We start from the raw sequence: 43,725 nt of genomic DNA on the forward strand, positions 1-43,725 counted from the left end.
TGTATTAGGCACGCCGCCAGCGTTCGTCCTGAGCCAGGATCAAACTCTCCAAAGAATTTGATATAGCTCTTTAAAAAATGACGAAGCTTGCGCTTCATTCAAAAATGGTAAAACTTTTTTGCCTCATCGTTCAGTTTTCAAAGTTCGTCTGTCGCTCATTGGCGACTCTTAAAATAATACAAGTCATCGACACAGTTGTCAACCACTTTTTTTATTCTTTTCCGCTGCCATCAGCGGCAACGTTTATTACTTTACCGCATCCCTAAATAGAACGCAAGACTTTTTACAAAAGTTTTTCTAAAAAAGTTTTTGGCATCTTTAAACCGGCAACACTCTCCATAGAAAAACCTCTCGCCCGTAAGAGCGAGAGGTTAAAACGATTCTTTATTGTTGGTGTCTCATCGTCGGGAATAAGAGGACATCGCGAATCGATGGTGCATTCGTCAACAACATGACAAGGCGGTCGATTCCGATTCCAAGACCGCCTGTTGGCGGCATTCCGTATTCGAGTGCCTCAAGGAAATCGTTGTCCAATTCGTGGGCTTCGTCATTCCCAGCTTCTTTCTCAAGAAGTTGAGCTTCGAAACGCTCACGCTGATCAATCGGATCATTCAATTCCGTGAAGGCGTTAGCATGTTCACGACGAACGATGAACAATTCAAATCGATCCGTGAAGCGTGGATCTGTATCGTTCTTTTTCGCCAATGGCGATACTTCGACAGGGTGACCTGTGACAAACGTCGGTTGTAACAATGTTTCTTCGACTTTCTGCTCAAAGAATTCATTGACGATGTGACCGAACGTCATGTGGTCCTGAATCTCGACACCGTGCTCTTTTGCAAGCGCACGTGCATCTTCATCAGACATCTGTTGCCAGAAATCGACGCCTGTTTCTTCTTTAACCAAGTCGACCATGTGCGCACGTTTCCAACCAACAGCCAAATGAATCGTATCTTCTCCATATTGAACGTCCGTCGTTCCAAGGACTTCTTGGGCTACGTGAGCTACGAGTTCTTCTGTCAAATCCATGATGTCATTATAGTCCGCATACGCTTCATACAATTCAATCATCGTGAACTCTGGGTTATGACGTGTTGAAATCCCCTCATTACGGAAGACACGGCCAATCTCATACACGCGCTCGAGACCACCGACAATCAAGCGCTTCAAATGAAGCTCGATGGCGATTCGCATATATAATTCCATATCGAGCGCATTATGGTGCGTCAAGAACGGACGGGCCGCCGCTCCACCTGCGATTGTATGCAACATCGGCGTTTCGACTTCCAAGTAACCGCGATGGTTCAAGAAATTCCGAATTTCCGAGATGATCCGGCTACGCAGAATAAACGTTTGACGTGAATCGTTATTCGTAATTAAATCCAAATAACGTTGGCGATAGCGTTGCTCGACATCTTTTAAGCCGTGATATTTATCCGGAAGCGGACGAAGTGCTTTTGTTAAGAGTTCGAACTCTTCAACATGAATCGACAATTCGCCGACGTTCGTCTTGAACAGCTTCCCTTTCACTCCAACGATGTCACCAAGGTCAGATGATTTGAATAAATCGAACGGTTCGTCACCTACGTCATTTTTACGCACATAGATTTGGATTTGTCCTGTGACGTCTTGGATGTGGGCAAAGAAAACTTTCCCTTTTCCACGTTTCGTCATAATCCGTCCGGCAAGCGTCACTTCGACGTCTTGTTCGGCCAAGGCTTCTTTTTCAATCGCCTCATATTGTTCATGTAGTTCACCGGCATGGGCAGAACGTTCGAACCGATGTCCGAACGGGTCAAGCCCTTGATCACGCATCTCGGTCATTTTTTCAAACCGAACCTGCATTTGGTCATTCATTTCCAACTCGTGACTCACTACTCCATTCACTCCTCTATACGTATTGGGGATGTTCCTAATAAAAAACTGTCAGCCTCACGGCCAACAGCACAGCCTAAACCGTTTGCTTGTGTGGTTCACTTTTTCGCCAAACAAGCTTACCACAAATCAATTTTTTTCACTAGTTCACACTTCTTGCATTTGTCGCTCGAGCTGTTCCACAAAATGATACAACACGACGCCAAAAGCATCTCGTGATTCCGTTTCGTTGATTTGCTTCCGAACCGGGCCGCTGCCTTTCAACCCTTTCAAGTACCATGCCGCATGTTGACGCATCTCGCGAACGGCGGTCACTTCTCCTTTGATGGCAATCAAGCGATCGAGATGCAACATACAGATGTCGATCTTTTCACGCGCCGCTGGTTCTGGCGGAAGTTCACCCGTCTCCAAATACTGCACCGTTTGATACAGCATCCATGGGTTACCGAGCGCTGCCCGCCCGATCATGACAGCATCGACACCATAGTGATCAATCGCATGTTTCGCTTCTTGTGGTGTCGAGATATCGCCGTTACCGATAATCGGAACCGTCGCAATTTTCTTGGCTTCGCCAATCCAATCCCAGTTTGCGGTTCCTTCATATTGTTGAGACCGCGTACGACCATGAATCGCAATCGCCGCCGCTCCGCCAGATTGAGCCGCCCGAACATTATCGAGAATATAAATATGGTCTTCGTCCCAACCGAGACGCATTTTGACCGTGACCGGCTTATCGACCGCATTCGAGACGGCGTTCACCATCTCGTAAACTTTGTCCGGGTCGAGCAACCATTTGGCGCCCGCCTCACACTTCGTGACTTTCGGGACCGGGCAACCCATATTGATATCGATGATGTCTGCATTCGTGTTTTGATCCACGTACTGGGCCGCTCTGACGAGTGTGTCTTTCGAACCTCCGAAAATCTGAAGGCTGAGCGGCTTTTCCCGTTCATCGACGTACAGCATCCGGAGCGTTCTTGCATTCTCCAATAAAATCCCTTTATCGCTGACCATTTCCGCACAGACGAGTCCCGCGCCGAATTCTTTCGCGATCAAACGAAACGCAGGGTTTGTCACTCCGGCCATCGGGGCAAGGACGGCGCGGTTCTTTATATCGATGTTACCAATTTTGAACCCTGACACTTCTCCACTTCCTTTGCTAACGTTAAACCGAGCTGACCAATGATTGTAACGGTCCGAGACGGACGACGTCTTGTCGTTCCGACGCAGGAAGGGCTTCTAGCCATGCCCGCACCGTCATTCCCTTTACCTCGACCGCCGGAGCAATCTCCGCGAACGGGGCAAGGACAAAAGCGCGTTCATGCATCCGTGGATGCGGAACAGTTAACTGCTTCGATTGTATATCTTCGCTGTTATAGACCAAGATGTCAAGGTCGATTGTACGCGGTCCATTCTTGAATAGTCGTTCTCTCCCTAGGTCCCGTTCAATCTGTTGGAGTTGAAGCAAGGCCGCTTCCGCAGAAAGGGACGGCTCGACTTCGACGACCATATTATAGAAGGATGGCTGATCTGTGTATCCGACCGGTGCCGTCTCATATACGGATGACTCTTTCGTTACCTGAAGACCGTTTACCGCCATCGCTTGAATCGCTTCTGCTAGATAGTTGGCACGCTCCCCAATGTTCGATCCCAACGCTACGTACATCATACGTTCCGTCTCCGTGTCATCTCGATCGCGACCGAGTCATAATGACCCGGGATGGGCGGGTCCGGCTTGATGACTTTGACGGTAACGCTTTGAATCTTGTCACTGTGGGCCAAGACAGCCGTCGTGATGCGTTCGCCCAGCGCCTCAAGCAGATTGACCGGCTCCCCGGTGACGATGTCTTCCGTCAATTGATAGAGACCGGCATAGCTGACCCCGTCTGATAAATCATCCGATTGACCGGCCGGTGCCAAATCCAATTCACACATCAAGTCGATGTTGAACCGTTGACCGAGTCGATTCTCTTCTTCAAACACACCGTGATAGCCATAGAAACGCATCCCATTCACAAACATCTTATCCAATTCGTCCGCCTCCCAGCATCGCGTCCATCATGAGTGACGCTCGTTTATTCTCTCGTACGTCATGAACTCGTATCCACGCACAGCCTTTCATGATGCCTAGGCACGTCGTTGCCAATGTCCCTTCCAGTCGTTCTTCGGTCGGTAAATCAAGCGCTTGCCCGATAAACGACTTCCGCGACGTTCCGAGTAACACCGGATAACCGAGGTTCGTGATCACGTCGAGTCGATTCATCAACTCCATGTTTTGCGCATAGTCTTTCGCAAAGCCGATCCCCGGGTCTAACCAAATCATCTCATCCGGCACACCTGCCGCGTGGGCGATTTCAATCGATTCATATAAGTCACCGACGACCTCCTCGATGAAATGGCCATAATTGCGGTTGTCACGATTGTGCATCAAGATGATGGGAACGTTAAACGCCTGGGCCACTTGTACCATCGACTGATCGCCCCACTTCGAGCCCCAGACGTCATTGATGATGTCGGCCCCGGCTTCTAATGCCGCCTTTGCCACCACTGGTTTGTACGTATCGATCGAGATGAGCACGTCGAGCTCTTGTTTCAGTTGACGAATGACCGGAACGACTCGCTCGATCTCTTCTTCCGCCGAGACGAACCGGGCTCCCGGCCGTGTCGATTCCCCGCCGATATCAATTGCGTCCGCTCCGTCTTGAACGAGTTGCTTGGCGTGAGCGACCGCCTGTTCAAGCGCCGTGTACCGTCCTCCGTCCGAAAACGAGTCCGGTGTCACATTTAAAATGCCCATGATTTTTGTCATCGCGTTTCTTCCCTTTCAATCGCATGTAACAAGACAGACCAACATGCTTTAAATTTTGCCCCGTCTTTGCCTGGATAGCTGTTCCCGGCATAGTCTGTGACCGGGGCAATCTGTTGAACCGAATTCGTCAACCAAATCTCGTCTGCCCGAGCAAGTTCCGCAAACGTCACATCACGTTCCTTCACCTCAAACGTATCCATCACCCAACGTCGCGTGACCCCAGCCAAAGGTCCCGTCGCAAGCGGCGTCGTCCAAAGTTGGTCAGCTTCGACCCAGAAGATATTCGAAACGAGCCCTTCCACCACATGTCCTTCGTCATCGGCGAACAGTCCTTCCGCCTCCCGATCAACGAGCATGCGCTTCCCTAAAATATTGTTCATATAATGATGGGATTTTAAGCGGAATGCCGCTTCGGGCCGACTTCTTGGAAACGGAATGGCTTCCAACCGTTTTTCGACGGGTTGAAACGAATCCGGCAGCGGTTTGACGAGTAGCGTCACGTTCGGACGAGTGTAGCGTCCGTCATAGAGTCCAAGTGGCGCCACCCCCGCGGACACGTTCAAGCGCACATACAGGTTCGGAGTCCCGTTTTGACGAACGACGTCTTGAATCGCCTGCTCTATCTCTTGTTTCGTATACGGTAAATCAATCCATAGTTCCGCTAAGCTCTTCTCGAGACGTTCCCAGTGAAGATCAAACAAGAACGGGATGCCATTGAACGTTCGAAACGTCTCGAATAGGCCCATCCCATATAAAAATCCGTGATCTTCCACCGGAATCGTTACTTCAGAGCTGCCCCTTAGTTCCCCGTTATGCCAAAGCCACACGACGATACACCTCGACGAAATTACGAATCATGTCTTTGCCGTGTTCTGTCAAAATCGCTTCCGGATGAAACTGCACCCCTTCAATCGGTAACGTTTCATGCCGGAGTGCCATAATCTCTCCTAGGCTCGTCTCGGCCGTGACTTGCAAGCACGACGGTAACGCATCTCGTTCGACCGCGAGCGAATGGTAGCGTGTCACAATCGTCTGTTGCGGGATACCGTTAAACAGCGTGTTGCCGTCATGTTGAATCGCTGACGTCTTGCCGTGCATGAGCCGCTCGGCATGGACGACTTTTCCACCGAACGCTTGAGCAATCGCTTGATGTCCGAGACAGACGCCAAGAATCGGGATGCGACCGGCAAACGCCTGAATCGCATCGATGCTGATACCCGCCTCACTCGGTGTGCACGGACCAGGCGAAATGACGAGATAACTTGGGGCGAGAGCTTCAATTTCCTCGATCGTGATGTCATCGTTACGACGGACGACGAGCTGTTCCCCGAGCTCCCCAAAGTATTGCACTAAATTGTATGTGAACGAGTCATAGTTATCGATGAGTAAAATCATACCGTCGCCTCCGTCATTTCTTTCGCCGCCCATAGCGCTTTCGCCTTGGAAAGTGATTCGGCGTACTCCGCTTCCGGATCCGAATCAATCACAATCCCGGCACCAGCCTGGACATGGGCGATTCCGTCCTTGACGACCATCGTCCGAATCGTGATATTGAACACGAGGTCATCATCCCAACTGAGCCAGCCGTATGAGCCGGTATAAATCCCGCGCCGGACCGGCTCGAGTTCCTCGATGATTTCCATCGTCCGGATTTTTGGTGCTCCGGTGATGGTGCCCCCCGGGAACATCGCGCCAAGTGCCTCGGCGCCCGATACACCGTCCCGCATCAAACCGCGCACGTTCGAAACGATATGTTGGACGTGCGAGTATTTCTCGATGACCATCAATTCATCGACATGCACCGTCCCGTAAGCCGCGACTTTGCCCAAGTCGTTTCGTTCAAGGTCGACGAGCATGACATGTTCGGCCCGCTCTTTCTCATTGTCGAGCAGCGTCCGAGCCAGTTCCAGATCCTCTGCCTCGTCCCGGCCTCGCGGTCTCGTTCCGGCGATCGGACGTGTCGAGATGGCGGCGCCATGTTTCTCGAGCAACAGTTCCGGTGAAGCCGACACCATCGTGAGCGAGTCGTCAGCGAAATAACCCATATACGGTGACGGGTTCACTTTCCGGAGCGTGTCGTAGATGTGACGTGGATGCGCGAGCAACGGTTCCGATTGCCGCACGCTCAAGTTCACCTGAAACACATCACCCTCGACGATATAGTCTTGAATCTTTTGCACCGCCGTCACGAACTTCTCTTGTGACAGCGAGCGTGAACGTTCGAGCGTCCCGCTTGCGACCGGCGGGAACGCATAGTGCGTCTCCGTCCGCCAAAGGGCGGCAAAGCGATCGAGTTTCACCTCTACCTGGTCGTCCGCCGTGACGAGCATATATAAGAGCGATTCTTCTTCATCGAAGACCGCCACTTCATCAAACAGTAAGAAGGAGACGTCCGGTGTCGCCAAGTCGTCTGCTGCCTGCCGTGGTAACCGTTCGAGCGTTCGGGCCACGTCATAGCTCACATAACCAATCATCCCGCCAAAAAACGGTGGAGCGCCAGCCGGCCGCTCGGTAGCGTACCGGGTCCGGATTGTTTCGACGATGTCGAGCGGCTCACCGTACAGTGTTTCCGTCGTATCTGCTGTCACGAACGTTCCGACCCCATCTTTCACGTGAAGCGTAGCGAACGGTTCAATCCCGGCCATCGTATAGCGGCCGACGCGTCCACTCTCTAACCACGCGTAGTGCTTCTCCCCTTCAGTCAATGTCATATACGTGTCGTACATCTTCTCTTTTGTCATGCGCATGGTTTTGAACGCTGTTTGTCTCACGCCACATTCCCCCGTTCCACTGATTCATGCCTTTAATTGTACACAAGAAAAGGCAGTTACCGAAAGAAGTTGTCTCCCGGTAACTGCCGTTTGTTTACGAGCGTACGCTATCTGATTCTTCATCGAATTGATAGAGCGGTGTGCTGAGGTAGCGTTCTCCGTTTGACGGGATAATCGCCAGCACGTTTTTCCCTTTGCCGAGACGTTTGGCCGTATCGACAGCGGCAGCGATCGCCGCCCCAGACGAGATGCCTCCGAGCACGCCGTTCGTCTTGGCCGCAAGACGTGCGTATTCGAACGCTTGATCAGTCGTGATTTGAAGGACACCTTCATAAATCTCCGTATCGAGAATCGACGGGATGAAGCCTGCCCCGATGCCTTGGATTTTATGCGGGCCTGGTTTACCACCCGACAAGACCGGTGAATCGACCGGTTCGACCGCTAGGATTTGAACGTTCGGATAGTGGGCTTTCAACACTTTACCCGCTCCCGTGATTGTTCCGCCTGTCCCGACGCCGGCGATGAACGCATCGACTTGAAGGCCTGACGCATCGAATGCGTCGACGATTTCAGGTCCCGTCGTCATCTCGTGCACGTTCGGGTTGGCTTCATTGTTAAATTGCTGCGGGAGGAAATAACCGTTTTGTTCAGCCTCTTCCGTCGCACGACGAATCGCTCCGCCCATTCCTTCAGGACCCGGCGTCAAAATGAGTTCGGCACCGTAGCCACGAAGCAGATTGCGACGTTCCATGCTCATCGTTTCCGGCATGACCAAAATCGCTTTATAGCCTTTGGCCGCACTGACCATGGCGAGACCGATTCCTGTGTTCCCACTGGTCGGTTCGATAATCGTATCTCCTGGCTTCAAGACCCCTTCTCGTTCCGCCGCTTCAATCATCGCGAGCGCAATCCGATCTTTTACGCTAGAGCCCGGGTTCATATACTCCAATTTCAAATAAACCGTGGCATCTTCGGCGCCAGTCAATCCATTTAACTTCACAATCGGTGTCTTTCCAATTAAGTCTGTTACTGAATCTACGATACGCATTTCATTTCCTCCTCCATAATTCCGACTATTCCGATATTGTAATCATACCCTATCAGATTCAAAATATGCAATTTGGAGCAAAGCGGTCAGCGTGCTTGTTGTTTCATCGTTTCTAACTGTTCTGCCGAGAAGTGGTATTTCTCGCCGCAGAAGTGACAAACCGCCTCAGCGCCGCCATCTTCTTCGATCATTTGGCTAATTTCGTCAGCGCCGAGTCCGATGATGGCACTTTCCATGCGGTCGCGACCACATGTGCAATTGAATTGGACCGGTTTTTGATCCAACACTTCAAGGCTGTCACCAAGGAGCATATGGAGCATCTCTTCGGGTGTCTTCTCTTCCCCGATGAGTACCGATACCGGCGGGAATGTCTTGAGCGCCTGCTCAAGCGCTTGAATCGTCTCTTCTGACGCATCCGGCATCAATTGAACGATAATCCCACCGGCCGCAAGAATCGATTCATCTTCCGGAAGGACGAGCACACCCGCACCGACGACTGACGGCACTTGTTCTGACGTCGCAAAATAGTACGTGAAGTCTTCGCTAATCTCACCCGTTTGAATCTCAGACGAGCCGCCGACAAAGTCTTTCAAACCGAGGTCTTTGATGACCGAGATCGTGCCGCGACCGACGACTTCGCCGACTTTCAACTTCGTCAACCCGTGATCATTCACGAACGTCCCGCCTTCGACGCGAGGATGTGACACGTAACCGCGCACGTCTCCCGCCGTATCGGCATCGACGATGATTTTCCCGATCGGTCCATCGCCTTCGACTTTGAGCGTCACACGAGCGGCGCCTTTTTGCATCGCACCAATCATCGTCCCGATTGTCATCGTGCGTCCGAGCGCTGCTGAAGCGACCGGTGTCGTCTGATGACGAAGTTGCGTTTCAAAGATTGTTTTTGTCGTCCGGACGGCAAACGCGCGGACTTCCCCGTTGAACCCAAGGGCACGGACAAGGTAATCGGCTTTCATTTGGTCAAGTAATGCTTGTTGTTCTGGTTGAATCATATCGAGTAACTCCTTTAAATTTATTTCTGGTTGCGCTCATAGATGAGACGAAGCCCATCGAGCGTCAAAAATGAATCGACGACGTCAATCGTTTCCGCATGCTCGCTAATCAAACGCGCGAGACCGCCCGTGGCGATCACGGTCGCTTCTCCGACTTCCCGCTTCATACGACCGACAATTCCATCGACTTGTGCGACATAGCCGTAATACGTTCCGGACTGCATCGCTTGAATTGTATTTTTCCCAACGACCGTAGGCGGTGTCGCGAGCTCGATGCGCGGCAATTTGGCCGCCCGTTGATAAAGCGCCTCGACCGAAATCATGATCCCCGGTGAAATGATGCCTCCGTGATAACGGCGGTTCTCATCAATATAGCAGTACGTCGTCGCTGTTCCGAAATCAACGATGATGAGCGGTCCATCATATTTGGCAATTCCAGCGACCGCGTTGACGATGCGGTCCGCACCGACTTCGCGCGGATTATCGACATGAATGTCGAGGCCGGTTTTCACACCGGGACCGACGACAATCGGCCGGACATTGAAGTAACGTTGCGACATCTGTTCGAGCGGAAAGATGACCGGTGGAACGACCGAAGACAGAATCACGCCGTCAATCTGATCGAACGAGACGTTCGAATGATCGAACAGCGATTTCACGAGCATGCCGTATTCATCGGTCGTTTTCGTCCGGTCTGTCGAGATGCGCCAATGATGGACGAGCGTCTCACCGTCATACATCCCAAGGACAATATTTGTATTCCCAACATCAATCACTAAAATCATGATAGCGTTCCTCACTTTGTTGTCAATTACAGTTCGCTCGAATTATAACACGAAAAAAGACGAATGCCTTGTTTAGGGCATTCGTCCTGATTTTGTTACCGCAAATCGTTGTTCGGGCGTTCCGTCGGCGTCGCTTCCGGCTTATCGCCTTCTGGGACCACGTCCGGCTTCGCTTCTTGAACGACTCCAGGCTGATCGATGACTTGTCCGTGCTTGACGGCCGCCTCATCTTTCTTCGCTTCGTCGCTTGCATCATCGTTCGATGGTTCAGACGGCTCTTCCGGTTCATGTGGAAGATATTCGCGCGTCTTAATCAAGTGACGAATCTGTTTCGAATCGAGCGTCTCGACTTCGAGCAACGTCTTCGCGACGAGTTCGAGATCGTCTTTACGATCCGTCAAGATTTGTTTCGCTTTTGCGTAACAACGGTTGATGATATCCCGGATCTCGAGGTCGATATCTTGTGCAATCGCATCCGAGTAGTTTTGTTCCGTTTGGAAGTCACGGCCGAGGAAGACTTGTCCACCATGGTTCGACCCAAGTTGGAGTGGTCCGAGCTTGTCGCTCATCCCGTAATCCATGACCATCTTCCGGGCGATACCAGTCGCACGTTGGAAGTCATTGCTTGCTCCTGTTGACACTTCACCGAAGATGACGTCTTCCGCCACGCGGCCCCCGAGGAGACCGACGATTTTATCTTCAAGCTCAGGTTTTGTCATAAAGTAGCGATCTTCTTTTGGAAGCATGACGACATAGCCACCCGCGTTGCCACGAGGAACGATCGTCACTTTATGCACTTCATCTGCATTCTCGAGTTCAATCCCGATAATCGTATGACCCGCCTCATGATAGGCGACGATTTGTCGTTCTTTCTCCGAGATGACACGGCTCTTCTTCGAAGGACCGGCGATGACGCGGTCAATCGCTTCCTCGACATCCACGACCGAGACCGCCGAGCGATCAGACCGGGCTGCGACGAGCGCTGCTTCGTTCAATAAGTTTTCAAGGTCTGCCCCTGAGAACCCAGGCGTACGCTGCGCAATCGACTTCAAGTCGACTGTTGAATCGAGCGGTTTGTTGCGCGCATGAACTTTAAGGACTTCTTCCCGACCTTTGACGTCTGGACGATCAACCGTGATTTGACGGTCGAAACGGCCTGGACGAAGCAAGGCTGGGTCAAGGATGTCCGGACGGTTTGTCGCAGCAATCATGATGATGCCTTCGTTGTCACTGAATCCATCCATCTCAACAAGCAATTGGTTAAGCGTTTGCTCACGTTCGTCATGGCCACCACCAAGACCGGCACCACGCTGGCGTCCGACCGCATCGATTTCATCGATGAAGATGATACACGGTGCGTTCTTTTTCGCATTCTCGAACAAGTCACGAACACGTGACGCCCCGACACCGACGAACATTTCGACGAAATCAGAACCTGAGATTGAGAAGAACGGTACACCGGCTTCTCCTGCAGCTGCACGAGCGAGCAATGTTTTACCAGTTCCCGGAGGACCGACGAGCAAGACACCTTTCGGAATCCGTGCCCCGAGTTTCGAGAACTTACGTGGGTCTTTCAAGAATTCAACGACTTCGATGAGCTCTTGTTTCTCTTCGTCTGCTCCGGCGACGTCTTTAAACGTCACACGGCGCTTCTCTTGGTCGTATAGTTTGGCCTTCGATTTCCCGAAGTTCATCACACGACCGCCACCGCCGCCACCTTGGGCTTGGTTAAGCAAGAAGAAGAATAAGATGAAGATGATGATGAACGGTAAGATCGCAAACACGATGCTGAACCAGTTCCCACTCGACTCCGCCTCTTCGATTTGGATGTCGGTATCCGCACGAAGTGACGAGAGCACTTCGGCGTATTCGGCCTCGTTGGCCGGGATGTTCGTTTCAAAACGCTGATCTTCGTCTCCTGTTAGATCTCCTGTGATTGAGATGGCTCCCGGAATTTCTTGTACGGTTGCCGTTTCAATCCGACCTTCTTCCACATATTCCAAGAACTTCGAATACGTAAGCGTCTCGCTCTGGCTATTCGGGTTTTGTAAATATTGAAGGAACAAGATCAAGGCTAGGAAAATCACACCGAAAACTAAGGTGTTTTTCACTGCACGATTCATTCTCTGCCTCCTATTCCGAGAAACGATGTTCTCGCCCATTCAGTATATGTGTATACTTTGGGTATTTCTTTTATCTTAACACGACGCATTTTCAAAAGAAAAACGTTAGCCCCCGTAAATGCTCGGCTTGAGCACACCGACGTACGGAAGGTTACGATATTTCTCTTCGTAATCGAGACCATAGCCGACAACAAACTCGTGCGGAATCACAAAACCGCTATAATCTGCCGACAATCCGTTCTTGCGGCCTGTCGGTTTATCGAGAAGCGTCACGATTTTAACCGATTTGGCTTTGCGGTACTTGAGCAGGTCGACGAGATAGCCGAGCGTGAGTCCACTATCAATGATATCTTCTACAATCAAGATGTCGCGTCCTTCTACAGATGTATTTAAATCTTTCTCAATTTTCACTTCACCTGTCGATGACGTCCCGCCATGGTACGTCGACACGTCCATGAAATCCATTTCTAAATGGATATCCATTTCTTTGACGAGGTCTGACATGAATGGCATCGCACCTTTTAACACGCAGACGAGGAGTGGGAACTCTTCTTTATATTCTTCGCTAAGTGTTGTAGCGAGTTCTTTCACTTTACCTTGAATCTCTTCACTTGAAATCAGTACTTTCTCCATATCGTTCATTAATGACATCTTAAAATCCTCCTCTTTCTTATCCGACACAATCATCATTTTACCATTAATCGTGGGCACATCGCACCCGACTTATCCGGAAAATCGGAAACTCTTACCCCTACTATAGCGATAATCCGTCCCGTTGCGTCAACTATCAATGGGACGAATGGCCGTTTTTCCCGCGGAATCTTCGCGTCAATGAAGATGCGGGCGACTTTTTTCGTCCCGACAGACAATTTCATCACGTCGCCAGCCTCGACAGAGCGGATGACGAACGGCAGCTCGACCGCTTCGAGCGGGATGCCATCCGTACCATGCTCAACGTCTAACGAAAATAACGTCTTCCCGAACGTGACGCGTGCCGGAAGTGTTGTCACCACTTGTTTGTTTGGGGATAGGACCGCTGAATCATTTGATTGTAACGATAAGAGCCCGTCTTGTTTCCGCAAGTTCCATGGCCCCTCTAAGTCGAAGTGGGCTGAACCTTGGGTACTCGTCAACAAACGTTCCAACGCGGTGCCCACCTCTACCCCGTAGCGCTTTGAGAGCAGGCGACCGACAGTGTATCGTTCGATAGGATTCAGGCGACCCAAGTCCTTTGATTCCACGTGAAACGCTTTCATCTCGAACTGCACGTTACCCTCAAGCCAAACCTCCATCTTACGGTAGCGGTCCTGCCACGAATCACGTTGATGCCGAGCCGTCTCGCTCACAACTCGAACGAGATCCGGTTGCGACGCGAGGAGTCGGGGAACAATCTGATGCCGCAACTGATTGCGCAAATAATCGGTCGTGGCGTTGCTCGCATCTTCTCGCCATTCAAGTCCGTATCGTTTAGCATAGGCAACCAGTTCGCGCTTCGGTTCCGATAAGAGCGGGCGGACGAGTTCTCCTCCTGCGAACGGGCGACGCTCGGGAATCCCCGTCACTTCAATGACGTTACGCTGCAGTTGGATGAGGACGGTCTCGAGTTGGTCGTCTGCGTGATGGGCCGTCATCAGTTGTGTATAGCCGAACTCCCGCATGACCTGTTCAAAGAACGCATATCGTCCCGTCCGGTAACTCGCTTGCGACCCGCCATCCGGAAAAGTGAGTCGCTTTCCGTGAAATGGAACCTCATAGGATGCGGCGAGACGCTGCACAAACCGATATTCCTCGTCTGATTCGGGACGTAACCCATGATGGACATGGGCTATACCCACTTCTACACCGGTCCGAATGACTCGATCCAACAAGACGACCGAATCTACCCCACCGGACACGGCAACCAATACTTTCGTCATTCGCCCGCCTCCTCGATATAACAAAAGAAGCCATCTCGAGTGAGATGGCTTCTTTTCGCTTAGGTAAGTGACCCGTACGGGATTCGAACCCGTGTTACCGCCGTGAAAGGGCGGTGTCTTAACCGCTTGACCAACGGGCCTAAATAAAATGGTAGCGGCGGAGGGAGTCGAACCCACGACCTCACGGGTATGAACCGTACGCTCTAGCCAGCTGAGCTACACCGCCATGTTATTGTTGTGTCCTAAGCACATTTTCTATAATAACCAGTACCAACGTCAGTGTCAATTCTTTTTTAAAAGTTTTTTCACAAAAAAATCGTGTATAGTGTCGTCTTATCCACTATACACGATTTTCAGTTCGTTGTGCATCACGCTTCTGACGTCGTCAGCCGATATTTTTTCTTCCAGGCGATGCGGAAATATCCCCAGAGCAGGAAGAAGCAAGCGGTTGAGACGAACGCCAAATAGACGATCGCTTGTTGCAAGTAACTCCAGCCGTCCGCTGACAAGATTTCTTTATAGCCCGAGACGGTATACGTCATCGGCAACCAGGCGTTGAACGGTTGAAGGGCGCTCGGAATCAGTTCGAGCGGGAACGTTCCGGCCGACGTCGTCAATTGAAGAATCAATAAGACGATAGCGACAAAACGACCCGGATTCCCGAGTGTCGTGACGAGCAGCTGCACAATTAAGAGGAACGTGATGCTGACGAGCCAACTGAATCCGAAGAACTGGAGTGGCGCCTCGACTTCAAGTCCGAGCAACATGACCATCGCCACGTCCAAGACGAGCGCTTGAATCAATCCGACGACGAGCAACACACCTGATTTCGAGACGAGCCATGACAGACTGCGCTTCGGTTTTCCAGCTGGGTCGTACAGCGGATAGACGATCGAGAGCAAGAGCGCCCCGACAAATAGTCCGAGTGACATGAAATACGGTGCAAATCCCGTTCCGTAGTTCGGGACCTTGTGAATCGAGTCGTTGACGACCGTGACCGGTCCAGCCATCATGTCGACGTTCTCGTCTCGAATGTCGATGGCGGCCGCTTCGGCCCCATCGGCGAGTGCGTCCCGTAACTTGCTGTTGCCGGACGCAAGTTCAGACACTCCGTCTGCGAGTTGGTCGCTACCTGACTGAAGGTCTTTGCCGCCCTCTGCCAAACGTACAGCCCCGTCCGCGAGTGTATTCGTGCCCGCGCCAGCGCTCTTCGCCCCGTCCGCAAGTTTCGAACTTCCTTCTGACAAGGCGCCTGTCGCCTCGGTCAACCGTGTGCTGCCGGACGCGAGTTCGGCGGTCCCGTCTTTTAATGCTCCGACGCCTGCGTTTAAGCGGTTGCTTGCTGAAGCCAACTCTTTCGAACTCACGGCTGCCGTTTGCGCCCCTTGTTCCACTTGTGTCGACCCATCCGCAAGCGCCTGTGCCCCGCTTGCGAGCTCGGCTTGTCCGTCACGTAACGTTACCAGTCCCGAAGCGAGTTCATTGGCACCAGTCTCGGCTTGCGTCAATCCGTCACCGAGTGCGGCCTGTCCTTCTTTCACACGTATCGCTCCCGTAGAGAGTGCATCGAATCCAGCGGCCGTCGCGGTTTGACCTTCCGCCAATTGGGCCACAATCGCCTGTAACATCTCTGGTGAAGCAGGTTGCCCCGCCTCGGCGAGTGCTGACAGCTGGGCCATCAACTGATTTTGACTGGCCAACATCTCCGTCTTCATCTGACCGATTCCGGCCACGAGTTCCGTCTCTCCTGCCAGCAAGGCGGCATTCCCTTCTTTCGCCGCCATCATCGCGGCCGCCAATTCAGTTGAACCGGCACTCAATTGCTCACTGCCGTCCTTCGAACGCTGAATCCCGGCCGCGAGTTGTTGCACGCCTTGATTGAGAGAAGCCGTCCCGTTGTGCAATTCCTCCAACTTCGAGGCGAACGTGCCTGTCCCTTCGACAAGTTGGCTCGTTCCGTCTTGAAGGGCAGACGCCCCGTCATTCACTTGACGTGCCCCGTCTGATAAGGCGGCGCTACCTGCATAGACTTGCTGGCTTCCCTTCGCCAACTCTGTCGTCCCCGTCTCGAGTTGGGCCACACCTTCATTCAACCGACTCGCCCCGTTAGCCAATTCTTGTTGTTTGGAAGCGAGCAATGCGGTCCCGTCGGCCAATCGGGTCGCCCCCTGTTCGGCCGTCTGTGAGCCATCTGCTAGTTTTCCCGCCCCAGCCGCCGCTTCATCGAGTCCAGCAGCAGCATCTTGAATTCCGTCACGCATCGCACTGACATACTGTTTCGCGACTTCGGTCGACAGTTCACCTTTCACTTGCTCCATCGCGGAGCCACCGATTTGAGCCGCTAAAAAGTTATACGATTCATTGGCGATATATTTGAGTTCAAGCTGCTCGGGTTCTTCACTGAGCGCCGTCGTCGCTTTTTCTGAGAAGTTTGCCGGAATCTCGATCGCCATGTAATAGTCATGATCGTTCAACCCTGACTCGGCTTCTTGTTTCGTCGTCTCAATAAACTCGAACGCCTCAGACGTCTTTAACTTCTCAACGAGTTCGTCCCCGACGGCAAGTTGCTCCCCGTCGAACGTCGCTCCCTGGTCTTCGTTCACGATCGCCACCGGCAAGTCTTTCATCTGTCCATACGGATCCCAAAACGCCCATAAGAACATCCCGGCATACATGAGCGGGACGAGTGCGACCGCGAGAATCGGGACCCAGACCCGAGGGTTCTTCCCGATGCTTCTCCATTCCGCCAACCACAGTTTCCATCCATTCATCTTCATTCTCACCTTTCACTTATAAAACATAACTATTTTTTTCATGTTCCCTATTGTGCTCGCTTCCTCGAAAAAATGCAACCCTTTTTAGTTATTTTTCATAACAAAAATGAATCAAAAAAAAACCACAGACTATAAAAGTCTGTGGTTCGTCGTCTTCTTAAGGAAGACCGTCTATCGTTACGAGTAGAAGCTGATGGTTTACGAAGGGTTACCCGCGCTTGGCTCCACGTCCACCGCGTTTTGAGTCGGTTTGACGTTTTAACGTCGTCAAGCGCTCGTCGCTGTCTTTCAAGAACTTGCTCATCAACGTATCGAACGTTTCTGGCTCACGGCGTACTTCGCGACGTCCGCCGCCACCACGTGGACCGCCACCGCGTGGACCGCCGCCACCGCGTGGGCCACCTTGTCCTGGACCACCTGGGCGTGGGCCGCCTTGACCCGGGCCGCCTGGGCGTGGGCCACGAGAGAAACGCTCGCCTGCTGGACGCTCTGGACGTTCACTGACAGGGCGATCGACGGCCTTTTTGATAGACAACCCGATTTTGCCATCTGTTTCGACGTTCAAGATTTTGACCGTCACTTCTTGACCGACCGTTAGCACTTCATTGATGTCTTTGACGTAAGAATCTGCCACTTCACTGATGTGCACCAAACCCGTTTTGCCATTTGGAAGTTCTACGAACGCTCCGAAATGCGTAATCCCTGTAACCTTACCTTGTACCTTGCTTCCTACTTCAATTGACATAAAATAATGTACTCCTTTTTTTGATTGATTCCCTACAATTATACGAGTCGATTCGTCAACGGTCAACGAACCCACTTATTCCTCTGGTGAGAAGTAAAAAATAATCTCGCCATCTTTCGAGAACAACAGCTCGTTGCGCGCTAGATTAGCGATGTATTCTTCGTCTTGTAAACGCTCGACCTGCTCTTTCAGTTCTGATTGTTCGTCCTTCGTTTCCCGAAGTTCGACTTGCGCCTCATTTTGTTTCCGTTCTTGCTCGGACACATATCCGACTTTCGAGAAGTAACTCTGACCGATGAAGACAACCATTAACAAAAAGAGAAGTGAGGCCGCAGCCAGGCGGCGTCGAAGATGGATACGTCGCCGGTTCTGTTCTTTTTCCAGCTGTTCTCTCCGTTCATCAAGAGCCCGAATCCGCTGTTTGCGTTCCATCGGGTTACGTCCATTCATCGAATCACCTTCCTCCTGTCCTGTTACGTTCAGTATACCTTTTTTTTACGCTTCCGTACCACTGTTCACCTTTTCTTCTTTGAGCAGGCGGTACATTTCTTTCGCATCCTCTTTGCGGGCATGCTCGGCAATCGAGTCAATGACGACCGTGACGAGCTTGTTCCCGAATCGAATTTGCAACTCGTCACCGACTTTGACGTCGGTGCTCGCTTTCGCTACTTGTCCGTTCAATTGAATTCGGCCTTGGTCGGCGACTTCTTTCGCCAACGTACGCCGCTTAATCAAGCGGGATACTTTCAAAAACTTGTCTAATCTCATAATCCCTTCTCCTTCGCTTCATCCCAGAGCCGATCCATCTCTTCGAGCGTCATCTCTTCGAGGGAGCCGTTCGCTTCAATGTATTCGAATCGTCTCTTAAATTTTTGATTGGTTCGTTCGAGCGCCTGCTCGGCGTTCAACTTGAAATAGCGCGCCACGTTGACGATTGAGAAGAGGACATCGCCAAGTTCTCGTTCATCTTCCGGCTGACTTCTCCACTCGTGGAGCTCTTCTTCCAATTTCTCGAACGCACCTTGAACATCGTCCCATTCGAAACCGACTTGCGCAGCTTTTTTCTGCAATTGCTCGGCCCGCATCAACCCAGGTTGCGTCATGAGTACACCATCTAGCTGCGATTTTCTCTTTTCCCCTTTTTCCACTTGTTTAATCGCATTCCAATTCGTTACCACTTCATCGGCATCGTCGACCGTCACATCCCCGAACACATGAGGATGACGGCGGACCATCTTCTCACTGACAGTTCCAATGACGTCTCGGATATCAAAATAGCCTTCGTCCGCTCCAATTTGGGCGTGGAGCATGACTTGGAGCAAGACATCGCCGAGCTCTTCGACGATGGCATCATCGTCTTCCGTATCGATTGCTTCAATCAATTCGTACGCTTCTTCAAGCAAATATTTACGGAGCGATTCATGCGTCTGCTTCCGGTCCCACGGACAGCCGTCCGGGCTGCGGAGCGTCGCGATGATGTGCTTCAACGTCGAAAATTCGCGCGCCAAATGCGTCTCGTCCGTCAACGGCGGCACATAGAGCGTCGTCAAGTTGTCGACTTCTGCCACGCGGTCCATCTCGTAGAGCGGTATTTCACTGACCCGCTCATGTTTCGTCCCAGCGGCTGTCACGAGTTTGACGATATGTTCATCCGGATATCGTTCCATCAATTGGACTTTCACGTCTCCGGCCACGAACCCGTCATACACTTGACCAATCAATACGTGTTGGGTCACTTGAATCCGTTCGACATCGAGCGCCGTCGCATCGAGTAATTGGAAGCCGTTGATTGGATCGATGCGGAGGGCTTGGAACATAGCGTCCAAAAAGCTCTGACCGCCGAGGAACGTGACGTCCGCACCTTGTTCGACGAGCAGCTCGACCGTCCGCTCCGCCACGAACGGATGCCCCGGTACGGCATAGGTGATGGCTAGCTCTTCGCTCTTTTCAAGCAACGTCTCAACGATTTGTCGGTAGACGTCCTCGAACGTGTCACTCGCCTCGTAAATCGCATCAAACGATTCGAACGTCACGCCTTCCGCCTCCAGTTCGCTGACGACAGGGTGCTCTTTCGTGCGCAACCAAACGAGCGGTTGCTGCTTCAAATGACGATAGACACCGAGCGGTAGTTGATCAAGTTCGCCAGACCCGAGGCCGACGACCGTAATTCCGTAACTCATATCAGTTCTCCTTTTTTTCTAGCAGATTGATGAGACGACCTCCGAACGGAATCATTTCCCATTCTTCTATCGTCAAAATTTGTTCTTTCCATAACCGCCAGACATAACTGCCGGCCCCGAGCACGAGCATGAAGCCGAGCCAGACGAGGGCATCGAGACGATGCGTCAGTCCATCCAGCGCCATGACGTTCAAGCCAAGCAAGATGACACCCATCGGCGCCACCGTCTTGACGAGACGTCCATAATGTCGAAACCGGAGTCTGCCGAGCGGGATGATTTGATCGAGCCGATTGAAATTGAAGGCGGCCATCGCTAAAAAGGCAATCGATGTCCCTAGGGCCGCCCCCGCGATGCCATAGGAAGGGACGAGCCACAAGTTGCTGCCGAGCTTCACACCGATGGCGAGAATCATGCCGACAGCAGCTGTGCGCTCCCGATCAATCGCCTGTAGACACGTCATGCTCGCCACGGCGAGCGACGCGGCGAACGTACTCGTTGAGAGCAGGACGAGCGCCGTCGTCCCGGCCGCGTTTTCAAATAGCGCGACATTCAACGGGAACATGACACCCATCAAGCCGATCGTCGCCGCAGCGGCGACCGTTGTCGTCACGCGAATCATCGAACTGAGTCCGGAAGAGGTCGCTTCGATACGACCGGCACGATAATGCCGCACCAAGTTCGGGACGTTTGCCATTCCGAGCGCCGTCGTGAACAAAATCGCGAATTGAACGAGCGGATAGCCTCGGTCAAACACCCCTTTCCCGACTTTCGCCGCGTAATCCCCGCCCATCAGATTGACAATCGTGAACGAGTCGACGAGTTGCATCCATAAAATGCCGAGCGAGGCGAAACCGACGGCAAACCCCGTCGTCAGCAAGATTCGAAGGACAGACCGCAACGTCGCGGGTTGTACCGGCACGAGCCGTAACTGCTTCGCCCATAACGACAAGATGACGATGGCGATGACACCTCCGACGAGCGTCGCCCCATATGCGTATCGACTGAGCGTATAGGCGTCTTGACCGAAACGCACGCCAATCAACAAGGCGATGAGCAATACCGTGACACGAACGAGGTTCTCGAGCACTTGCGAAATCGCACTCGGCCGCAAGTCATCGACGGACTGGAACGACCCGCGGAGCACGGCCAAAGCCGGCATGAGTAAATAACTCAGGCTGATGACGCGGAGCGTCGGTGCGAGTTCCATGTCCCCGAGGAGACGGGCGATGACCGGTGCCAACATCCACATCGTGACGACAAGGATGACGGCCAGACCGAGCAAGACATAAAAACTGCCCCATAACACTTCGAGCTTTCGCCTCGGTCCTTGGGCCCCGACCCCAATTTTCGCAATCACGACCGGCATCGCATACATGCCGAGCGAGGCGACGATCGCAGCAAACGGATACACGGTTTGATAAGCATATAACCCGAAGTCTCCGGCGATATTTTGGTAAGGCACTCGGTACGCGAAACTGATGAACTTTGAAAGATAGCCTGCGAGCGCAAATAAGACGACGCCGGTCGCAAACTTACTTGGCGACCGCATGCGCCAACCTCTTCACGAGCTCCTCAAGCACCGTATCGGCATCGTTCAACAGTTCGACGACCGGCATCCGGCCACTGAGCGACAATTTGAGGGCGCCGTTGTCTTGTCCGACACCGAGCTTTCGACCGAGCGGCATCGTCCACTCCATGAATGACGGCACGTCGAGCGCCGTCGTCGATTCGAGCGATAATACCATCTCGATGCGGCCCGGTGACTGTTTGATGCGCGCCACTTTCGCCATCTCGCCATAGATGCGCAGACGCGTCAGTTGGATGAGGAGCGCGACCGGTTCCGGGAATTCGCCGAACCGTTCGATCAACTCGTCCTGGAGGGCGAACAGCGCCTCTGGTGTATCGACATACTTGAAGCGTTTATACATCTCGATTTTCAATTCGCTGTCCGATAAATAGTCGTCCGGGATATACGCATCCGCTTGGAACGTGATTTCCGGTTTGAAGACGACTTGTTTCGCCTGTCCGCGCATCCGGTCTTTCCGCTCTTCGATGGCTTCGGACAACATCTGCGAGTATAAGTCGAATCCGACCGAATCGATGAATCCGGATTGTTGAGCCCCGAGCAGATTTCCGGCGCCGCGAATCGATAAGTCGCGCATCGCGATTTTGAACCCGCTTCCGAGCTCCGTGAACTCTTTGATGGCCTGTAGCCGACTCTCCGCGACCTCGGTCAAGCGCTTGTCTTTCCGATACGTGAAGTAGGCGTAGGCGATCCGGTTGGAACGCCCGACACGACCGCGCAACTGATACAGCTGTGACAGCCCCATCTTGTCCGCATCGTGGACGATGAGCGTGTTCACGTTCGGGATGTCGATGCCGGTCTCGATAATCGTCGTTGAGACGAGCACGTCCGCTTCCCCTTCAAGGAAACTGATGAGCTGGCTCTCGAGCTCGGTCTCCGTCATCCGACCGTGTGCCGTCGCGATCCGTGCTTCCGGCAACAAGGCGCGAATCTCTTCTGCTTTTCGTTCGATGCCTTCGACGCGGTTGTAGAGGAAGAATGCCTGTCCGCCTCGCGCGAGTTCGCGCTCAAGTGCTTCCCGCAAGACGATCCCATCGTATTCCATGACGTACGTCTGCACCGGGTAGCGGTTCTCTGGCGGTGTCTCGAGGACCGACAAGTCTCGGATGCCAATCATCGACATATGGAGTGTCCGCGGAATCGGTGTCGCCGTCAGCGTCAGGACGTCGATATTCGTCTTCAACTGTTTGAGCCGTTCTTTATGTTTGACCCCGAACCGTTGCTCTTCATCGATGATGACGAGACCGAGGTCGGCGAACGTCACATCTTTCGACAAGACGCGGTGCGTCCCGACGACGACGTCAATCGTTCCTTCCTTCAAGCCTTTCTTCGTCGCCGCCATCTCGCTTTTCGAGCGGAAGCGGCTCATGACAGAGACGTTGATCGGAAATTCACTGAACCGTTCGAGCATCGTCTCGTAATGTTGTTGCGCCAGCACGGTCGTCGGAACGAGGAACGCGACTTGTTTCCCGGCGAGCACGGCTTTGAACGCGGCTCGAATCGCCACTTCCGTCTTGCCGTAGCCGACATCGCCGCACAGGAGACGGTCCATCGGCCGTGACCGCTCCATGTCCGCTTTGATTTCGGCGATGGAGCGGACCTGGTCTTCCGTCTCTGCGTACGGGAACGAGCTTTCGAACTGACTCATCTCTTCGTCATCACCTGGGAACGCGTAGCCGACGGACGCTTCGCGCGCCGCGTACAGCTTAATCAATTCGTCGGCGATATCTTCCACCGATTTGGCGACTTTCGATTTGACCTTCTTCCACTCGGTCCCGCCGAGTTTGTAAATCTTCGGCTCTTTGCCTTCAGCCCCGACATACTTTTGAACGAGATCGATTTGATCGACAGGCACGTACAGCGCATCATCACCGGCGTAGACGAGATGTAAGTAATCTTGGTGAATGCCGCCGACTTCAATTGTTTTGATGCCGAGGTACTTCCCGATCCCGTGATGGATGTGGACGACGTGGTCGTTCGGCTTCAATTCTTGATAACTTTTAATCCGTTCGGCGTTCGTCAAATTCTTCGTCTGTCGTTTCCGCTTCGTGACGCGCTTGAACAACTCTTCTTCGGAGACGACGACGAGACGGCTCGTCGAGAGTTCAAATCCGCCTTCGATTTGTCCGATCATGACATGGACGTGACGTGGCAACAGCTCACCGTCCACATTCGTGAACGTGGACGATATGCCATAATCGTCAAGCAACGCCACCACTTTATCGGCCCGTGTTTGATCACCTGCTAAAAAGACGATACGATGGTCACCTTGTTGCCAACGTTCGACTTCTTGTTTCAATAAGTGCATCTGGCCATGGAACGCCGGGAGCGGACGACAACTGAGATGGACCGTGTTTGTCTCGGGAATCCCGGACCGTCGTGACGGTAACAAGGAGAACGCGACTTGTTTCAACGAACGGAATACTTTATGCATCGGGACGGCGAGCGTGTAATTGCTGACCGACTCCCCGCGTTCAATGAGCGACGAGAACCATTCCGCTTCCTCGCGGTCTTGCACGTCGGCAGCATCTTCAATCCGGGCCACTTCATCTAACATTAAGACCGCTTCCGGCCCGACGTAATCGAGGAGCGTCGAGCTATACAAGAGTGGTGTATACTTTCCAACTTTTTCAGGAGCCTCGCCTCGACCGAACTGTTCGATGTCCCGGGCAATTCCATCTTCGAGCGCTTGCCGGATCGTCTCGGTCTCGATGAGCGAGAGCGTCCGCTCGTATTGACGTTCGAGTGCTTGTCCAGCTTTTTTCAGCTGATCTGCCGTTGCGATAAATTCGGTGGCGGGCGGGATGACTGCTTCGCCGACGACACCTAGTGAACGTTGCGTCTCAACATCGAATGTAAAGATGGAGTCGACTTCGGTGTCGAACAAATCGATGCGATACGGCCGCGCCGCCGTAAGTGGATAGACATCTAAAATACTGCCGCGGACAGAAAACTCACCCGGTGCGGTTACGGTGGCCGTCCGTTCATAACCGAGCGTGATGAGCGTCTCGGCGAACGGCTTTAAATCAAGCTCTTGTCCAGGTTTGATGTGATGATGGCTCGTCTGCCAGTCTGACGGGTTCGGGATATAACGGCGCAAGCCACCGAGCGGCACGACAATGACGCCTCCCGTTTCGTCCAGGAGACGTGTCCGAGCCTCAATCCGAGCAGCCAGCAATTCTGGGCTCGATGTGAGGGATAGTTCACCAGCGAGCGTCTCATCAATCGGATAAAGCAATGTGTTGCTCGGTCCGATGAGCGACTCGAGTTGGTCGTACATTTTTTGGGCTTGATACATGTTATGCGTGACGACGACGAGACGTCTTGGCGAGTTTTTCGCCAAACCCGCCAATACAAGCGCCTTGGCACTTGTCGTCAATCCGGTGACGAGTTGTCGATCGACTTTTGGCAACCGCTCCCGAATCACGTTCGTCTCAGGTAACGTCACCATGAATTTCTCTAGAGCATTCATTTGTTTTCCTCCACCTCATACGACAAAAAAGGGTACGTTGACCCTTTAGTTATATCGATTCATGAGCGCAATCCATTCCGTGTCCACAAAATCGGTTGCGGCGGACACAGCTTGATCGAGCGTATCATTCAATTCTGGCATGTCTTCTTTACGGTAGTTCATAAGCACCCAATCGACCACTTTAATCGGATGCGGCGGACGGCCGATCCCTAGTTTCAGACGTTTAAAGTCTTGTGTGCCTAAATGCTGAATCAACGACTTGATGCCGTTATGTCCGCCGGCACTGCCTTTCGGACGGAACCGCAGTTTGCCTGGGACCATGTCCAAGTCATCATAAATGACGAGCAAGTCGTCAATCTCAATCTTATAATAATCTAAAATCGGACGGACCGACTCGCCTGATAAATTCATATACGTGAGTGGTTTGACGAGGACGACACGTTCTCCATTGATTCTTCCCGTTCCAATCAACGCTTTAAACTTGGCTTCATCGAGTTTAATCCCATGCTTGTCGGCTAGGCGATCAATCGCTAAAAATCCGACGTTGTGACGGGTCATCTCATACTTTTTGCCTGGATTCCCGAGGCCGACGATACATTTCATCTTATTCCTCCTGAACAAAAAAGCCCAAAGGCGAACGCCTTCGGGCCTCGTTTTTTTAATCGAACAGCGTGCTCACCGATTTGTGCTCGTGGACGCGCATGATCGCTTCTCCAAGCAAACGGGCAACCGACATCTGCTTGATTTTGCTTGAACATTCGCGACCTTGTAAATCGATCGTGTTCAAGACAACAAGTTCCTTGATTGACGAGTTATCGATTCGTTCCATTGCCGGTCCAGACAACACCGGGTGCGTACACGAGGCGTACACTTCTTTGGCACCTGCCTGAACGATGGCATCGGCCGCGAGCGTGATCGTTCCAGCCGTATCGATGATATCATCGATCAAGATGGCCGTCTTGCCTTCGACGCTGCCAACGATGTTCATGACTTCGGCCACGTTCGCTTCAGGACGACGCTTGTCGATGATGGCGATTGGAGCCTTCAAGCGCTCGGCAAGCTTACGGGCACGTGTGACGCCACCGTGGTCCGGTGAGACGACGACAATGTCTTTCGCTTTGAATTCTTCTGTCTCAAAATACGTCGAGATGAGTGGAACACCTAATAATTGGTCTACTGGGATATTGAAGAAACCTTGGATTTGAGCAGCGTGCAAGTCCATCGTGATTAAACGTGTGGCTCCTGCAACTGTCAATAAATCAGCGACAAGTTTCGCTGTGATTGGCTCACGCGAGCGCGCCTTGCGGTCTTGGCGGGCGTAGCCGTAGTATGGCATGACCACGTTAATCGTCCGAACCGATGCCCGTTTCAACGCATCGATCATGACGAGTAACTCCATGAGCGTCTCGTTCACCGGTGAGCTCGTCGATTGAATGATGTACACATCATCGCCTCGTACGCTCTCCTCGATGTTGATGTAAAGTTCTCCGTCGCTAAACCGCTTCACTTGGCAATCACTGAGCGGGATGCCAATTTCCTTGGCAATCTCTTCGGCGAGTGGGCGGTTTGAGTTTAAGCTAAATAGGCGAATTTCACGTTCATATACAGTAGACATGTTTAGGATTCTCCTCCATCGTTTTCCATAATAATAGGCAGCAACTTATCGTTTCGTGTAACCTTCTTTATTCGTTTGGCGTTCGCGTGCAATCGCAAGCGCCTCTTCCGGAACGTCATCCGTGATTGTCGAACCGGCTGCGACGATCGAGCCTTTCCCGACTTTCACCGGAGCAATCAAGTTCACGTTGCATCCGACGAACGCATCGGCTTCGACGACTGTCTCGAACTTGTTCTTGCCGTCATAGTTGACCGTGATTGAGCCACAACCGAGGTTGACACGTTCCCCGATCGAAGCATCTCCGATATAGCTGAGATGTGATGCTTTCGCACCGTCTCCGAACGTTGATTTTTTGATTTCCACGAAGTTACCGACGCGCGTATTCGCGCCGAGGACTGCTTGTTGACGAAGGTGGGCGAACGGCCCGACCTGTGCTTCAGTTCCGACACGGCTGTCGCTCACGACCGATTGACGAACCGTCGCGCCGTCTTCGATGACGCTATTGCGGATATCTGAATTCGGACCAATCACGCACTCTGAACCGATAATCGTTTTCCCGAGAATGACCGTCCCTGGGTAGATGATCGTATCCGAACCGATGACGGCATCTGGTGAGATGTATGTCGAAGCTGCATCCATGAATGTGACACCTTCACGCATGAGGCGTTCGTTCGTGCGCTTGCGCATGACTGCCTCAGCTTGTGAGAGGGCAACGCGGTCGTTGACGCCAATCGTTTCATCAAATGTCGGCGCCGTGTGTGCTGCCACGACTTCGCCTGCTTCTTTCGCAATCGAGATGACGTCCGGCAAGTAGTACTCACCTTGAGCGTTGTTGTTCCCGACTTGCTTCAGCGCATCAAACAAGAGCTCGTTATCGAACACATACGTTCCGGTGTTGATTTCACGGATCTCTAGTTCAGTGTCAGACGCATCTTTATGCTCGACGACTTTTGTGACGTTTCCGTCTTCACCACGGATGACACGGCCATATCCAGTCGCATCATCAGCAATCGCCGTCAACACGGTCACTTTTGCCTGTTGCGCTTCGTGATGGGCCAACAACGCCTCGAGCGTTTCCGCTGTCAATAGCGGCGTATCACCACAAACGACAAGCGTCGCGCCAGGTTTGCCTGCGAGTTCAGCTTCTGCCATCTGTACCGCATGACCTGTACCGAGCTGTTGTTCTTGGACCGCATACTCCACGCGTGAGCCCAACGTCTCTTGTACCGCTTCAGCCCCATGGCCGACGATGACGATTTGACGACTGACCCCGATTTTGTCGAGTTGATCGACGACGTGTTCGACCATCGGTTTTCCAAGGACCGGATGAAGTACTTTATAAAGCTTCGACTTCATGCGCGTCCCTTTACCTGCTGCCAAAATGACTGCAAAACGATCCATTCTTGATTCGCTCCTATCTCATATCGACTGTAATGTACTCAAATGTTCGGTTTTATCTGCATTCAAACCTTATTTACACCGTATCTACTATATCGAAACCATGACGCGGTTTCAACCGTTGTACCTATTCGTAACCAATGAAACGTAAAAAGGCAGCGGAAGGATCCCCATCCGCTGTCACATGTTACTCGTTTATGGCATTATATTGGGCTTGCGTCTCGGCGATGGCGACGTCCTCTTGACCGTACGCCTCTAAGACGGCCGCCTCGACTTTCTGACGCATATCTCCATTAATCGGGTGAGCAATGTCACGGAAAATCCCTTCTGGCGTCCGCTTGCTCGGCATCGCTACGAACAGACCGGTACTCCCTTCAATGATTCGAAGGTCATGTACCACAAATTCGTGGTCGAGTGTAATGGAGGCCAGTGCCTTCATTCTACCTTCCGTCGCGACTTTGCGAATTTTTACGTCTGTGATCTGCATGTTTCGCATCCCCTTTTCATCGTTGTCTGGACCGTGGTGTACTTTCTAAAAGGCTGAGATGATTCCAAGCGAACCGATTGACTTCGTACGAATCTTATACCCTTTCATCATAAAACGAAATCAATTTTTTGCCAATCACTTTAAGAATTGTTCGACGTTTCCACGCGAAATCGTGACGAGACCTTCATCCGAGTCGACGTTCGTCAATTTCATTAAACTGACGTATTCGCTCACCATTTTCTTCTCGGCGCCTTCTGCTTCCATCAGTACGCCGACACCGGCAAGGTTCGCTTCGAACTCGTTCAAGAGACTCATCATCCCGCGAATCGTTCCGCCAGCTTTCATGAAATCGTCAATCAACAGCACGTTCGCGCCACGTGGCAAACTGCGACGCGCGAGCGCCATCGTGCGAATCGCCTTCGACGAACCAGAGACGTAGTTGATACTCACGGTCGAACCTTCGGTGACGCGACTATCGGACCGAACGATGACAAACGGTACCCCGAGTTGCTCGGCGACAGCGTAAGCGAGCGGAATCCCTTTCGTCGCGATCGTCATGACGACATCGACTTTCCGATCGGCGAATACCGAGGCGAAGACTTGGCCCATCGGCTTCACTTGCCGCGGGTTACCGAGGACGTCTGTCAAATAGAGATAGCCTCCCGGAAGCAACCGTTCTGGCTTCGACAACTGTTCACATAGCCCGTCAATCATCGAGAGCGACTTGTCTTTGCTCCATCCTGGGATGAACATGACGCCACCGGCCGCTCCCGGCACCGTGACCAGTTTACCTGTGCCATCGTGGGCCAACATTTCACTGACGATGACCAAATCTTCACTGATGGATGACTTGGCTGCTTTATAACGACTCGAAAACATTGATAACGAGACGAGCTGGTGCGGATGGTCCAGCAAATAACGGGTCATATCGACGAGACGACCACTTCTACGAATTTTCATACGGATTCCCCTTCACTTCTTCAATAATAGACGAATGTTCTAAACAGAATATATCACTCTCATTCGTGTTTGTTCAATGTTTTTTGCCGAGAATCCGAACGACGAACACTTCAGGACAAAATCCTTTCAGTCCGTTATAGACACGATGTGCTTTTTGTTCATGCTCAATCAGTGCGAAGACGGTCGGACCGCTTCCACTCATGAGCACCCCATCCGCCCCGCAGTGGAGCATCGTCTCTTTGATTTGACGAACTTCGGGATGCAGTTCGAGCGTGACCGCCTCGAGGGCATTGCCGAGGTTTTCGCAGATGCCGTCAAAATCACGATCACGTATCGCCGTCACCATCGCCTCGGTGTTCGGATGCACAATCTTCTCCATCTCTACGGCGCGATAGACGTCGGCCGTCGATACGCCGATTTTCGGTTTCGCCAAGACGACGTAACACGGTGGCGGTGACGGGATCGTCTCCAACTGCTCACCGCGTCCGCGCGCGATAGCCGTTCCGCCCATGACACAAAACGATACGTCCGACCCGACGGCAGCTCCAAGTTCGGCCAACTGTTCTAACGACAGACCGAGATCGAACAGGTCGTTCATTCCGCGGAGCGTCGCAGCAGCGTCACTCGACCCGCCAGCCAACCCCGCCGCGACCGGAATCTGCTTATCCAATACGATTTCGACACCTTGCTTGATATTGAATCGCTTCCGCAACAACTCGGCCGCACGATACGCCAAGTTCCGATGGTCATTCGGCACATAGGCATGTTCAGATTGAATCCGAATCTCATCTGTATCCAGGACGGTCAATTCCAGTCGATCCGATAAATCCACTGTCGTCATTACCATTTCTACTTCATGATAGCCATCTGCCCGCTTCCCGAGGACGTCAAGCGTCAAATTGATTTTTGCCGGCGCTTTCACACTGATCGTGCGCATATCGTTCACCCTTCCCATGTATCTCCTGTTCGCCATTGTACCGTAAACGAGCGCACAAAAAAAGAAGCAGCTGCCAATGCATCCGCCCCTCATTTATCGTTCAATTGCTGAATTCAATTTTAACTGTATCCGTTAGGACATCAGCGTAGCTATATGAGACACGTTCCACGTTATGGTGATCTTCATCCAATTTGACGACGAACACCGCGGGATACGTCTCAACGAGCGTTCCAAACCGAGTAACGACTTTCTTACGACCGCCGTTTGCTTTCAACGTCAATCGTTCTCCAACATGCGATTCGAGTTTCTGTCTGATTTCTTGCAACGTCTTTGGCATACGCTTCACCTCACTGTTACAAGTATAACACATTCAGAAATGAAAATAAAGATTAATATTATAGCGACTCGTTATCCGGTCGTCAACTGTTTTTAAGTGGTAAAATTGTGTCTGCCAACCGGGCAAACTCTTCAAGCGAAAGCGTTTCGCCACGCCGTTTCGGATCGATTCCGGCCTCACCTAAGAGACGTTCGATTTCCAGTTTCTTATCTTTTCCCAGATGGTTCGTCAAGTTATTCAAAATCGTTTTCCGACGTTGCGCGAAACTGGCACGGGCAATCTCGAAGAAGAAGGCTTCATCTTTCACGTCGACCGCCGGTTTCGGACGCATCTTCAACGTGATGACCGCTGAATCGACGTTCGGGGCCGGCATGAACACACTTTTCGGGACGATAAAGCTCACGTTCGCCTCTGCGTAATACTGAATTGCAATCGAGAGCGAGCCGTATGCTTTCGTCCCAGGCTTCGCTCCAATCCGCTCGGCAACTTCTTTTTGAATCATCATGACGAGTGAACGGAACTTGATTTGGCTTTCCAGTAAACGCATGATAATTGGCGTCGTCACGTAATACGGCAAGTTCGCCACGACCGAGATGTCTTCGATGCCTTGACTGAAAAACTCACGCTCGACGATGGCTTGAATATCGAGCTCGAGCGCATCGCCGTGGATGACGTGCACGTGTGGATAAGGGGACATCGTATCTTCCAAAATCGGAAGCAGACGTTGGTCGATTTCGAGCGCGACGACCTTTTTCGCCCGCTTGGCAGACTGTTCCGTCAACGACCCAATCCCGGGACCGATTTCGAGCACCCCGCTCGCTTCACTTAGCTCCGCGGCGTCTACGATTTTATTCAAAATATTTAAATCGATTAAAAAGTTCTGTCCAAGCGACTTTTTAAACGAGAAGCCGTGACGTTCTAGAATTGATTTCGTGCGTTGAATTGTGGCGATGTCTTTCAATGATTTTCCTCCTCTAACTGAGCCAGTGCCCGTTCCCATTCTTCAATCGTGACCCGTAACGCTTCCACGCGTTTCACAAACTGTTTCGCGTTCGGTTCACCAATGCGAAGTAACACCCCGAGTCGTTTGCGCCGCCGCGCCGCGTCTGCTCCGCCAATCAAATCGGCCTCGAGCACCATCTGACGGGTGACGAGCGGCATGTCAGTCTCGACCCGCTGTTCATAAACCGCTTCGAGCACACGGCGAATCGTCGCGGGAGACGCATGCTCGACCCCGATTTTACCGCGCTTGCCTTTCGCTTCGGCACGTGGCAAATAGGCGTGCTTGCATCCTTTGACTTGCTCCTCGACGATTGCACGGATGCGATCACCCGGATAATCCGGGTCCGTCAAAATTATTACGCCTCGTGTCTCCTGGGCACGTTTGATTCGCTCGATGGTTTGCTTCGAAACGGCCGATCCGTTCGTTTCAATCGTATCGACGTCATATACTTCCTGTAGCCGCGTCGTGTCGTCTCGACCTTCGACGACGATCACTTCTTGTATCTTTTCACGCATCATCGGTTCCTTCTTTCTCTTCTTGCTTCGGGATGACCCAAATCGTGAGTGGCTGACGCCCAAACGTCACCGCCTCTTCTTTTGAGTCCATCATCACATCGATTTTATTGCCTTTGATGGCACTGCCTGTGTCCAAGGCAATCGCCATGCCAAACCCTTCGACGTAAACGCGTGTGCCGAGTGGGATGATGGCTGGATCGACCGCGATGATTCGCATGCCTTCATACAGAATCGTGTCCGTCACATCGTAACCGCTGCGCGTCAGCACCCTGCCGTCAAACGTGATTGTATCTTCTGCATTGTTCGTATACGCCGTCGCCTCGACGAGAAGCTGTTTCGCAGAGGTGAAATCTAAGACATCCTCGGCTCGAGGCGTCTCTTCGATTTTAATCTCCGCTTCCTCTCGAAACGGGCTCGACGGTTCAGACGTTGCCGTCGCCTCTTGCTTTTGCTCTGTTTCTTGGCTCGCTTCTGGTTCAGCTACGACCTTCGTTCCAAGTTTTATGATTTGAGGGCGCACGGTTCGCAGCGTTTCCACGCTCGTTTCGGTCCGATTTGTAATTGTACCATTTTCCACTGTCAGTGCATACCGCGTCCGTTCGAGTCCAGGGACGCCGACTTGAACGATCTCGGTTTCTCCGAGCGCAAGCGTGTCATCCTCTTCTCTGACGATCTCAAACGGGATGAGCCGACTTTCATACTGCACGACGTCCCGACTCACGTTGACTGTAATCGTCATCCCGTCTCGTACTGGTGTCGTCAGAGCCGGTTCGACGGTATCTTTGTCGGAAACCTTCACATTCGCCTCCTGTAGCGCCTGCTCGACAGTTTGAGCCATCGTATACATCGTCTTCGCCTCGTCGCCGACAATGACATCGAGGACGACGACAGGCTGATACCGGATGGTCATGCCTGATGTGATTGGGGTGCGGACGCCCGGGTACACATCGCCCCCGTCACGGACACTCACCCCGTAACGAAGCAACACGTCTTCGACAGTCCGTTCACGCGTCTCAATCGTTTCGGTTTGTCCGTAACCGATCTGGAGCGAGACGGTACGGGCCCGCTCGATTTGAATGACTCGGTCGAGTGGAATGTCCGCACTCAAGGCCGGTGTCACGACGTCTGCCTCGTCGATGACGATTCCCGTCTCTTCAAGCACGTCTAACACCGACTCGCCCCGACTCTCATGCACCATCGTCACTCCGTCATCGATGATGGTGACAGGTTCTGGTTGCATCGCCATATAGGCGAACACAGCGGTAGCGACGATGCCGAGACTTAATACGATTCGTCTGAACATCATGGAAGACGGAACAGGCGCTTCGCGTTAGCGGTCGTCGCCTCAGCAAGTGCGTCGTAAGACATGTCACGTAGCGATGCAATCTCTTCGGCGACATACGTGACGTAAGCCGGTTCGTTCCGCTTGCCACGGAACGGCGTTGGCGTTAAATACGGACAGTCTGTCTCTACGAGGAGTCGATCAAGCGGGACTTGTTGCGCCACCGCTTTCGGTACTTTCGCATTCTTGAACGTCACCGGTCCTCCAAGCGAAATATAGAAGTTCAAACGCAGACAGCGCTCCAACAATTCGACGGACATGCTGTAACTATGGAACACACCACCGACCTCTTCGGCATGTTCTTCCTCTAAAATGTCGAGTACGTCGGCGGTCGCTTCCCGATTGTGAATCACAATCGGCATGTTCGTCCGCTTCGCAATGGCGATTTGTTGCCGGAACACACGTTGTTGGACATCTTTCGGCGATTTATCCCAATGATAGTCGAGCCCGATCTCCCCGAGCGCCATCACTTTCGGATGATCCATCAATGTCTCGATTCTCGCCAAGTCGGCCTCCGTGCAGTCGATGGCGTCGACCGGGTGCCAGCCGACAATCGCGTAAATGTCTTCATACGTTTCCGCGAGCTCGATCGCACGCGTGATGGTCGGATTGTCGAACCCGACGACGAGCATCGGGGAAACGCCAGCAGCACGAGCCCGTTCAATCGTCGCTTCGACGTCTTCATTGAACTGTTCTGCATTGATATGGGTATGTGTATCAATCAACATGATGGTTCCTCCTTGTATAGACAAAGAGGGAGACCGAAGTCTCCCCCAAACAATTATTTGACGATGGCCCCGTTCGGCATATTCTCAGATACGGTCGCAAGTTCAAGCTTGCCGTCTTTATCCGCCGCTAAAATCATCCCTTGTGACAATTCGCCACGCAGTTTGACCGGCTTCAAGTTGGCGACGACGATGACCTTCTTACCGACCAAGTCTTCCGGTGCATACCATTCCGCGATGCCCGAGACGATTTGGCGCGTCTCACCGCCCATGTCGACTTGAAGTTTCAATAACTTCTTCGCCTTCTTAATTTTATCGGCTTCGACGATTTGACCGACACGGAATTCGACTTGGTCAAAGACGTCAATCGTAATTTCCGGACGCACGTCCTCATCTTCGACGTCGCCCGCTTCCGCTTCGGCTTCTTCGGCGCGTGCTTGCGACGCTTGACGCATCATCTCTTGAATCGCATCGACTTCTTCTTTGACGTCACGACGCGGGAAAATCGGTGTCCCGTCTGTGACGACGGCTCCATCGAACGCCGCGAACGTATCGAGCGCTTCCCATGACATATCTTCTCCTTCGAGACCAAGTTGACGGAACATCTCTTTTGGCGCTCGCGTCATGAACGGTTGAATCATGACCGCGACGTGGCGGAGTACGCCGGCAAGGTGGGTCATCACCGACGCCAGTTCGTCCCGTTTCGTTTCGTCTTTCGCAAGGACCCACGGTTGTGTCTCATCGATATATTTGTTGGCACGGCTGACGAGTTGCCAGATGTTTGTGAGCGCGACTGAAAACTCCATGTGTTCCATGGCAGCTTCCGTCTTCGCTGTCGTCTCATTGACGACTTGTAGCAACGAGGCATCAAACTCCGTCACGTTGCCCGCATAAGCAGGAATCTCGCCATCAAAATACTTTTTGATCATGGCCACGGTGCGGTTGAGCAGGTTCCCAAGGTCATTCGCGAGGTCAAAGTTCAAGCGATCGACGAACGCTTCCGGTGTGAACGTGCCATCCGCTCCGAATGGAACTTCACGAAGAAGATAGTAGCGGAGCGAGTCGAGTCCGTAGCGATCGATGAGTGGAATCGGGTCGACGACGTTGCCTTTTGATTTCGACATTTTGCCGTCTTTCATGAGCAACCAACCATGTGCGAAAACTTGTTTCGGTAACGGGAGGTCAAGCGCCATGAGCAATGCCGGCCAAATAATTGTATGGAACCGGACGATCTCTTTTCCGACCAAATGGACGTCGGCTGGCCAATAGCGGTTGAATAACTCGTCGTTGTCCGACCCGTAGCCGAGGGCCGAGATGTAGTTCGTGAGGGCATCAACCCATACATAGACGACGTGCTTCGGGTTCGACGGGACTTGGACACCCCAGTCAAACGTCGTCCGTGAAACAGCCAAGTCTTGAAGACCCGGCTTCAAGAAGTTGTTGATCATCTCCGTTTTACGCGATTCTGGCAAGATGAAGTCAGGGTGCGATTCGAAGTACTCGATCAAACGATCCGCATACTTGCTGAGACGGAAGAAGTAGCACTCTTCACGCACGAGCTCGACCGGGTGGCCGCTGTCCGGGCTCTTCCCGTCGATGAGCTGAGACTCTGTATAATACGTCTCATCGGGAATCGAATACCAGCCTTCATACTCCCCGAGATAAATATCATCGTTTTTAAGAAGCGTCTCGAACACATGCTCGACGACGGCTTTGTGGCGTGCGTCTGTTGTACGGATATAGTCATCGTATGAGATTTCAAGACGGTCCCATAACACTTTGATGTCTTTGACGACTTCATCCACGAACGCTTGCGGTGTCACACCGGCTTCTTTCGCTTTTTCTTGAATCTTTTGACCGTGTTCATCCGTCCCAGTCAAATAACGAACGTCAAAACCTTTCAAACGTTTATAGCGCGCGATCGCATCGCCGGCCACCGTCGTATAAGCATGACCGATGTGTAGTTTGGCACTCGGATAGTAAATCGGAGTCGTAATATAAAAAGTAGGCTTCGCCATTGTATGTTCTCCATCCTTTCGACATTTGCAATTTCCATTATACACGGTTCGACAAAAGAATTTCCAAACCAATTGTTTGGAATTTTTTTGTTGTTATCTCATAAAATATGTTCCAAAAAAACCCTTTCTTTGTTTCAGGTCCTAACTTTCGGGGAATTTTAGGTATATATCGCTCCTACATCGTCATTTTTCGAAAATGTAGATTTCCAATAGTAAGCAGTTGACTGCAATTGGAAAGTTTAGTATGCTTTTTGCTGTAGTAACATTGTCGAATTTTGACGACTCATGTCACCAAGAGATTTCGACACCATTGGAGGAGGAAACACAAAATGAAATCTACAGGTATCGTACGGAAAGTTGATGAGCTCGGTCGTGTCGTCATTCCAATCGAATTGCGCCGCACACTCGGGATTGCTGAGAAAGATGCACTTGAAATCTACGTCGACAACGATCAAATCGTGTTGAAAAAATACAAACCGAACATGACTTGCCAAGTGACGGGCGAAGTATCAGATGACAACTTCAAGTTGGCTGACGGTAAATTGATCCTTTCACCAGAAGGCGCACAACGCGTTCTCGTCGAGTTGAAAAACATGCTCGAAAACTACTACAGCGAAGAGTAAGCAAGGAATTCCTTGCTTACTCTTTTTTGTCGACTTGATGATACGCGTCATACACTTCACTCCGTGACAGACCCCGCTCTTTAGCGGCTTGTTTAATGGCGGCGTTTGGTTTTAAGCCGTCCTCAATGTAACGGTCGACGTGCTCGAGGGGCGATAGCACCTCCCACCAGTCATGCGTCGGTGCCGCTTCCGTCGATCCTTCCACCATGACGACGAATTCGCCGCGTACTTCACCTTCGCACCAGACAAGCGCTTCTTCTACCGTCCCTCGTAAAAACTCTTCAAACGTTTTCGTCAACTCTCGTCCGAGAACGAGTTGCCGATTGCCGAACACATCTTGAATCCCGGTCAGCATCTCTTTCAACCGATGTGGCGCTTCATAGAAAATGATGGTGCCCGGTTCATATTGTAAGGATGACAACACATCGAGCCGTTCTTTCTTTTTGCGTGGCAAGAATCCATAATACAAAAACCGCTCGGTCGCAAGGCCAGAGGCGACAAGAGCCGTCAACGCTGCGTTCGCTCCAGGGAGCACGACGACGGGGAGCTTCGCTTGAATGGCCAGCCGCACGAGGTCACTCCCTGGGTCCGAAATCCCTGGCATGCCCGCGTCTGAGACGACGGCGACCGACTTGCCCGCCTCGATATCTTCGATTAAGCGTGGGCCACTCACGTGCTTATTGTGCTCATGGTAGCTGACCAGTTTCGTCTCGATACCGAAATGGCGACAGAGTTTCATCGTTTGGCGCGTGTCTTCGGCCGCAATCAAATCGACTTCTCCTAGAATCCGAACCGCCCGATACGTCATGTCTTCTAAATTTCCAATCGGCGTCGGCACAACATAGAGCGTGGGCCCATCAGTCTGATAACTTTTCTGTGAGTTCATTACTCGTTCCCTCCATCAATTGCTGTTTTTGAGCCCGCGTGAGTTGTTTGATGGACCATTCATACTGCATGGCTTCGCGTTTGGTTGCAAACGACCTGACATATCGCAACGTCACCGGGAGGCGAGCTCGTGTATATTTCGCACCTTTGCCGTTGTTATGCACTTCCATCCGCTTCTCCACATCCGTCGTATATCCGGTATAGTACGTGCCATCGTTGCACTCGAGGATATAGGCAAAGTGCTTACGCATCGAGGATTGCCCGCATGTCGCTCGTATACGTGTCATCTTCCTCATAAACGACAAACGGAGGTAAGATTGTGAGCCCTGCTTTTCCATCTTTCGACCCCTCTATTAACAATGTGTTCGCGTCTCGACCTTGCTTCGGATAAACGAGTTGCATTCGTTTCGGTTCAATCCGATACGCCCGCATGAGCGTCAGAATGTCAAGCAATCGTTCCGGACGATGGACGAAGGCCACCTTCCCACCCGGTTTGACGAGTTGACTGGCTGAACGGATACAGTCTTCTAACGTGCACAGGACTTCATGGCGTGCAATCGTATGATGTTCATTTTGATTGCGCAGCGATGTCTCGTTCGCCAAAAAATAAGGGGGATTGCACGTGACGACATCGTAACGGGCATGACCTAATTGACTGGCAGCGGTTTTCACGTCCCCTTCAACGATATTAAGCCTCCCGTCCAACTCGTTGATGGCAATGCTTCGATTGGCCATGTCGACGAGGCGAGGTTGGATTTCAACACCCGTGATCGTCCCTTTCGTTCGATATGATAAAAAGAGCGGAATCGCCCCCGTGCCGGCGCACAAATCGACGAGCTTTCCTTTTTGAATCGGCACCCATACAAATTCGGCGAGTAATACGGCATCCAATGAAAATGAAAAAACGTCATCACTTTGAATGATTTTGCCGGGACGCCCTAACAAATCATCAAGACGTTCACCTTGTTTAACAGTCACGCCATTTCCCTCCTACATAACGTACAAAGGCGACGGACGGGAATACCCCCGTCTATCGCCCCTTATTAATGTTTATTTAGCATCGACATGCAGAAGAGACAGTCTCCGTCTTTTCTAACTTGTCCATAGTGCAAATTACAAATGTGAAATCCTTCTTGGTATAACGCCGCCAGATTGTTCTGTCCTTTTCCGGACAACGCAATTTGAGGATCCCCATCAGGCGTCTCGACTTCTGCAAGTTGCTCCACTTTTTCACGCAAATGATGGTTTTCGAGATACATGTGTTGGTTTTCTTCGAGCAAATAGGCGAGTTGCTCTTTGAGCACCCCTAAATGCTCCGTCAACAATTGCATTTGTTGCTCGATCGCATCGACCCGCATCATGACTTCCTTTTTATCCATTCTTTCCACTGCTCAGCACCCCATCACTGTTTCGACGGTTTTCGTTTGACTGCACCGACCTCGACGAGCTCGTCGATTGTATACGTCACAACACGGGTCCGATCGTTCAACTCGACTTGAATCAATTGATCCAAGATATTGAGACCGATGACACGTCCGTCACCTTCTGGAATTTTGATTCGTTTTCCGACGTCTGGTAAATCCCGTTTCAATTCTTCATACGTATCATTCTCGTATTTCAGACAGCACATGAGACGACCACACACACCGGAGATTTTATTCGGATTCAAGGATAAGTTCTGATCCTTGGCCATTTTAATCGATACCGGCTCAAATTCCCCTAAGAACGAGGAGCAGCACAACACACGACCACAAGGCCCGATTCCGCTCAGCAGTTTCGCTTCGTCCCGAACTCCAATTTGACGGAGTTCGATCCGGGTGCGAAACACACTTGCTAAATCTTTGACGAGTTCCCGAAAATCAACGCGCCCCTCTGCCGTGAAATAAAAGATGACTTTATTACGATCAAATGTATACTCAACATCGACTAACTTCATTTCAAGTCGATGTTCACGAATTTTTTCTTCACAGACGGCGTGAGCGTCAAATGCTGCCAATCGATTGTCTTGAACGATTTCGGCATCTTTTTGATCGGCGACACGAAGGATTGTCTTTAACGGCAATACTACTTCGTCTTCACCCAGTTGCTTACCAACTTGGACGACTTCACCGTATTCGATGCCTCGTACCGTCTCTACGATGACATGGTCTCCACGTTCAAGCGTTGCTTCGCCTGGTGAAAAGTAATAGATTTTTCCCGCTTCTTTAAAACGGACTCCGACTACTTCAAGCACGCTCTCCTATCCTTTCTGCAAATCGAACGTTAACCGTTCGAACGTTAATTGAGGATTGACGTTTGCCTCAAGCCGTCGAATCGCCTCATGGACAGATTCAATAGCATGGACGATTTTATGAACCGGACGATCTTTTACAAACGCGGTATATAGCGCTTGTTCTTTCGTGAACAACTCCGGAACATAGTCTGTTCGCACTTTGAAGTGGAGCGCTTGCTCCAACCAATTTCCGAACAGCTCGAGACCGACTCGCAATTCATTCCGTCCTTTAAAATGACCGAGCCATTTTTCTTGGGCGAATAAAAGCAATTCTTGCGGGCGTTTTGTCAATACTTCAACTAATTGTACCACTAGCCCATACGCCTGTACAAACCAGTCGTTGTGAAGCGCCTCACGCGCGTCTTCGAATTTCGGATATGTCTCTAAAGCAAGACGCGCTAAATCGCTCGTACATTGCACGTCTGCGACCAACGTTTCCACGAGGCGTTCTCGATCAATCGGTCGAAACACTAAATGCTGAGCCCGCGAGCGAATGGTTGGTAATAGGAGTTGCGGCTGGGTCGTCACCAAGATGGCCAGTTTCCCAACGCCCGGTTCTTCGAAAAACTTTAAGAGACTGTTGGCCGCCTGAGGTGTCATTTTATGCGCTTGATGGATGACATATATTTGCCGGTCTCCTTCTGCTCCACGTAGCGACAAGTCGCTCAACAATTGTTGAACTTGTTCCTTTTTGATACTGGCCCCATCCGGTTCCACTTCCATATAGTCGACGAGGTTGCCCGAATCCATCCGTCTACAGTTTCGACAACTGCCACACGGCTCTACCCCGTCAGGCGACTCGCAAAAAAGGGATTTTGCAAACAGTTGCGCCGTCTCAATTAAATAAGGTTCATAATCTCCCGAGAAAATATAGGCGTGACCCACCTTTTGAGCGACAATCGAATTTTCAATGACTTTGGCGATAACCGTTTGAGATTTCCCTAACTCTTGAAAGCTCATATTCGTGACCGTTCCCATTAAAACTGATGGAATCCTTCAATCGGCAAGACGAACACCGTCGCTCCGCCAACTTGTACTTCTACCGGATACGGAATATATGAATCAGCGTGACCGCCCATCGGTGAAATCGGCGTGATCATTTGATCTCGGCTCGAACAATTCGATTTGATTAGCGCGAGCAAATCGTCTAACCGTTCTTTGGGTACACCAATCATGAACGTTGTGTTACCTTCTTTCAAAAAGCCTCCCGTTGTGGCTAATTTTGTTGCGCGGAAGTCCTCTTCGATTAAGGCATCTGACAACCGAGCACTGTCCTTATCATGTACAATCGCGATTACCATCTTCATCATTGCGTCACTCCTCTTTCATTTAATCGTTCTAACGTAATATCTAACACTTCATCTTGAATCATTTCAATTGTAGCGTTCGCATCGATACGAACCATCCGATCCGGATGTTGTTCTAATAATTTTTTGAACCCATCGTATACGCGTTGATGGAAAGACTCATCTCGGCTCTCGATACGGTCTAATTGACCTCGATCTTTCATGCGACGGCTCGCTTGATCAGGGGTCAAATCAAAGAGGAAAGTCAAATCGGGTTTAATCCCAACCGTTGCCCACTCGTTCAGTGATAGAATTTGATCCAAATCATATTGGAGTCCATATCCTTGATAGGCAATCGAGGCATCGACAAATCGATCACACACAACAATCGCCCCTCGTTTAAGAGCAGGTCGAATCACTTGATCGATGTTTTGGGCACGGGACGCGGCATACAGCATCATCTCGACTCGCGGGGTCATTTCATCATGTTCTGGTGATAATAAGACCTCTCGAATACTATTTCCGACTTTTGTCCCTCCCGGTTCTCGAGTGACGACTACTTCGTATCCTTTTTCAGTCAATGAACGAACTAACAATTGTAACTGCGTGGTTTTCCCTGAACCGTCGGGACCTTCTACAGTAATAAACATACCTTTCACGATTAAAACTCCTCTACGATAACATCAATTTGTTTCATCATAACATGCCTACTCGCTTGAAGGTTCCGTCCTAGTGAAATCCATTCATTCAACACTCTAATTTTCTCGTGTGTGATGACTTCTCCTTTTAGTATCCACGGAATTCCTGGTGGATAAGGGATAACGGTTTCTGCAGCAACGGCTCCTATTGCTTCTTCAAACGATTTGCGAATGACATCCGCATCATCTGAAATAGTATGCAACACCGAAACACGTTCTGTCATCGGGTAAGGATAGATTGTTTCATCTTCGACGATGAGCGGGACGTGTTGGGATGCATTTTTAATCAGTTTCACCCAATGTTGAATCTCTTGGCTTTTTAATTCCCTTAACGGTAGGCAGAATAACACGTGATCTTCTGCAGCCAGTTCCGCATCGATACCGATTGACGCCAAATGTTGACTAAAGACGAGACCATTTTTCGGATATGTCAGGACGGTCATTTTGGTGAAGTCATCGCCAACTTTGATTGAAAAGCCAGCTCGTCTCATTTCCATGATGAATGCGAAATGACTCGTTTGAATATGCGTCCAATCCCGGTCACTCAGATTTTCGAGATACTCCCTAGCATAATCAAGTGAGGCCATAATCAAATAGGATGGACTAGACGTTTGGAAAGAAGAGAGCGCATGAAATAAACGCTTCTCATCAATCTCTTCCTTATAATGGACCCATGCGCCCATCGTGAGCGCTGGAAGAGTTTTATGAGCAGACTGGACAACGGCGCTAGCTCCTTCGAAGATAGCGGATCGCTTTGGAAATGTTGGATGAATCAAATGAGCGCCATGTGCTTCATCAACTAAGAGAGGAATATGCAACGGACGCAAATAAGCACTGATTTCCGGGATGTTTGCCATATCTCCGTAATAGGTAGGAGACGTCAGTAGGAGGGCTTTCCCACCTGGGTACTGCGTGACAGCTTCTTGAATTGTTTCTAATGCCACCACCGTCGGTAGACTGTTTCCTCTATCTAATTCAGGCGTAAGTAAGATGGGTTCTAAACCGAGCCACTCAATGGCGTTCCACACGGATTTGTGAGAATTACGTTGTACATATACTCGTTCTCCCCGCTTCACAGTCGCCGCCAACAGACTCCAGTTTCCCGCTGTTGACCCATTGACTAACCATTTACTTTTACTGTGATAAAGAGATCCTAGTGCCCTCTCTCCTTCTAGAATAATACCTTCAGCATGATGTAAATCATCCAAGTGTCCGAGTTCTGTTAAATCGTATGGCATTATTTTTTGGAATACAGTCGGAAGTTTCTCATCTCTTACTGTTCCATTGTGATGACCAGGTACATGAAAAGAGACACGATCTTCGCGTACATGTTGCTCCAACGTTTCCATAAATGTAAAAGGATTATGTTTAGGTTTTCGAGTCATATAGGCAACCTTCCTATCCAAATAGATGCGACTTATATACAAAAAGAGACGACCAAGCGGATGCTTGATCGTCTTTCGCGTTGGCCTGGCAACGTCCTATCCTCACAGGGGGAGACCCCCAACTACTTTCGGCGCTGAAGCGC

General features: G+C 51.4%; 43 protein-coding genes and 2 tRNA genes. 1 reads left to right on the top strand and 44 read right to left on the bottom strand.

Translation table 11 applies throughout. The features are described 5' to 3' along the window. Positions 1-384: 384 nt before the first annotated feature. From lysS to metG, 35 genes are all read right to left on the bottom strand, one after another. Positions 385-1,875 (bottom strand): lysine--tRNA ligase, encoded by a 1,491-nt coding sequence (gene lysS / locus KNO58_RS14875; protein WP_214755105.1) that lies wholly within the window; start codon positions 1,873-1,875, stop codon positions 385-387. 147 nt (positions 1,876-2,022) lie between these two features. Next, positions 2,023-2,961 carry a tRNA dihydrouridine synthase DusB gene (gene dusB, locus KNO58_RS14880; protein WP_251026285.1) on the bottom strand — a complete coding sequence of 313 codons (939 nt, stop codon included), beginning with the start codon at positions 2,959-2,961 and terminating at the stop codon, positions 2,023-2,025. A 79-nt stretch (positions 2,962-3,040) separates the two neighbouring features. Continuing rightward, positions 3,041-3,544 carry a 2-amino-4-hydroxy-6-hydroxymethyldihydropteridine diphosphokinase gene (folK, locus tag KNO58_RS14885; RefSeq protein WP_214720442.1) on the bottom strand — a complete coding sequence of 168 codons (504 nt, stop codon included), beginning with the start codon at positions 3,542-3,544 and terminating at the stop codon, positions 3,041-3,043. Continuing rightward, on the bottom strand, positions 3,541-3,906 hold the full coding sequence (gene folB, locus KNO58_RS14890; RefSeq protein ID WP_034781816.1) for a dihydroneopterin aldolase: 366 nt from the start codon (positions 3,904-3,906) through the stop codon (positions 3,541-3,543). The genes folK and folB overlap by 4 nt, the downstream gene beginning before the upstream one ends. After that, positions 3,899-4,684 carry a dihydropteroate synthase gene (folP, locus tag KNO58_RS14895; RefSeq protein WP_214755110.1) on the bottom strand — a complete coding sequence of 262 codons (786 nt, stop codon included), beginning with the start codon at positions 4,682-4,684 and terminating at the stop codon, positions 3,899-3,901. The genes folB and folP overlap by 8 nt, the downstream gene beginning before the upstream one ends. Continuing rightward, entirely contained in the window at positions 4,681-5,511 is an 831-nt protein-coding gene (locus KNO58_RS14900; RefSeq protein WP_214755112.1) for an aminotransferase class IV, read from the bottom strand. The genes folP and KNO58_RS14900 overlap by 4 nt, the downstream gene beginning before the upstream one ends. After that, positions 5,495-6,079 carry an aminodeoxychorismate/anthranilate synthase component II gene (gene pabA / locus KNO58_RS14905; protein ID WP_214755114.1) on the bottom strand — a complete coding sequence of 195 codons (585 nt, stop codon included), beginning with the start codon at positions 6,077-6,079 and terminating at the stop codon, positions 5,495-5,497. Before pabA ends, KNO58_RS14900 begins: the two co-directional genes overlap by 17 nt. Continuing rightward, positions 6,076-7,455 (bottom strand): anthranilate synthase component I family protein, encoded by a 1,380-nt coding sequence (locus KNO58_RS14910; RefSeq protein WP_214755116.1) that lies wholly within the window; start codon positions 7,453-7,455, stop codon positions 6,076-6,078. The genes pabA and KNO58_RS14910 overlap by 4 nt, the downstream gene beginning before the upstream one ends. Positions 7,456-7,549: 94 nt before the next feature. Next, entirely contained in the window at positions 7,550-8,503 is a 954-nt protein-coding gene (cysK, locus tag KNO58_RS14915) for a cysteine synthase A (RefSeq protein WP_021068192.1), read from the bottom strand. Positions 8,504-8,589: 86 nt separating this feature from the next. Continuing rightward, entirely contained in the window at positions 8,590-9,516 is a 927-nt protein-coding gene (gene hslO / locus KNO58_RS14920) for an Hsp33 family molecular chaperone HslO (protein ID WP_285222566.1), read from the bottom strand. Positions 9,517-9,536: 20 nt separating this feature from the next. Further along, positions 9,537-10,301 carry a type III pantothenate kinase gene (locus KNO58_RS14925; protein WP_021068190.1) on the bottom strand — a complete coding sequence of 255 codons (765 nt, stop codon included), beginning with the start codon at positions 10,299-10,301 and terminating at the stop codon, positions 9,537-9,539. 95 nt (positions 10,302-10,396) lie between these two features. Continuing rightward, entirely contained in the window at positions 10,397-12,424 is a 2,028-nt protein-coding gene (gene ftsH, locus KNO58_RS14930) for an ATP-dependent zinc metalloprotease FtsH (RefSeq protein ID WP_214755118.1), read from the bottom strand. 105 nt (positions 12,425-12,529) lie between these two features. Then, complete coding sequence (gene hpt, locus KNO58_RS14935) at positions 12,530-13,075, bottom strand: hypoxanthine phosphoribosyltransferase (RefSeq protein WP_021068188.1); 546 nt, start codon at positions 13,073-13,075, stop codon at positions 12,530-12,532. A 35-nt stretch (positions 13,076-13,110) separates the two neighbouring features. Continuing rightward, positions 13,111-14,340, bottom strand: coding sequence for a tRNA lysidine(34) synthetase TilS (gene tilS, locus KNO58_RS14940; RefSeq protein WP_214755120.1), 1,230 nt, complete (start codon positions 14,338-14,340; stop codon positions 13,111-13,113). Between the two features lie 68 nt (positions 14,341-14,408). Continuing rightward, positions 14,409-14,480, bottom strand: a tRNA-Glu gene (locus KNO58_RS14945). Positions 14,481-14,489: 9 nt separating this feature from the next. Next, positions 14,490-14,566 (bottom strand) — tRNA-Met (locus KNO58_RS14950). Positions 14,567-14,708: 142 nt separating this feature from the next. Then, positions 14,709-17,111 carry a YhgE/Pip family protein gene (locus tag KNO58_RS14955; RefSeq protein WP_214755122.1) on the bottom strand — a complete coding sequence of 801 codons (2,403 nt, stop codon included), beginning with the start codon at positions 17,109-17,111 and terminating at the stop codon, positions 14,709-14,711. 211 nt (positions 17,112-17,322) lie between these two features. Beyond that, a complete protein-coding gene (locus KNO58_RS14960; protein ID WP_029594406.1) occupies positions 17,323-17,859 on the bottom strand; it encodes a S1 domain-containing RNA-binding protein in 537 nt (178 codons plus the stop codon). Between the two features lie 75 nt (positions 17,860-17,934). Further along, a complete protein-coding gene (locus tag KNO58_RS14965; protein WP_021065740.1) occupies positions 17,935-18,309 on the bottom strand; it encodes an FtsB family cell division protein in 375 nt (124 codons plus the stop codon). A 45-nt stretch (positions 18,310-18,354) separates the two neighbouring features. Continuing rightward, the gene (locus KNO58_RS14970) at positions 18,355-18,627 is read right to left on the bottom strand and encodes an RNA-binding S4 domain-containing protein (RefSeq protein ID WP_021065741.1); all 273 of its coding nucleotides are present in this window, start codon (positions 18,625-18,627) and stop codon (positions 18,355-18,357) included. Beyond that, positions 18,624-20,039 (bottom strand): bifunctional methyltransferase/pyrophosphohydrolase YabN, encoded by a 1,416-nt coding sequence (gene yabN / locus KNO58_RS14975; RefSeq protein ID WP_214755124.1) that lies wholly within the window; start codon positions 20,037-20,039, stop codon positions 18,624-18,626. The genes KNO58_RS14970 and yabN overlap by 4 nt, the downstream gene beginning before the upstream one ends. 1 nt (position 20,040) lies before the next feature. Next, entirely contained in the window at positions 20,041-21,588 is a 1,548-nt protein-coding gene (locus KNO58_RS14980; RefSeq protein ID WP_214755126.1) for a polysaccharide biosynthesis protein, read from the bottom strand. Further along, positions 21,572-25,096 carry a transcription-repair coupling factor gene (gene mfd, locus KNO58_RS14985; RefSeq protein WP_214755129.1) on the bottom strand — a complete coding sequence of 1,175 codons (3,525 nt, stop codon included), beginning with the start codon at positions 25,094-25,096 and terminating at the stop codon, positions 21,572-21,574. Before mfd ends, KNO58_RS14980 begins: the two co-directional genes overlap by 17 nt. Positions 25,097-25,141: 45 nt before the next feature. Further along, positions 25,142-25,699, bottom strand: coding sequence for an aminoacyl-tRNA hydrolase (gene pth, locus KNO58_RS14990; protein ID WP_058765144.1), 558 nt, complete (start codon positions 25,697-25,699; stop codon positions 25,142-25,144). Positions 25,700-25,754: 55 nt separating this feature from the next. Beyond that, positions 25,755-26,711, bottom strand: coding sequence for a ribose-phosphate diphosphokinase (locus tag KNO58_RS14995; protein WP_214755131.1), 957 nt, complete (start codon positions 26,709-26,711; stop codon positions 25,755-25,757). Positions 26,712-26,756: 45 nt separating this feature from the next. Continuing rightward, complete coding sequence (gene glmU, locus KNO58_RS15000) at positions 26,757-28,112, bottom strand: bifunctional UDP-N-acetylglucosamine diphosphorylase/glucosamine-1-phosphate N-acetyltransferase GlmU (protein WP_021065747.1); 1,356 nt, start codon at positions 28,110-28,112, stop codon at positions 26,757-26,759. Between the two features lie 184 nt (positions 28,113-28,296). Further along, the gene (spoVG, locus tag KNO58_RS15005) at positions 28,297-28,596 is read right to left on the bottom strand and encodes a septation regulator SpoVG (RefSeq protein WP_214755133.1); all 300 of its coding nucleotides are present in this window, start codon (positions 28,594-28,596) and stop codon (positions 28,297-28,299) included. 135 nt (positions 28,597-28,731) lie between these two features. Further along, positions 28,732-29,556, bottom strand: a complete 825-nt coding sequence (gene purR / locus KNO58_RS15010; RefSeq protein WP_021065749.1) for a pur operon repressor — start codon at positions 29,554-29,556, stop codon at positions 28,732-28,734. A gap of 73 nt (positions 29,557-29,629) precedes the next feature. Then, positions 29,630-30,493: a 4-(cytidine 5'-diphospho)-2-C-methyl-D-erythritol kinase gene (ispE, locus tag KNO58_RS15015; protein ID WP_214755134.1), complete on the bottom strand. Its 864-nt coding sequence runs from the start codon at positions 30,491-30,493 to the stop codon at positions 29,630-29,632. A 100-nt stretch (positions 30,494-30,593) separates the two neighbouring features. Beyond that, positions 30,594-30,830: a Veg family protein gene (locus KNO58_RS15020; RefSeq protein ID WP_021065751.1), complete on the bottom strand. Its 237-nt coding sequence runs from the start codon at positions 30,828-30,830 to the stop codon at positions 30,594-30,596. 82 nt (positions 30,831-30,912) lie between these two features. Further along, on the bottom strand, positions 30,913-31,791 hold the full coding sequence (gene rsmA, locus KNO58_RS15025) for a 16S rRNA (adenine(1518)-N(6)/adenine(1519)-N(6))-dimethyltransferase RsmA (protein ID WP_214755136.1): 879 nt from the start codon (positions 31,789-31,791) through the stop codon (positions 30,913-30,915). After that, entirely contained in the window at positions 31,788-32,348 is a 561-nt protein-coding gene (gene rnmV, locus KNO58_RS15030) for a ribonuclease M5 (protein WP_214755139.1), read from the bottom strand. The genes rsmA and rnmV overlap by 4 nt, the downstream gene beginning before the upstream one ends. Then, positions 32,341-33,654 (bottom strand): 3D domain-containing protein, encoded by a 1,314-nt coding sequence (locus tag KNO58_RS15035; protein WP_214755141.1) that lies wholly within the window; start codon positions 33,652-33,654, stop codon positions 32,341-32,343. Before KNO58_RS15035 ends, rnmV begins: the two co-directional genes overlap by 8 nt. Next, the gene (locus tag KNO58_RS15040; RefSeq protein ID WP_214755143.1) at positions 33,651-34,418 is read right to left on the bottom strand and encodes a TatD family hydrolase; all 768 of its coding nucleotides are present in this window, start codon (positions 34,416-34,418) and stop codon (positions 33,651-33,653) included. Before KNO58_RS15040 ends, KNO58_RS15035 begins: the two co-directional genes overlap by 4 nt. 53 nt (positions 34,419-34,471) lie before the next feature. Then, positions 34,472-36,433: a methionine--tRNA ligase gene (gene metG / locus KNO58_RS15045; protein WP_214755144.1), complete on the bottom strand. Its 1,962-nt coding sequence runs from the start codon at positions 36,431-36,433 to the stop codon at positions 34,472-34,474. 329 nt (positions 36,434-36,762) lie between these two features. Between metG and KNO58_RS15050 the strand changes: the two genes are divergently transcribed. Further along, entirely contained in the window at positions 36,763-37,056 is a 294-nt protein-coding gene (locus KNO58_RS15050) for a transition state genes transcriptional regulator AbrB (RefSeq protein WP_012727742.1), read from the top strand. 16 nt (positions 37,057-37,072) lie between these two features. Here KNO58_RS15050 and rsmI read toward each other — a convergent pair whose 3' ends face one another. From rsmI to KNO58_RS15095, 9 genes are all read right to left on the bottom strand, one after another. Then, on the bottom strand, positions 37,073-37,942 hold the full coding sequence (rsmI, locus tag KNO58_RS15055) for a 16S rRNA (cytidine(1402)-2'-O)-methyltransferase (RefSeq protein WP_214755146.1): 870 nt from the start codon (positions 37,940-37,942) through the stop codon (positions 37,073-37,075). Next, on the bottom strand, positions 37,914-38,192 hold the full coding sequence (locus tag KNO58_RS15060) for a GIY-YIG nuclease family protein (RefSeq protein ID WP_214755148.1): 279 nt from the start codon (positions 38,190-38,192) through the stop codon (positions 37,914-37,916). Before KNO58_RS15060 ends, rsmI begins: the two co-directional genes overlap by 29 nt. After that, positions 38,185-38,919: a tRNA1(Val) (adenine(37)-N6)-methyltransferase gene (locus KNO58_RS15065; RefSeq protein WP_214755150.1), complete on the bottom strand. Its 735-nt coding sequence runs from the start codon at positions 38,917-38,919 to the stop codon at positions 38,185-38,187. The genes KNO58_RS15060 and KNO58_RS15065 overlap by 8 nt, the downstream gene beginning before the upstream one ends. Positions 38,920-38,984: 65 nt before the next feature. Continuing rightward, a complete protein-coding gene (gene yabA / locus KNO58_RS15070; protein WP_021065760.1) occupies positions 38,985-39,320 on the bottom strand; it encodes a DNA replication initiation control protein YabA in 336 nt (111 codons plus the stop codon). Positions 39,321-39,343: 23 nt separating this feature from the next. After that, positions 39,344-40,174 carry a PSP1 domain-containing protein gene (locus KNO58_RS15075; RefSeq protein WP_021065761.1) on the bottom strand — a complete coding sequence of 277 codons (831 nt, stop codon included), beginning with the start codon at positions 40,172-40,174 and terminating at the stop codon, positions 39,344-39,346. A 6-nt stretch (positions 40,175-40,180) separates the two neighbouring features. Next, positions 40,181-41,191 carry a DNA polymerase III subunit delta' gene (locus KNO58_RS15080; protein WP_312846346.1) on the bottom strand — a complete coding sequence of 337 codons (1,011 nt, stop codon included), beginning with the start codon at positions 41,189-41,191 and terminating at the stop codon, positions 40,181-40,183. Beyond that, a complete protein-coding gene (locus tag KNO58_RS15085; RefSeq protein WP_029594397.1) occupies positions 41,191-41,520 on the bottom strand; it encodes a cyclic-di-AMP receptor in 330 nt (109 codons plus the stop codon). Before KNO58_RS15085 ends, KNO58_RS15080 begins: the two co-directional genes overlap by 1 nt. Beyond that, entirely contained in the window at positions 41,520-42,158 is a 639-nt protein-coding gene (tmk, locus tag KNO58_RS15090) for a dTMP kinase (protein WP_214755155.1), read from the bottom strand. The genes KNO58_RS15085 and tmk overlap by 1 nt, the downstream gene beginning before the upstream one ends. 2 nt (positions 42,159-42,160) lie before the next feature. Beyond that, a complete protein-coding gene (locus KNO58_RS15095; RefSeq protein ID WP_251026283.1) occupies positions 42,161-43,582 on the bottom strand; it encodes an aminotransferase class I/II-fold pyridoxal phosphate-dependent enzyme in 1,422 nt (473 codons plus the stop codon). Positions 43,583-43,725 lie beyond the last annotated feature (143 nt).

The organism is Exiguobacterium sp. J17977 (assembly GCF_018616375.1).
GTDB classification, from domain to species: Bacteria; Bacillota; Bacilli; order Exiguobacteriales; family Exiguobacteriaceae; genus Exiguobacterium; species Exiguobacterium mexicanum.

Bases quoted from the DNA above. Each gene is read 5' to 3' on its own strand.
- purR (WP_021065749.1), bottom strand. From the start codon at position 29,556: ATGAAAATTCGTAGAAGTGGTCGTCTCGTCGATATGACCCGTTATTTG.
- KNO58_RS14980 (WP_214755126.1), bottom strand. From the start codon at position 21,588: ATGCGGTCGCCAAGTAAGTTTGCGACCGGCGTCGTCTTATTTGCGCTC.
- KNO58_RS14925 (WP_021068190.1), bottom strand. From the start codon at position 10,301: ATGATTTTAGTGATTGATGTTGGGAATACAAATATTGTCCTTGGGATG.
- KNO58_RS15050 (WP_012727742.1), top strand. From the start codon at position 36,763: ATGAAATCTACAGGTATCGTACGGAAAGTTGATGAGCTCGGTCGTGTC.
- KNO58_RS15060 (WP_214755148.1), bottom strand. From the start codon at position 38,192: ATGCGTAAGCACTTTGCCTATATCCTCGAGTGCAACGATGGCACGTAC.
- rnmV (WP_214755139.1), bottom strand. From the start codon at position 32,348: ATGCGTGAAAAGATACAAGAAGTGATCGTCGTCGAAGGTCGAGACGAC.
- KNO58_RS15040 (WP_214755143.1), bottom strand. From the start codon at position 34,418: ATGTTGATTGATACACATACCCATATCAATGCAGAACAGTTCAATGAA.
- KNO58_RS14960 (WP_029594406.1), bottom strand. From the start codon at position 17,859: ATGTCAATTGAAGTAGGAAGCAAGGTACAAGGTAAGGTTACAGGGATT.
- hslO (WP_285222566.1), bottom strand. From the start codon at position 9,516: ATGATTCAACCAGAACAACAAGCATTACTTGACCAAATGAAAGCCGAT.
- folK (WP_214720442.1), bottom strand. From the start codon at position 3,544: ATGATGTACGTAGCGTTGGGATCGAACATTGGGGAGCGTGCCAACTAT.
- KNO58_RS14995 (WP_214755131.1), bottom strand. From the start codon at position 26,711: ATGTCTACTGTATATGAACGTGAAATTCGCCTATTTAGCTTAAACTCA.
- yabA (WP_021065760.1), bottom strand. From the start codon at position 39,320: ATGGATAAAAAGGAAGTCATGATGCGGGTCGATGCGATCGAGCAACAA.
- ispE (WP_214755134.1), bottom strand. From the start codon at position 30,493: ATGCGCACGATCAGTGTGAAAGCGCCGGCAAAAATCAATTTGACGCTT.
- pabA (WP_214755114.1), bottom strand. From the start codon at position 6,079: ATGATTTTACTCATCGATAACTATGACTCGTTCACATACAATTTAGTG.
- spoVG (WP_214755133.1), bottom strand. From the start codon at position 28,596: ATGCAGATCACAGACGTAAAAATTCGCAAAGTCGCGACGGAAGGTAGA.
- KNO58_RS14970 (WP_021065741.1), bottom strand. From the start codon at position 18,627: ATGAGATTAGACAAGTTTTTGAAAGTATCCCGCTTGATTAAGCGGCGT.
- KNO58_RS14965 (WP_021065740.1), bottom strand. From the start codon at position 18,309: ATGAATGGACGTAACCCGATGGAACGCAAACAGCGGATTCGGGCTCTT.
- KNO58_RS14955 (WP_214755122.1), bottom strand. From the start codon at position 17,111: ATGAATGGATGGAAACTGTGGTTGGCGGAATGGAGAAGCATCGGGAAG.
- tilS (WP_214755120.1), bottom strand. From the start codon at position 14,340: ATGACGAAAGTATTGGTTGCCGTGTCCGGTGGGGTAGATTCGGTCGTC.
- rsmI (WP_214755146.1), bottom strand. From the start codon at position 37,942: ATGAACTCACAGAAAAGTTATCAGACTGATGGGCCCACGCTCTATGTT.
- dusB (WP_251026285.1), bottom strand. From the start codon at position 2,961: ATGGCCGGAGTGACAAACCCTGCGTTTCGTTTGATCGCGAAAGAATTC.
- cysK (WP_021068192.1), bottom strand. From the start codon at position 8,503: ATGCGTATCGTAGATTCAGTAACAGACTTAATTGGAAAGACACCGATT.
- KNO58_RS15085 (WP_029594397.1), bottom strand. From the start codon at position 41,520: ATGAAGATGGTAATCGCGATTGTACATGATAAGGACAGTGCTCGGTTG.
- metG (WP_214755144.1), bottom strand. From the start codon at position 36,433: ATGGCGAAGCCTACTTTTTATATTACGACTCCGATTTACTATCCGAGT.
- mfd (WP_214755129.1), bottom strand. From the start codon at position 25,096: ATGAATGCTCTAGAGAAATTCATGGTGACGTTACCTGAGACGAACGTG.
- yabN (WP_214755124.1), bottom strand. From the start codon at position 20,039: ATGAGTTACGGAATTACGGTCGTCGGCCTCGGGTCTGGCGAACTTGAT.
- KNO58_RS15020 (WP_021065751.1), bottom strand. From the start codon at position 30,830: ATGCCAAAGACGTTGCAAGAAATCAGACAGAAACTCGAATCGCATGTT.
- ftsH (WP_214755118.1), bottom strand. From the start codon at position 12,424: ATGAATCGTGCAGTGAAAAACACCTTAGTTTTCGGTGTGATTTTCCTA.
- KNO58_RS15035 (WP_214755141.1), bottom strand. From the start codon at position 33,654: ATGATGTTCAGACGAATCGTATTAAGTCTCGGCATCGTCGCTACCGCT.
- folP (WP_214755110.1), bottom strand. From the start codon at position 4,684: ATGACAAAAATCATGGGCATTTTAAATGTGACACCGGACTCGTTTTCG.
- glmU (WP_021065747.1), bottom strand. From the start codon at position 28,112: ATGGATCGTTTTGCAGTCATTTTGGCAGCAGGTAAAGGGACGCGCATG.
- KNO58_RS15095 (WP_251026283.1), bottom strand. From the start codon at position 43,582: ATGACTCGAAAACCTAAACATAATCCTTTTACATTTATGGAAACGTTG.
- KNO58_RS15080 (WP_312846346.1), bottom strand. From the start codon at position 41,191: ATGGGAACGGTCACGAATATGAGCTTTCAAGAGTTAGGGAAATCTCAA.
- hpt (WP_021068188.1), bottom strand. From the start codon at position 13,075: ATGTCATTAATGAACGATATGGAGAAAGTACTGATTTCAAGTGAAGAG.
- pth (WP_058765144.1), bottom strand. From the start codon at position 25,699: ATGAAATGTATCGTCGGCCTCGGGAATCCAGGCAAAAAGTATGAGATG.